Annotated in this window: 38 protein-coding genes and 2 pseudogenes; 23 read left to right on the top strand and 17 right to left on the bottom strand. The window is 46.7% G+C overall.

Annotated features, from left to right (window positions below):
- Positions 1-530 precede the first annotated feature (530 nt).
- The 5 genes from GPL15_RS14290 to GPL15_RS14270 form a co-directional block, all read right to left on the bottom strand.
- Complete coding sequence (locus GPL15_RS14290; protein WP_275950490.1) at positions 531-1,076, bottom strand: PDDEXK nuclease domain-containing protein; 546 nt, start codon at positions 1,074-1,076, stop codon at positions 531-533.
- Between the two features lie 269 nt (positions 1,077-1,345).
- Positions 1,346-2,644: an SLC13 family permease gene (locus GPL15_RS14285; RefSeq protein ID WP_215699355.1), complete on the bottom strand. Its 1,299-nt coding sequence runs from the start codon at positions 2,642-2,644 to the stop codon at positions 1,346-1,348.
- Between the two features lie 122 nt (positions 2,645-2,766).
- Positions 2,767-3,999, bottom strand: a complete 1,233-nt coding sequence (locus GPL15_RS14280) for an alpha/beta hydrolase-fold protein (RefSeq protein ID WP_215699354.1) — start codon at positions 3,997-3,999, stop codon at positions 2,767-2,769.
- Between the two features lie 17 nt (positions 4,000-4,016).
- Positions 4,017-5,153, bottom strand: a complete 1,137-nt coding sequence (locus tag GPL15_RS14275) for a hypothetical protein (RefSeq protein ID WP_215699353.1) — start codon at positions 5,151-5,153, stop codon at positions 4,017-4,019.
- Between the two features lie 66 nt (positions 5,154-5,219).
- Positions 5,220-6,446 carry an MFS transporter gene (locus GPL15_RS14270; RefSeq protein ID WP_215699352.1) on the bottom strand — a complete coding sequence of 409 codons (1,227 nt, stop codon included), beginning with the start codon at positions 6,444-6,446 and terminating at the stop codon, positions 5,220-5,222.
- Between the two features lie 163 nt (positions 6,447-6,609).
- Between GPL15_RS14270 and GPL15_RS14265 the strand changes: the two genes are divergently transcribed.
- From GPL15_RS14265 to GPL15_RS14255, 3 genes are all read left to right on the top strand, one after another.
- Positions 6,610-7,572, top strand: a complete 963-nt coding sequence (locus GPL15_RS14265; RefSeq protein ID WP_215699351.1) for a LysR family transcriptional regulator — start codon at positions 6,610-6,612, stop codon at positions 7,570-7,572.
- Between the two features lie 504 nt (positions 7,573-8,076).
- Positions 8,077-8,235: a hypothetical protein gene (locus GPL15_RS14260; protein ID WP_215699350.1), complete on the top strand. Its 159-nt coding sequence runs from the start codon at positions 8,077-8,079 to the stop codon at positions 8,233-8,235.
- Between the two features lie 118 nt (positions 8,236-8,353).
- Positions 8,354-9,991, top strand: a complete 1,638-nt coding sequence (locus GPL15_RS14255) for a ribulokinase (RefSeq protein ID WP_215699349.1) — start codon at positions 8,354-8,356, stop codon at positions 9,989-9,991.
- 48 nt (positions 9,992-10,039) lie between these two features.
- Here the strand turns inward: GPL15_RS14255 and GPL15_RS14250 are convergent, their stop codons facing one another.
- Entirely contained in the window at positions 10,040-10,792 is a 753-nt protein-coding gene (locus tag GPL15_RS14250) for a DeoR/GlpR family DNA-binding transcription regulator (RefSeq protein ID WP_215699348.1), read from the bottom strand.
- 116 nt (positions 10,793-10,908) lie between these two features.
- A complete protein-coding gene (locus GPL15_RS14245) occupies positions 10,909-12,423 on the bottom strand; it encodes a sn-glycerol-1-phosphate dehydrogenase (protein WP_215699347.1) in 1,515 nt (504 codons plus the stop codon).
- A gap of 364 nt (positions 12,424-12,787) precedes the next feature.
- Here GPL15_RS14245 and GPL15_RS14240 point away from each other — a divergent pair, with 364 nt between their 5' ends.
- From GPL15_RS14240 to GPL15_RS14200, 9 genes are all read left to right on the top strand, one after another.
- A complete protein-coding gene (locus tag GPL15_RS14240; protein WP_215699346.1) occupies positions 12,788-14,074 on the top strand; it encodes an ectonucleotide pyrophosphatase/phosphodiesterase in 1,287 nt (428 codons plus the stop codon).
- A gap of 92 nt (positions 14,075-14,166) precedes the next feature.
- A complete protein-coding gene (locus GPL15_RS14235; protein WP_215699345.1) occupies positions 14,167-15,249 on the top strand; it encodes an ABC transporter ATP-binding protein in 1,083 nt (360 codons plus the stop codon).
- The gene (locus tag GPL15_RS14230) at positions 15,239-16,165 is read left to right on the top strand and encodes a sugar ABC transporter permease (protein WP_215699344.1); all 927 of its coding nucleotides are present in this window, start codon (positions 15,239-15,241) and stop codon (positions 16,163-16,165) included. Before GPL15_RS14235 ends, GPL15_RS14230 begins: the two co-directional genes overlap by 11 nt.
- Before the next feature lie 12 nt (positions 16,166-16,177).
- Positions 16,178-17,023, top strand: a complete 846-nt coding sequence (locus tag GPL15_RS14225; protein WP_215699343.1) for a carbohydrate ABC transporter permease — start codon at positions 16,178-16,180, stop codon at positions 17,021-17,023.
- 105 nt (positions 17,024-17,128) lie between these two features.
- Positions 17,129-18,535 carry an extracellular solute-binding protein gene (locus GPL15_RS14220; RefSeq protein WP_215699342.1) on the top strand — a complete coding sequence of 469 codons (1,407 nt, stop codon included), beginning with the start codon at positions 17,129-17,131 and terminating at the stop codon, positions 18,533-18,535.
- Positions 18,536-18,776: 241 nt separating this feature from the next.
- On the top strand, positions 18,777-19,865 hold the full coding sequence (locus GPL15_RS14215) for a hypothetical protein (RefSeq protein WP_215699341.1): 1,089 nt from the start codon (positions 18,777-18,779) through the stop codon (positions 19,863-19,865).
- Positions 19,866-19,897: 32 nt separating this feature from the next.
- A complete protein-coding gene (locus tag GPL15_RS14210) occupies positions 19,898-20,839 on the top strand; it encodes a sugar phosphate isomerase/epimerase (RefSeq protein WP_215699340.1) in 942 nt (313 codons plus the stop codon).
- Positions 20,836-21,318, top strand: a complete 483-nt coding sequence (locus GPL15_RS14205; protein ID WP_215699339.1) for a DUF6106 family protein — start codon at positions 20,836-20,838, stop codon at positions 21,316-21,318. The genes GPL15_RS14210 and GPL15_RS14205 overlap by 4 nt, the downstream gene beginning before the upstream one ends.
- 298 nt (positions 21,319-21,616) lie before the next feature.
- Entirely contained in the window at positions 21,617-22,471 is an 855-nt protein-coding gene (locus GPL15_RS14200) for a MurR/RpiR family transcriptional regulator (RefSeq protein WP_215699338.1), read from the top strand.
- A gap of 52 nt (positions 22,472-22,523) precedes the next feature.
- Here the strand turns inward: GPL15_RS14200 and GPL15_RS14195 are convergent, their stop codons facing one another.
- From GPL15_RS14195 to GPL15_RS14165, 7 genes are all read right to left on the bottom strand, one after another.
- Complete coding sequence (locus tag GPL15_RS14195) at positions 22,524-23,792, bottom strand: lactate racemase domain-containing protein (protein ID WP_252198417.1); 1,269 nt, start codon at positions 23,790-23,792, stop codon at positions 22,524-22,526.
- A 38-nt stretch (positions 23,793-23,830) separates the two neighbouring features.
- Positions 23,831-25,120 carry a TRAP transporter large permease gene (locus GPL15_RS14190; RefSeq protein ID WP_215699337.1) on the bottom strand — a complete coding sequence of 430 codons (1,290 nt, stop codon included), beginning with the start codon at positions 25,118-25,120 and terminating at the stop codon, positions 23,831-23,833.
- Positions 25,117-25,596, bottom strand: a complete 480-nt coding sequence (locus GPL15_RS14185) for a TRAP transporter small permease (protein WP_215699336.1) — start codon at positions 25,594-25,596, stop codon at positions 25,117-25,119. Before GPL15_RS14185 ends, GPL15_RS14190 begins: the two co-directional genes overlap by 4 nt.
- A 24-nt stretch (positions 25,597-25,620) precedes the next feature.
- Positions 25,621-26,679: a C4-dicarboxylate TRAP transporter substrate-binding protein gene (locus GPL15_RS14180; protein WP_215699335.1), complete on the bottom strand. Its 1,059-nt coding sequence runs from the start codon at positions 26,677-26,679 to the stop codon at positions 25,621-25,623.
- 91 nt (positions 26,680-26,770) lie between these two features.
- A complete protein-coding gene (locus GPL15_RS14175; RefSeq protein ID WP_215699334.1) occupies positions 26,771-27,922 on the bottom strand; it encodes a uroporphyrinogen decarboxylase family protein in 1,152 nt (383 codons plus the stop codon).
- 121 nt (positions 27,923-28,043) lie between these two features.
- Positions 28,044-28,745, bottom strand: a complete 702-nt coding sequence (locus tag GPL15_RS14170) for a FadR/GntR family transcriptional regulator (protein ID WP_215699333.1) — start codon at positions 28,743-28,745, stop codon at positions 28,044-28,046.
- Positions 28,746-29,447: 702 nt separating this feature from the next.
- Entirely contained in the window at positions 29,448-30,863 is a 1,416-nt protein-coding gene (locus GPL15_RS14165; RefSeq protein WP_215699332.1) for an AbgT family transporter, read from the bottom strand.
- Between the two features lie 257 nt (positions 30,864-31,120).
- Between GPL15_RS14165 and GPL15_RS14160 the strand changes: the two genes are divergently transcribed.
- The 3 genes from GPL15_RS14160 to GPL15_RS14150 all read left to right on the top strand — a co-directional run bounded on the left by GPL15_RS14160 (position 31,121) and on the right by GPL15_RS14150 (position 34,938).
- On the top strand, positions 31,121-32,032 hold the full coding sequence (locus GPL15_RS14160) for a LysR family transcriptional regulator (RefSeq protein ID WP_215699331.1): 912 nt from the start codon (positions 31,121-31,123) through the stop codon (positions 32,030-32,032).
- Between the two features lie 362 nt (positions 32,033-32,394).
- Positions 32,395-33,753: a M20/M25/M40 family metallo-hydrolase gene (locus tag GPL15_RS14155; RefSeq protein WP_215699330.1), complete on the top strand. Its 1,359-nt coding sequence runs from the start codon at positions 32,395-32,397 to the stop codon at positions 33,751-33,753.
- Between the two features lie 15 nt (positions 33,754-33,768).
- The gene (locus tag GPL15_RS14150; RefSeq protein ID WP_215699329.1) at positions 33,769-34,938 is read left to right on the top strand and encodes a M20 family metallopeptidase; all 1,170 of its coding nucleotides are present in this window, start codon (positions 33,769-33,771) and stop codon (positions 34,936-34,938) included.
- 127 nt (positions 34,939-35,065) lie between these two features.
- On the opposite strand, the gene GPL15_RS14145 is transcribed toward GPL15_RS14150, so the two are convergent.
- Positions 35,066-36,268, bottom strand: coding sequence for a class I SAM-dependent rRNA methyltransferase (locus GPL15_RS14145; RefSeq protein ID WP_215699328.1), 1,203 nt, complete (start codon positions 36,266-36,268; stop codon positions 35,066-35,068).
- A 730-nt stretch (positions 36,269-36,998) separates the two neighbouring features.
- Positions 36,999-37,094 (bottom strand): annotated as a pseudogene (locus GPL15_RS28050) (DUF6783 domain-containing protein); the annotation flags it as partial.
- On the opposite strand from GPL15_RS28050, the pseudogene GPL15_RS28045 reads away from it, so the two are divergent.
- The 4 genes and pseudogenes from GPL15_RS28045 to fucO form a co-directional block, all read left to right on the top strand.
- Positions 37,071-37,166: pseudogene (locus GPL15_RS28045) on the top strand (DUF6783 domain-containing protein); the annotation flags it as partial. The pseudogenes GPL15_RS28050 and GPL15_RS28045 sit on opposite strands and share 24 nt — an antisense overlap.
- A 196-nt stretch (positions 37,167-37,362) precedes the next feature.
- The gene (locus tag GPL15_RS14140) at positions 37,363-39,324 is read left to right on the top strand and encodes a fructose-1,6-bisphosphatase (protein WP_215699327.1); all 1,962 of its coding nucleotides are present in this window, start codon (positions 37,363-37,365) and stop codon (positions 39,322-39,324) included.
- A gap of 32 nt (positions 39,325-39,356) precedes the next feature.
- Positions 39,357-39,929, top strand: a complete 573-nt coding sequence (locus tag GPL15_RS14135; RefSeq protein WP_215699326.1) for a TetR/AcrR family transcriptional regulator C-terminal domain-containing protein — start codon at positions 39,357-39,359, stop codon at positions 39,927-39,929.
- Positions 39,930-40,173: 244 nt separating this feature from the next.
- Complete coding sequence (fucO, locus tag GPL15_RS14130) at positions 40,174-41,322, top strand: lactaldehyde reductase (protein ID WP_215699325.1); 1,149 nt, start codon at positions 40,174-40,176, stop codon at positions 41,320-41,322.
- Between the two features lie 120 nt (positions 41,323-41,442).
- On the opposite strand, the gene GPL15_RS14125 is transcribed toward fucO, so the two are convergent.
- On the bottom strand, positions 41,443-42,384 hold the full coding sequence (locus tag GPL15_RS14125) for a DUF1848 domain-containing protein (protein ID WP_215699324.1): 942 nt from the start codon (positions 42,382-42,384) through the stop codon (positions 41,443-41,445).
- A 169-nt stretch (positions 42,385-42,553) separates the two neighbouring features.
- Between GPL15_RS14125 and GPL15_RS14120 the strand changes: the two genes are divergently transcribed.
- The 4 genes from GPL15_RS14120 (at position 42,554) to hisF (ending at position 45,648) form a co-directional block, all read left to right on the top strand.
- Positions 42,554-43,441, top strand: a complete 888-nt coding sequence (locus GPL15_RS14120) for an acetamidase/formamidase family protein (protein WP_215699323.1) — start codon at positions 42,554-42,556, stop codon at positions 43,439-43,441.
- Between the two features lie 109 nt (positions 43,442-43,550).
- Positions 43,551-44,141, top strand: a complete 591-nt coding sequence (locus GPL15_RS14115) for a hypothetical protein (protein WP_215699322.1) — start codon at positions 43,551-43,553, stop codon at positions 44,139-44,141.
- A gap of 68 nt (positions 44,142-44,209) precedes the next feature.
- Entirely contained in the window at positions 44,210-44,815 is a 606-nt protein-coding gene (hisH, locus tag GPL15_RS14110; RefSeq protein WP_215699321.1) for an imidazole glycerol phosphate synthase subunit HisH, read from the top strand.
- Between the two features lie 71 nt (positions 44,816-44,886).
- Positions 44,887-45,648: an imidazole glycerol phosphate synthase subunit HisF gene (gene hisF / locus GPL15_RS14105; RefSeq protein WP_215699320.1), complete on the top strand. Its 762-nt coding sequence runs from the start codon at positions 44,887-44,889 to the stop codon at positions 45,646-45,648.
- Positions 45,649-45,856: the final 208 nt, after the last annotated feature.

Genomic DNA, 45,856 nt, shown 5'->3' with positions numbered 1-45,856 from the left:
AAAATGAAGAATCGCCAGAACCGGCATTTACCGGAACTGGCGATTCTTCATTATGGAGTTATTTTACAGCCCCTTTTTCGGGGAAATTAAAATTCTGTTCTTCTTAAAAAATACCTATATTTAAGGGCTTTCAACACAATACACGCTTTTTGATTTTATACTGAATATGCCTTGTAATCTCATTATAAAATATATCGATAAACCAAACAAATACTTGGATTGTATGAGCCACTATACATTCAGCGCATAATTTATTTTTCAATTTTCCCTGCATATGTTCTTCCAAATACATCAAAAAGCCTAACCACCCTTTCCGGTAATTAAGCCTTTTTTTAAATTATGTCACCATTGGCGTCACAATCTGCAATTTTCAACATTATAATAATTTCAAATATTCCAGTCTTGCTTCTTCATTTTTGTAAAAGAAGCCTATGGAAACATATTTTTCCCCTTCATCTGTATCTATTATCAATATTTGAAGCCTTTATGTTAATGTTGAATATGAATTGTGTCACCACTGGTGACACAATTCACCGTTCTTCAATCTCCGGTATATTTACTAATTCCTGTAGTTTTTCTCTCAGCAGCTTTTTATCAGGCAACTGTAGCTTATACTCAGATACTAACATTGGCGACATGCTTCTACTCATAGCATATTCTACCACTTCATCATTCTTGGATGCACACAAAATCAATCCAACACTTGGATTTTCATGATCCTTTTTTGATTGCCTGTCTAATGCCTCCAGATAGAAATCCATTTTTGAAACATATTCAGGTTTAAACCTTCCAATTTTCAATTCAAAGGCAACAAGGCACTGTAAACCACGGTGAAAAAACAGAAGGTCGATGAAATAATCTTCCCCGCCAACCTGAACCTTGTATTCCTCATCGATAAAAGTAAAGTCTTTACCCAGTTCTAAAATGAAATCCCTCATTTTTAAAATTAGTGCTTTCCTGAAATCCCTCTCCTTGTATGTGTTGGGCAAATCCAAAAATTCAATGACATAGGAGTCTAGGAATGGATTTTTACTTACTGGCTTTATCCCTTCAGGCAACGCCTTTCCCTGTGACAAAACATATCGCTCATAATATCCACTATCGAGCTGCCTCTCCAATTCTCGTTTACTATAATTCTCTTGGATACACAATTTCAAATAGAATTCTTTTTCTTCAATACTTTTTGATCTTTGTGTTCTTTTGGGTTGGGGAGGTAAAACCATTACCAGGTATGAAAGCAACCAGGTACAGGATAAGGCTCATGACACAATTCTTTGAACTAAAGTCCCTTGCGTCAGCCGGCTTTTGCGCTGGCCGATGCAGGGGACTTTATAGTTAAAGGACGCTAAAGGATCCCACGGACCGTCATATAGGCAGCCGATAACATTAGATTCACCACAGACAAGGCCAGCAGTTTATAGACCAGGCTGTCCCTCTTTGTTTCATCCGAAACGCTGCTTATGACCAGCGCCCCGCCGGTGGAAAAGGGCGACAGCCCTGTTGCGCTGGAGCCGATGATGATACAGCTGTATAATACGGCCTGTGAAATATCACTATTCTCTGCAATCAACGGAATGAGCGGACACAATGTGGGAATTACAACGCTTAAAGCGCTGCTGAAAAAACTCATGATTCCGGCAATTGCCACCAGCGACGCCGGAAGCAGGATGCCGGGAATATTTCCATTGAGGGCAGAACTGAGCATATCAATTAAACCTGCTTCCCTGGCTGTTCCCATGAGGATTGAGATGCCGGATATCATGATGATGATTTTCCAGGGTACATATCTGCGTATCACAGTATCCATATCACTTAAATTCATACAGGCCGCACAGGCCGTACCCAGCAGGGCCAGAAAACCGATATCGGCCTTTGCGGAAATTTCAGATATTCCATTTTCTATATGAAATGCATTAAAAACGGCAGAGACTGTTATCAAACCTGTGACAGTCAGAATCAGAAAAACCGTCAGCTTTTGTTTTCCGGTCAGTTTTTCAGCTTCCTCTAACCGATCAATTCTTTTTGCGTCCTGTGTTTTTTCTTTAGAAGCGCTCACAGCGGCTACTATCGCAAACAGGGTGATAAATACGGCCCCGCAGTCTATAAATCCGCTCAGTCCGGCTTTCATACCCAAAGCGCTGTCTGATGTCAGCTCTTCAATAATTCCCCGGATGATGGTGCCTCCGGCCGCAAACATATAGTTGGAGCCTATAGGAGCGCCTAAAAGAACTGCACACATGACGGCTAAGGGCTGGATTCCTGCCGCATTTGTCAATGACAAAGCGATCGGAGCCATAATCATGGTGATGGTTCCTGCGTCCAGGCCTACAAATCCCATTCCGATACAGCATAGAAACAGCATGACCGGAAGAAGATGATTTTTACGGTTTTTTCCAATAAAATGATTTACCACTTTGATTAAGGTGCCGTTTTCAAGAGCCGTCCCGTAAAACAAGGTAATCGAAACCACCGGAAAAATAATTTTTATGGGAATATATTCCTTCAAAACTCCTGGTTTCATTCCCAATACGAAGCAGCCGATCAGATAGGCCGAAGCAACAGCTGTCAACCCCAGATTGATCCGGTACTGTTTATTCAAAAATACGGCCAGAACAAAGGCGGCGGCAATTAGTATCATACTCATAGATAATCCCTCCTAAGGAGCGGCAGAGCGTGTCTGAAGTAAGCGTTCAGACGGCTTATCTTCTTGACCGAAAAAGCCGGTCAAGAAGCATCGGATGTCCGTCTGAACTGTTACTGTCTAAACTATGCCTGGACAAAGAAGTCGAAAATTGTATCGACAGCATAAGTCCATGCATCTGCGTGAACTCCTCCGGGAACCCCATGCCATTTAGCCGGGATTCCATGGGAGGTAAAATACGCGGCCTGGTTTTCCACATTGTCGAATCCAATATTTTCACTTCCGTCGACCATCAGCAGAGGTTTTCCGGCAAGTGGGGACAAATCGAACCTGCTCAGATCGTCAGTGGTCAAAGCTCCGCATGGAGCCAGGGCCTTAAATATGCCGGGATACTGCAAGGCCAGCCAGAAGGCCCCGCCTCCGCCCATGGAGTTGCCGGTTACAAAAATGTTCTCTTCATCAATGTTAAACTCCGCCATCACCTGTTTCAGCGCGCAGATGGGCTCATTCTGACAGTATTCCAGATATCTTTTTTCCTCTTGGGAACACTTTTCCGGCTGCAGGTTCGGATCGCAGCCGCCGTAAAATCCCATGCTGTAGCCCTCCACGAAAAGCAGGATGAGATCACGTTTTTCCGCTTCTGTTTCCAGAACGGTAGGCCTCCAGTTCAAGTCCCTGCTTTCTCCGACCCCTGCCCCTGCTCCATGCAGGACCATAACCAGTTTGTATTTTTTATCAGGAGTGTAGCCGAAAGGCACATACAGAAGATAGGGCATGATCAGATTCGCTTCTTCATAGTAATAGGCCCTTCTTAAAACACCTTTTTTCTTATTTAGATAGATCAGCAGATCTTTCCCTACCTGTTTGTCTTCGAATAAATCCGCCCTGTCGTCACCGATTCCCAGAAAATCCCCTTCCGCCAGATAGCTGCGCTGCCAGACCGCAGTTTTTCCAAAGGCTTTTTCCATCACATTTTCAACATCTATATAAAAATGTCCGTTGATCACCTCGCTGGCCGCTTCCAGAGCTGCCGCAGTGCCGTCAAAGACTGCCTCGGCAGAACCGGCGTTTAGCGTTACGGTCCTGCCGCGGTAGGATAATTCTGCTTTTGCACCCTCAATCACTCCTGTCATTTCAGGACTGTAGATCTTTATCAGGCTGTCCGCCGCCACCAGAATATTGTTCCCTTTTGTGATGGATGGCGAATTCATTTCATAACGCATCCTATTTACATAGGCATAGGGGCTGTTATCCGTAAAATAAACCGCTTTAACCTGAAAATAGGGCTGATATTTTACAGATAAATCTTTTGTAACTTTTCTTGCATCACCGCTTTTAGTAATCTTATCTTTTCCCATAATAATCTCTCCTGCTGTCATACCGACTGTTCATTGAAGAAGGTGAAAATATCATCGATGGCCTTTACCCAGGCAGTCCCGTGAGCTTCTCCTCCCACCTCTGTAATACTGGCATTTATTCCCTTTTTTAACAGTTCCTGATAGAGTTCATGGACCACTTCATATCCCGGGTCTTCTGTTCCGATCACCACTCTGACCGGAATGTTCTTAATCCGGTCAACAGGGTAGAACCGCAGATCACACCCGCCGCCGCATGGAGCGATTGCTCTCCAAATGGTATTGTACTTCTGCCCTAAATGAAAAGTCCCGTCGCTTCCCATAGAATTACCGAACAGGAATACATTGTTTTTATCAATGGCGTATTCATCCATCACGTGAAAGACCGCATTCATATCGGCTTGTTCGCACAGCGGATAAATCCGTTTCTGCTCTTCATCCAGCCCGGCGGGATTGGACGGATCCACATCATCCGGCACAAAGTCCCGTTTCATCGGAAATTCGCTGCCATGCATTCCCCTGGCGTAACCATTGGGGGATAAAATGATGTAACCGTATTTTTCCGCGGCGCTGCAAAGCGGCCCGCCCGCCTTTTCAAAATTTTCCTGTCCGCCCAGGCCGTGAAGAACCACAGCCAGTTTGAGCGGTTTTGATTCATCATAAACGGTGGGAATGTACACATGGTAAGGAACCAGCTGTTTTACGGCTTCCATATAAAGCGCCCGGTGCAGGATGCCCACCCTCTTTGTAAATGCGTACCCCATACCGAATCCGTCGAATTTTTCCGGTTTTTTCTTCGCAAGGCAGACAAAACTGCCAAGGTAATTGCTGAACCTCTTTTTAAAAAAGCCGGCGGTATCATTGAAAATATTTTCCGCTGCAATAAAAGCTGTTTCTTCCTTCATTTTTATTTCGCATTCTGTCCGCAGTTCGTTCAGAGTGATTTCCGCTTTCGTTCCGTTGGTTTCGATTGTCAGCTGAGGCCCAAATGAACGCTGAAGATCTTCCAGGCTGATATACAGAAGGTCATGTTCCATAAACGGCGCATGGATCAGATCGTATAAACAGCCGTCGGCGGTTGCTTTCTTTTCTCCTGTTTTAAAACAAAAGGAAGATGGTACAAAATATGGATTTAAGGGTTGACGAATAGGTAGCATATGAATTCTCCTTTTTATAATTTTTGTGGCTGAAAACCGGTAAGAGGACGTCTGTGTCTATTAACATCAGGCCGCTGCCTCTTCTTTGCTCTTGCTCATAATCGCGATAAACTTGTCAAAAAACAGAATGGTGAGAACAAATCCAATCACCGGTGCGATTGTTAAGAGCAGGAATGCTTTTTGATATCCAACCATATCCACAATAAGCCCGATTACGGTTGAACAGCAGATGGAAGTCAGATCCTGAACCGCTGCAAATGTGCCGACTGCCAGAGCGGCAACAGAAGATGAGCTTTCCCGCAGGGACAGGGAGCGGACCAGGTTGGCTCCACCGGCGCCAATACCGCACATACACCCGGAAACCAGCCATACGGACGGATTCAGGGAAAGGCCGATCATGGCGGATGCCGCCGCCGCTATGGCGATAACGGCCAGGGTCAGATAACGTCCTCCCCGGACATCCAGCTTATCCAGCATATAACCAAAGGCCAGGGCTCCGATTCCCATGAATATTCCGTTATTTGCCAGATAGGTTGCCGCTGTTGATGTCATATCCACGGATTTCCCAAACAGCACCACAAATTCATTGGAAGCCAGGGATGGTACTTGCAGCAGGGCGAAAATAATGCAGATCGGAAGGGCTTTTGTATAAATAGCTCCGCCAAGACCGCCTTTGCGGTTTTTCGTGGCATTCAGATGTTCGCCTTCATTGAATCGGATCATCAGGCATAAAAGGCCGCAGAGAACAGCAATAGCGGCTCCTACATAAGCACAGTACTGGATACCGGCAGCCTCTTTCAAATACAGGGTGACTTTGTTTGTAGCCGCGTTGGTAAGCTTGGGCAGCAGGGTGAACAGGCCAAATGCGCTGCCCAGAGCCCGTTTGTCTATGTTTTTAGACAGTACAACCGCCATGGACATGTTAGCCATGCCGAAACAGAAACCATGCAGAAGGCGAAGGAGAATGAATAAAGGTACGCTGCTGCAAAGGCCGAATCCGGCAAATACCACAGCCATAAAGAGATTGGAACAAAATAGAATCAATGCAGGTTTACGGCTGTTGTCAAGGGCCTTTCCAAATGGCGTGCGGATCAGCAGTGCACAGACCGTATATGCGGATGTGATAAATCCCAATGCGGAAGCGGCCAGCCCCAGATCGCTTCCCAACAGAACTACCGGCTGCTTTACCATGCTCCGGCTCATACCTGACAAGATGTTGATGACCAGCGCCAGCCAGAAGGCTGAATTGGTCAGAACTGACATTAACGGTGACTTTGTTTTGATTTCCGACATGATGAGTTCCTCCTTGTTTCCTTAACCATTTCCGGATATGGTTTTGTCAATATTGACGGTTTTGCTCTTTTCATTTATAATAATATCATCAATTTATATAAATAAAAATTCACTTTTTGGTTATATGCTGATAACTATTTAGTTAACATTAAGGAGGAAACAGATGAGGCTTCTTCAACTGGAATATTTTGCAGATCTGGTGAAAACAGAGAGTATTTCCCAAACGGCTTTAAATCTTCATGTCTCCCAGCCGGCTGTCAGCTCCATGTTAAAAAAGCTGGAAAAGGAACTGGATTTGTCTCTTTTTGACCGGAAAGGGAGAAAGATCATTTTAAATGAGAACGGGAAGCAGTTTTACAAGAGCGTGCTTTTGATTTTAGATACCATAGAAAAAAACAAAATACAGAGGAATTATTATAATCGGGACCTCTGCTGTGAAATAACGATCGGAATACGTGCCTATGAAAACATAATTTTCGAGGTCATTTCCCAATATATCAAACAATACCCGAATGTGTTGTTCCGGTTAATGTCTGTTTCCAAATCTAAATTATTTTCAGCCGCCAAAATGGATATTCTCGTCACAGAGTTGATTGAGCATCTGCAAGGGAGGGATTATCTGAGACTGGAGTATCAAGAGAGAGCGCTGTTTTATCTGCTTCTTGGCAATAAACATCCGTTGTTTGAGGAATCTTATCTGACCATAAAAGAGTTTTCATACTGTCTCTCTTTGCCGGAATCGGACCCTCGTTCTCTGACACTGGCAATTGCATCTCCTGACAGCAGCTCGATACCTCGGGCCATACGCGTTCTTCGCCAGGAAGGCATTACAATACATGCCCGTTTAATCACAGATGACCGCCTTACCCTTCTCCGTCTGGTGGTCTCCAATATATTTTCTTCCATTGTCTCCACCAAGGATTCACAGATTACCATGAATAATCCCAATATACATGCGATACCAGTGTACAAGAATAACGAACCGCCATGTACACTGTGTCCGTTTTATATCAGCTGGGTGCCGGAGAAATTAAATGAACCCTATATCCGGGATTTTATTCACAGCCTTATGGATATCTACCATTTGACGGCGGAGGATATTCATTACTCTAATTCAGGCGGTTAATAAAACTGCGGATAATTTTTAAAGATTATGAAAACGTATCTCTGAAATTAAATACAGGACCCACAGCTATTTCGTGCAAAAATAATCAAATAAAATAGCGTCTGCCGCCGCAAAAATCATAGAAATATCCGGGAGTTTCCGGATTTGTTTCAATGTTCTGCGGCGGCTCAAACTCTTCCAGTCTTAAACTATCTAATTCCTACATTCTCACGGCTTTGTCCTTCCGTATTTCACCTCCAGAAAACTGATTCTGTATTAATAATGAATATAACATTAAATATTATTATAATTAACATTATGTGAGTGATTTTACTATATAATGTTTGGAACGAAAAATAAAGCATCACCCATAAAACACACCAAAATCCACATAATTTACCATATATATTGACTTTTTGCACTGTTATGTTATTATTAAAATATGTTTATTTCAAACATTAATAACTCGGTATGCTGTTCACTTAATTCATCCGTCTTCAAATAAAATGAAATGAGGAGAAGGAGTTGGAAGAGCAGAGCAATGCAGCTGCAGAATTAATTAATGAATGGAGATCCGTCTCCTTTATCGAATGGGAAGCGATATTTTCCGGCGTTTCGGAGATGAACCTCCGGCGCGGCCTGGAATATCCGGATCCATTGAAACAGATTGTCCGGATTCACTAAGGAGTTAAGTTACCCGATACCGTTGTTGGAACTGGGGATTATTTTTCAAACCGTTCCGGGCGCAGTATGGTTATGTAAAAATTATTGGATTAACAATTATTAGGAGGCGGCTATGCAAATGGCAAAAGAAAATTATACATTGGGAGTGGATTTTGGAACCTTGTCAGCCAGAGCAATTATACTCAGGACCGCGGATGGCGCCATTGCCGCCAATCATTCCCATTCTTATGCTCATGGCGTTCTGGATTCATGCCTTCCTGACGGCACGGCTCTTCCGGCAGGTTATGCCTTGTCCTGGCCGGAAGATTTTATCGATTCTATGGCCCGGGCGGTAAGGGGAGCTTTGAAGGAATCCGGCATTTCGCCAAGACAGATTATTGGTATCGGCGTCGATTCCACCTCGTGCACCCTCATTCCCACGGATGGACAGGGAAAGCCTTTATGTGAATATCCGGGACTCGACAGCCGGCCCCATGCTTATGGGAAGGTATGGAAACACCATGCCGCGGAACCTTTTGCCGCATATTTTGAACATCTGGCAAGAACCGGACAGGAAACCTTTCTGAAGGACTGCGGAAACAGCGTGTCCTGCGAATGGGCGGTTCCCAAAATGCTGGAAATCCGTCATTATGATCCGGAATTATATCATAAAATATCTTACTTTCTCGATCTTCCGGAATGGCTGACTTGGAAAATGACAGGCTGCCTGACGAGGAGCGCCGCTTCTGCCGGTTATAAATTCCATTGGAAGGAGAATCGGGGATATCCTTCCAGAGAATTTTTAGATCAGGCGGCGCCTGGGTTTGGCAGAGAATTTTATGAAAAGGCGGCAGGCGTGGTATTGCAGCTTGCATCCCCGGCCGGAAAGCTGACAGAGGCAATGGCAGAGCGTTTGGGCCTGCCTGCCGGTCTGACCACAGCCGTAGGCTCTTTGGACGGACATATTGCTGCCACCGCTGCCGGGACTTCTGATGAGCATGAATGTGTGCTGATAACCGGGACATCTAATGTTATCGCATTTTTATCAAAGGAGTACCGCTATGTTCCCGGCATCTGCGGCTGTGTATATGGGGGGATCAAGCCCGGCTTTTACTCATATGAGGCGGGACAGGCCTGTACCGGAGATATGCTGGACTGGTTTACCAGGAATCTTGTTCCCCAGGCCTATCATCTGGAGGCGGCAGACAAAGGGATCGGCATACACCGGCTTTTATCTGAAAAGGCGGCGGCCGGTCATCCTGACAGCAATCCGCTGACAATTCTGGACTGGATGAACGGCAGCAGGAATCTTCCTTCTGACAGCGCATTGAAGTCCGGATTCATGGGTATGTCCCTGGCAGCCCGGCCTGAGGATATTTATTGTGCCATGATTCATGGGATTGCCTGTACAACCCGTTTTATACTGGAACACTGCGAAGCTCACGGCTTTTCATTTGAACGGATTGTTGCCACAGGGGGAATTCCCAGTAAAAATCCATTCTATATGCAGCAGTATGCCAATATCCTGGGCAGGGAAATTGATGCTGCGTCCTACCCGGATCTGTCCGCCATGGGAGCAGCCATCCAGGCAGCCTGTGCGGCAGGAAAAGCAGAGGGAGGATATGATTCGCTGGAAGAAGCGGAAGAGCGCATGAAATGGAAATCCTATATCAGGTATCAGCCGGATCCGGCCCATAGAAACGAGTATGAAACGATATTTCGGAGATTCCTGTTTTACCGGACCATTTTATCTGAGAAGAAATTCGTTGATGAATAAAAAACATGCAGGCCAATGGTAGATCCTGTTGGTCTGCATGTTTTTTGTTTATATGACTTTTACATGAAATTGTTCAGCCTGGCGCAGGGTGGCCGGATTCAGCCCGCCGTCGGATACGATGATTGACGCATCCTGCATGGTGGCGAATGTAAATGTGCTGACAATGCCCACCTTTGAGGAATCCATCATCATGACAACCCGTTCTGATTTGCGCAGAATCGTGGTTTTCAGTTTAAATTCTTCCTCTTCTCCGCAAGTGAAGCCGCGGGTATTGCTGTATCCGGTGACGCCGAAAAATGCGGTGGAAAAATTAATTGTTTCCAAAAAAGCCGTTGTCCTGGAACCGATGATGCTCAGGCTGGTGTTGTTGAGCAGGCCGCCAAGAATGTGGATCTTAGCCTGTGACAGGCTGGCCAGTTCATAGGCGCAGCTGATGCTGTTGGTGAAAATTGTATATGTCCCATCGGGAAAATTCCGGCAGAACTCCGTAGCTGTAGAGCCGGAATCGATGAAAATAACGCTTCCGGGTTCCAAAAGCGATATTGCTTTAGAGGCGATCAGGCGTTTTTCTTCGATATGGCATACGGACCGGTTGGCAAAAAAATCTTCTGTCCTGATTAAGACATCAAGGGATTTAGCGCCGCCGTGAATCCGGACAATTTTTTTTGTGCGGTCCAGATACTCTAAGTCACGGCGCAGTGTCATCTCCGAAACATTGGGAAAGTGTTCCTTCAGTTCGGCAAAGGGTACAAATCCCTGGGCGTTGATTAGTTCGACGATTGCTTTTCTCCGTTCTTCCATAAAATTTTATCATATTTTCCTTTCATTGATATTTGTACCGGAGCTGCGCAGGATTTGCGCAAAAAACGCTCCGGCATGGAGAATTGATATGAAAAATGCCGCCTCTTACATTTTTATTAAAATAATAGTTCCGCCGCTTCATCCAGCAGGCCCAGATCCCAAAGCAGCCGGCTGGAAATGTATTTATCGCGGATATCTTTGGTATGTACAAAAGCGCTGCGGACCTGGCTGTCTGAAATGTTCAGCTCTGCCGGGGTTACCGGTGCTCCGGTGGCTTTGAGCTTCTGAAAGAGTTCATCATAGGAAGGGAGCTCTTCATCGATGATCGCTAAGATTTCATCCCAGTGATCCAGGATGTGGTCCAAACGTTTCCTATGGGCTTCTTTGTCGAATTTATGTTCCCTTTTTTCGGCTTCTAAGATGCTTTCAGCAGCAGAACCAAATACCCTGCGGACATCGGCTTCCCACTTTTCCATTGAGAAACGGCTGACATAGCGGAGCGCTTTTTCCCTGTCCGGTGTGATTGTTTTTATATAATCGTATACCTTTAAAGTCAATAAGGTACCGATTCCACACTGGATTCCGTGCATATCGTGCTCATAACCGTGGTCTAAAGCCGTCATATCCCAAATGTGGGAAAAATAATGTTCCGTCCCTGATGCCGGCCTGGACACGCCCGCGTAGCTCATAGCGATGCCGGACAGGATTAGTCCGTTCATGATATTTCCTACCGCGGCAGGGTCCCTCGATACAAGGCGGTTAGAGGAATCCATACATTGCTTTAAGGATTTGCGCACCAGAGATGCCACTTCTTCACAGTAATACTCCCCGTTGATCAAATGGGAAATCCTCCACTCACAGATGCTGGTGTACTTGGCCGCCATATCTCCGAGGCCGGACTGCAGCATGCGCATAGGCGCCTGGGAAATGATGGAGGTATCTCCGATGATCCCATCGGCACAGTTGGAATGGAGGGATATCTTTAAACTGGAAAGTACCATGGAGGAAGAATCTGAGGCGTATCCATCCATGGAAGGAGCTGTTCCTACAATGAGGAAGGGCCGTTTTGTGTTGTTTGCAATGATCTTGCAGATATCATTGATCACACCTGACCCCACACCGATAATTCCATCGTAAGATTCGCTGAAGCGCATGGCAATGGCTCCCACCCAGAATTCAGATGGATCTGGATGCCCGGAATCCATAGTATAGGCTGAATAGTGGATATCTGCGGCGGACAGCAGATCCATAACCCGTCTGCCGGCTGCGGCATACGTATTCTGATCGCATATCACAAAAGGATTCTGCATATGTCTGGCGCGGATCATAGGGATCAGATGCTCCAGCGCATGTTCTCCTATGACGATATCCTGTACGGTGGAGATATGATGTTTCCCGCATGGGCAGTCATAACCGGCCGGATTCAATAAATCTTTGAGAGACATATCCGCTAAATTCAGCGTTTCCATTACAGGCCTCCGTTTATTGAATGGGCAGATAAGGTTTTGGCCATCCGGTATCTCCTGAATCTTCATGGTAATGGAGCCGGCATTTTCCTGGGGTTCAGTTAGTTCAATTGTTTCCGACCGAAAATCTTTGGCTTCGTTTGAACGAAGTGCCTTTGTTTTCATCAATTATATCCTCCTTAGACTTTATTGTAAAGCCGGAAAAACAAAGCATCCGGTTTTTAATTTTGCAATATGAACATCAAATGCAGAATGGTATATTACAAATAACATTAAAATGATTGTTACAAACATATTATTATCATAACATGATTTGGAAAGAAGTCAATATGAGGCGGGCAAAAATATAGAAAATAGGGTATTATTTACATATAAATAGATAAAAAGCAGGGTAAAAACGGAAAAATATCCAAATAAAGTGCTATATGGCATTGACTTTTGAAATAAACATGATATGATTAATTATAACAACAATATGTTTTGAAATGAACTATGTGTCGATAAGGAACATATTATAAGGAGGATACATGTGAAAAAGAAACTAATTGTGATGTCGGCAGATGCTATGGTGTTTGAAGATATCGAATATTTGAAAAAATGTGACAATTTTAAGAAGTATTTTTCAAATGGATGCTGGATTAAAAAGATTGATTCCATTTATCCTACCGTTACATATCCATGCCATACAACCATGGCAACCGGCGCGTGGCCGGATAAGCATGGACTGACAAGCAATTTTGACGCCCGTAAGATCGGCACGGAACCAATGCCCTGGACCTGGTTTCATGATTTGGTAAAAACAGATGATATTTTTTCGGCAGCCAAAAGAGCCGGACTTTCAACCGCGGCGGTGTTTTGGCCGGTGACAGGCAGACATCCTGATATTGATTACCTGATTGCAGAGTATTGGACCCAGGGCCATGGGGATACTCTCCGGGATGCGTTTGGGCGCTGCGGTTCCGGTGAAGACATGCTGGATATCATAGAACGCCATAAGGAAAAACTGGTGGAGAGAAAACATCCTATGTGTGATGAATTCCTTGTGGCATGTACGTGCGATATCATCAGGGAGAAAAAAACGGATCTGCTCATGCTGCATCCGGCCAATATTGATGCCTGCCGCCACAAATACGGATTGTTTAACGACAAAGTTCTGGAAGGAATAGAGGAAACGGACCGGTGGATCGGGAAGATCATGGAGGCGGTCCGTGATGCTGGGATAGAAGAGGAAGTGAACCTGGCGCTTACCAGCGATCATGGCCAGGTTGAGATTCAGAGAATTGTAAATCTGAACGTGCTTTTCGCGGATCATAAGCTGATAGATGTGGACGAGGACGGCAGGATCCTTGATTGGAAAGCATACTGTTTATCCAATGGCTTGTCGGCGCTGGTGTACCTGAAAGATGAGGGCTGCCGGGATCAGGTTTCTGAACTTCTCTATAATTGGAAGGAAGAGGGGATCTATGGATTCAGCGAAGTATATACGGAACAGGAAGCCCGTCAGCGGTATCATCTGGGAGGCGGGTTCTCATTTGTTCTGGAATCGGATGGAATTACATCCATAGGGACTTCCTGTGCCGGGCCGCTTGTCAGCCATTTTGACGTGGAAGATTACCGCTATGGCCGGGCAACTCACGGACATCTGCCTTTTAAGGGCCCCCAGCCGACGTTTTGGGCAATGGGGCCTGATTTTAAAGAAGGGGTTGTTTTGGAACACGCCCGTCTGATAGACCAGGCGCCTACCTATGCGAAACTGCTGGGCTGTGAACTGAAAAATGCAGACGGCGTGGCGCTGGATGCGATTTTAAAGGCGTAAGAGAAGTGCCTGTATGTGAAGAGGCAGGCGGACGGAGCGGGATAACACAATGGGGTTGTTGTAAAAGTACAGAATGAGAGAGGGAGAATATTGTGAGTGAGATCGTATTTAAGGACATTTGTAAATCATTTGGCGACGTTAAGGTGATTGAGAACTTAAATCTGACATTAAAGGACGGGGAATTTACTGTTTTGGTCGGCGCTTCCGGCTGCGAAAAGACAACTTTGTTAAGAATGATTGCCGGAATCGGCCCTGCCACATCCGGACAGATTTTTATGGATGGAGAAGAGATCAGCGATATTCCGCCTGGTAAGCGGGGGATTGCCATGGTATTCCAGAATTACGCAATCTATCCGACAATGTCGGTGAGAGGAAATATTGAATTCGGTCTGAAGAATAAAAAGATACCTAAGGAAGAGAGAAGGCGCCTGATTGAGGAAGTGGCGGATACGGTGGGCCTGACCCCGTATCTGGACCGTAAGCCCGGAGCCCTGTCCGGCGGACAGCGCCAGCGGGTTGCTTTGGCCCGCGCTATGGTGAAAAATCCTAAGGTATTTCTGATGGATGAGCCTTTGTCCAATCTGGATGCCAAGCTGAGGGGATCCATGCGTTCTGAGCTGATTGAAATGCATAACCGTTTAAAGACCAGCTTTGTATATGTAACGCACGACCAGGCGGAAGCCATGAGCATGGCGGATACGATTATCCTGATGGATGCCGGAAAAATCATGCAGCAGGCTTCACCGGAGGTGATTTATGGCGATCCGGACAATATTTTTACGGCTCAGTTTATCGGAACCCCGCCTATGAATATCTGCAAAATGAGTGACGGTGAAAACTATATCGGATACCGCCCTGAAAAAGTGATTTTAAGCCGCCTGGAAAATGAATTTTTGTACCGAAGAAAGGCGCGCATCCTGACGAGAGAGATGCTGGGATCGGAGACTTTGTATAAAGTACAGATGACAAAAGCGGATTATAAGGAGGAAGGGGCTGTTATGATTTGGGTAAAATCCGCAGACTCCTCTTTCAAACAGGGTGAAGAACTCTATATTTGTGTTGATGCAAAGGACATGTATTTCTTTAATCGCGATAAAAACCGTATCCGCCGCGGCGACGTACCGGATTTTGATTTATATTACCGAATGGCAGGGAGGAAACAGGATGAAGGATAAAAAAGAGGCCGCTGCGCCGAAAAAAGTAGAAAGAAAACACAAGAACTATCACAGAAACAGCTTGATCCGCCCTTATTTGATGATCGCGCCATGCATCACATTCCTGATGATCTTTACATTCTATCCCGCGGTCAATATGATCTATCTCAGCTTTTTTGACTACAATCTGTTATCGGAAAAGAAGTTTATCGGACTGGAGAATTACAGAAGATTATTCTTCGTCAATGTGGATTTCTGGAATGCGTTTAAAAATACCGCCTATTATACCGCCGCGACAGTACTGCTGCTGATCTTCTTAGGCCTGATGTTCGCTCTGTGGCTGCAAAAGAGCACCTGGCTGAATTCCATTGCACAGAGGGTCATGTTTCTGCCCCATATCTGCGCGATGCTGTCGGTTTCCATGGTATTCCAATGGCTGATGGATGAAAAAGGCTTATTTAACGCGGTACTGCACGTTTTCTCTTTGCCGGGACTGCGATGGCTGAACAGTTCCCAGACAGCCCTCATATCCATTATCATCGTATCGATCTGGAAAAATATCGGTTATTATGCGCTGATTCTGCTGTCTTCATTAAAAGCGATACCAGCGGAAATTCACGAAGCGGCAGAGCTGGATGATGCAAGGCCTCTGCAGAAGTTTTTCAAGATTACCGTGCCCATGCTTTCACCGCAGATATTGTTTCTGCTGGTCACCATCACCATCGGTTCTTTCAAGGTGTTTGAGAGCATCCGTATTATGACAGGAGGAGGCCCGGGAAATTCTACGGACGTACTGGTTTATTATGTGTATCGTTACGCAATGACCAATTTGAAATTTGGCTATGCTTCGGCGGCGGGCACGGTTCTGTTCGCTTTACTGATGGTACTAACCTTTTTCTACTTCCGTTTGCCAGGCAAACGCGTACATTATCAATAGGAGGCGGTCTGAATGAGTCGAAAACAAATTTATTCTATAAAGCGGCTGTCCATTGGCGTGTTCAGCGGCGCATTAAAGCTTATCTGCTGCCTGTTTTTTGCCTTTCCATTTTATTGGATGATCATCACATCCTTTAAAACCTATACGGAATCCATTCAGTTCCCCCCTTCAATCTGGCCGGCGGAACTGACGCTGGAAGGATATATCACCGTATTTCAGGGTTTGGAACTGGGAATGTATATAAAGAATTCATTGATAATCATCGCGTGTATCATCGTCATGCAGCTGCTGGTCATGGTGCCCGCCTCCTATGCGTTCGCTAAGTATAAATTCAGAGGGCAGGGACCTTTGTTCGGCCTGGTTATGGTCGCCTTCATGATCCCGTCACAGGTTACCTTTGTATCTGTTTACATCATGTTCTCACGCATGGGGCTGATCAAAACGCTGGTTCCCCAGATTCTTCCCTTTGGCGCAAATGCTTTTGGAATCTTCCTGCTGAGGCAGAATTTTAAACAAATACCGGAAGAACTGATCGAGTCAGCCCGTCTGGATGAGGCGGGGGAGATAAAGATTATGACCCATATCATGCTGCCTATGGCAAAATCAACGATGGTGACGATTGCGCTGCTGAGTTTTATCAGCCACTGGAACGCCTATTTCTGGCCGCTGGTAATGACGACTACAGAATCAGTAAAACCATTTACATTGGCAATTGAAAAATTAAAGGACCTGGAATATGGAACCGTGTGGCCCACCATTATGGCGGGAAATGTGCTCATGGTGCTGCCGGTGCTGATCCTGTTCCTGGTTGGAAGCAAGAGGATTATCGCGGCCATGGCATACCGCGGAATGAAGTGATGGAAGTCTAATGAGTGAAACGGCCCATTGGCCGGTATCACATAGAGCGTGCTTGGGAAACGGATGGGTGAACGTTTCCGGGATACAACTGATAAGGAGGAAAATATGAGAAAATTAAACGGGAAAAAATTATTGGCCTGCGGGCTGTGTATGAGTATGGTATTTTCGATGGCGGCCTGTGGTAAGAAAACGGACAGCCCAACTGGCGGAACAGCAGCCGGAACAACTGCAGCGGCCGGTGGAACACAAGAGCAGGCCGGGAGCGCGGCAGAGCCGGCGCAGACAGAAGCGGCCTATCCTGATAAGGTGACGGAGCCGATTACAATTCAGTTTTGGCATACGATGGGTTCCGGGGCGAATGGAACATATATAGATGAAGCAATGGCGGCATTTAACTCCTCCAATGAATATGGAATTACAATTGAAGGAACCTATGCGGGAAGCTATGCTGAGGTACTGTCTAAGACCAGCACGGCAATTGCGGCCCAGGACGCGCCCACATTGGTGGTGGCAGCGAGCGGTGGAATCCCGATTCTGGCAGATCAGGGCATTCTGGCAGATTTGTCCGGATATATCGCAAGAGACGGCGTGGATATGTCCAATTTTGCAGGCGGCATGACTGATTTCTGCTATTTCGGAGATAAGATTGTTTCCATGCCATTAAACCGTTCAACAGCGGTTTTTGCATATAATAAGACTTTATGGGATGAAATGGGGTTGGAACCTCCTACAGATATCCAGGACCTGGCTGTGAAAGCAGCTAAGATTACAGAAGCCCATCCTGATATTTATGGTTTTGGCGTACACATTGACGCGTTTTATTTCCAGGAAGCCCTGGTCCGTTCGCTGGGAAGCGAAGGCCTGATCGCAGCCAACGGCAACGCTCCGGCATCTTTGGATGACGGAAACTTTGAAAAGGTTCTGACAGACTGGCTTAACTGGGTGAACGCAGGCTGGTGTTTCCCGCCCGCAGTCACCAGCGCGGAAGGTACTGCAAAAGAGATGCTGTACAATAAGCAGCTGGCATCCATGTTCGTCAGCTGCGGCGGTCTGAGAAATATGATCAATTATTCCAATGAAGCAGGGATTGAACTGGGCGTTTCCTACATGCCGGTATACGGCGGCTATGGGTCTAACGGCGGAGGCGGTAATATTTGTGTGATCGGTAAAGACCATACACAACAGGAAATTGCGGCGGCCTGGGAATTCATCAAATTCCTGGAGACAGATGAGTGGGCGGCAAAGAGAGCGGCAGATACCGGTTATCTTCCTGTTACATACAGCGCTACCGAAACGGATACGATTCAGAATTTATGGAAAGAAAGCCCTCATTATAAAACCGCGTTCGACCAGTTGGAGTACTGCAAAGATGCAAACTGGTCCCTGTATCAGAGTGAATGGAACCAATACCTGAAACAGGCGATGTCCTATGTAATCCAGGACTTCAGCATGACGCCGGCGGAGGCGGTGGAGTACTTAAAAGAGCAGGCCGCCATCATTTTCCCGCAGTAAAGGAATTCATAAAACGAAGACAGGTGCGGAAAGAAACTTAGAATTTTGCGGCATATACAGAGTTTCACCCATACTCTGTATATGCTGCTTTTACGAAGGGAATACAGATGTTCTTAGGAAGGAAATACAGATGCTTTAACGAAGGGATACAGATGTTTTAGGAAGGAAATACAGATGATTTTAGGAAGGGATACAGATGTTTTTGGGATTTGATACATAGACATGACAGGAGTGGCAGAAGATGAAAAAAGGATTATATGGCTGGATTTTCAGCGTGGGGCTGGGGCTGGCGCTTTGCGGATGTGCGGGCACGCCGGAAACTGAAAAGACGCCGGCAATAGAGACGGCTGCGGTGCAGGAGAGCAGCGCGGCGCAGAGTGACGGCACGGCGCAGAGTGGCGGCGCGGTGCAGAGTGGAGATGCGGTCCAGAGTGGCGGCGCGGCGCAGAGTGGAGATGCGGTCCAGAGTGGCGGCGCAGCGCAGAGTGGAAGTGCGGCCCAGGAGAGCGGTGCGGAGAAAGAGACTGAATACCCTTATGATGTAAAAGACCCCTCCTTCTTTCTGCATAAAGATTCCATCGCTCATGCGCCTAAGGCAGAGGTGTCCGGAGTTACGGCTGAGGGAAAACCGTTTGCATTAAATAATATAGAAAAGTTCGGAGTGTTCCAGGGGAGCTGTACGGATGGAACATGGGTATATGCGATTTTGGAAAATCAGAAAGTCCCCACGGAGAAATCCGGCGTATTCAAATCAGAAGGGATCATTTCCAAAATAGATCCCAACACATGGGAAGTGACGGCACAAAGCGGGGAACTTCCGCTGGATCATGGCAATGATATCACATATAACGGTAAGACAGGTCTTTTGATGGTGGTCAACTGTTATGACAATCCATATACCATAACGAGAGTGGATCCTGAGACGCTCACTGTGGTGGATACCATTGATATTGAGCATAAGATTTACGGTCTGGCTTATCATGAAGAAAAGGATATGTACATTGCAGGGATTCGCAATACCTATGATTTTGTATTCATGGATGCTGAATTTAATACAATAAAACTGGTTAATGGCGTTGATACCGGATTCGTCAAACAGAATATCGATTGTGACGACGATTACATCTATTTTGTTCAGTACGAACAAAATTCTATCATCTGTTATAACTGGGATGGAGAGTACGCGGGCGCTTTTTATGTGAAGGGATGTTATGCGGAGGCGGAGAGCATGTTCCATATTGGAAACCAGTACTATTTAGGGTATAATACAGGTGGAGGAAGAGGAGGAATGATTTACGCGCTATCGTTTGATAAAGCAGCGCTGAAGTAGACTGTAAACCGTTTGATGTGGAGGGAATAAGAATGCAGATTAGTGTACAGACCGGAGGCATTATACCCTACTGGGGATTTGAGGAAGGTTACCGGATGATTAAAGAAGCGGGCTTTGACGGACTTGACTGGAATATAGACAGCGCCTGGGACAGAGAGAGCCTAAAGGATCAATTGGAGAACCATGAACTGAAACATTGCGTCTTTGAAGAGCCGCTGGAGGATATCATGGCGCATTATCAGGAGGAACTGGATGTGATTCATAAGTATGGCCTGAATTTAATTCAGGCGCATGCGCCATTTCCGGCTTACATAGAGGGATTTCCTGAGTTTAATGAATACGCAATCCGGATTTACCGGAATTGTATCCGTTTTTGCGCCAGGGCCGGTATAAAATACCTGGTGATACATGGCGCGTCTTTGAGATTAAATGACTATACACAGACGCCGCAGACGATCAGAGAGATGAACCGGCATCTATACGAAAGCCTGATTCCGGAACTGAAGGAGACGGATGTGGTGGTATGTCTGGAAAATTTATTTACAAGGTATAAGGGGAGTATCGTGGAAGGCGTTTGTTCTAACCCGGATGAAGCTGTTTCCTGTCTGGATGAGCTGAATGAAAAAGCGGGTAAGGAATGTTTTGCTTTCTGCCTGGATACCGGCCATTTAAATCTTCTGGGGAAAAATCAGGGTGTCTTTATCCGCAGTCTGGGAAGCAGGATTAAGGCACTGCATATCCATGATAACTGGGGAGATGAAGATGATCATCTGGCCCCGTATACCGGCAATATTATTTGGAAAGATGTGGTGGAGGCATTAAAAGAGATCCAGTATGCAGGATCACTGAATTTTGAGACCTTCCAGCAGGTCTCTTTAAAACGCGTTGATCCGGAAGCGGTGCCGGTTCTGCTTAAAATGATTTATGGGATTGGCGATGTATTCCGCAGGAAAATTACGGCAGGGGAAAAATGATGGCGGAGTGTGTGGTCCGGAGACAGATACCGGCTGCCGGCAAAGTGATGTGTGCGGTCATGGTTATACTGACCGCGCTGATTGGGATACTGGGGGTATTGACTTTGGTGCTGCTGCCGGCGTTCATTCTGTCGGTTATTTTTACAATAATTTTTTGCAATAAGTTAAAAATTGAATATGAGTACAGTTATGCAGATGGAATTTTGACTATTGACAGGATTATCAATGGGAAAAAAAGAAAACAATGTCTGGAACTCGGTCTTGGGCGTGCAGAACGTATATGCCCTTATAGGCAGGAGCATGGTTCCGGTTCCAACGAAGCGGCAGTTTTGACAGAAGATTATGCATCCGGCCGGCCGGATGCAAGGGTATATACGCTTCTGTTTGAGAGTAACGGAAGGCGTTATAAGGTTATTTTTGAGCCGGATGATAAGATGTTAAATGCAATAAGGCAGACGATGCCTGAAATCATGTATTAGGCAGGAACTGTTTTAAAAAGGGAAGGGGTCTGCCGGTTTAAAAACCGGCAGGCCTCTTACTTTTGCTATTGATTGATTGGCCGGACAGGCCTTTTGCATAAAACAGATGTAAAAATTATTTTTATTTTTCATATTGGTTGAAAACATTTTTTTATAGTGATATAGTAAAATCAAATTTGTGGTTAAAACCAGCATGAAACCAAGATGAAACCAGCGTGAAACCAGTAACCGGATGAGAAAGCTGCAGCTAATCAACCGGCAGTCCAAACAGCAGTCCAAACGGCAGAAGGGGGAACTTATGCAAGGAGACTTTTTAACAAAAATCAGATCGGCTTCCAATCAGTTTACAAAGGCGGAAAAGAAAGTGGCCGATTTTATCCTGCAAAATCCTAAAAAAGTGCTTTTTATGTCCATCACCGATGTGGCGGAAGCCTGTGAGGTGGGAGATACCAGTGTATTCCGTTTCTGCAAAACCATGGAACTCAAGGGGTATCAGGAATTTAAGATGATGCTTTCGCTAAGCCTGAATGAGAATGGGGACGATCCGGAGCGGTACGCAGGTGACATCACCATCAGCGATTCCTTCGCCGATGCGGCTCAGAAAGTGCTGAATACCAACATAAGTGCCCTCAATGAGACCTATTCCCTGCTGGATGAAGAGGTGGTGGAGAAGGTGATTGACTGTCTTCATGAAGCCAAACGGATCTATTTTTTCGGTGTGGGGACAAGCATGCTGACTGCGATGAAAGCCATGAACAAGTTTTTAAGGATTGAACCCAAGGTCTACTGTTTACAGGATTCCCACATGCAGGCCATGGCCGCCTCCATGATGGATGAACATGACGCTGCGGTGCTCATTTCCTATTCCGGAGCCACCAAAGATACTATCCATGTGGCCAAAACGGCCCGGGAGGCAGGGGCGAAGATCATCTGCATCTCCCGGTTTGTCAAATCACCTCTGACCGCATTTTCCGATTATACCCTCCTTTGCGGAGCCAATGAAGGCCCCCTCCAGGGCGGCTCCACGTCGGCGGAAATCAGCCAGTTGTTTTTGATTGATGTGCTGTATAGTGAATATTACAGGCGGTATTTTGATAAGTGCAGTGTGAATAATGAGAGGACTTCGGCGGCGGTGATTGAGAAGCTGTGCTAAGGAGGGCCTTGGATGTGATCCTCGGAGAGTCTCATTTTTAGGTAAAATACTATTATAGCAGATTACCGTCCAAATCAAACTGAAACGGCGAAGGCCCGCTTAAAATTCTAATATTTGAAGAGCCGCCTATCTTTTTCAGGACAGCCTCGGATACTTCCATTTCCTGAATGTCCAGGGAATTTGGAATGCGGATGATGGAAGGGGCGTCGAAATCAATTTCTGTACAGGTCTTTACCGCACAGGCGATTACATCCCTGTCGGAATCCAGCATCATCGGTATTTTCACACAGGACAAGACTTTTGAAGTAATTGCGTTAGGGTAAGTTGCTGATAAATCTGTTTTTTCAAATACACGCTTATGGATTACGTCAGCATTGCCTGCGCCGATTCCGCTCCCGTGAGTCTCATCGCTTAAATCCAGCACAACAACTCTTTGGGCGTGAAATGTCCCTGTTGCATAAGGGGTTACAAATGTTCCTGTGATATTGGGATCCATTCCATCGCCAGAGTAATTCTTTCCGATTTTATCTACAATTAACACATCTGCTTCAGAACAGGGCAGGGAAGGCATCAGAGATTTTGCTTTTTCCAATAACGCAGGTTCATCGCGGCGGATATCATCGGCAGTCATCGACCGGATTTCACAAGTTTCCTCAAATGCATTTTCTAATAATGCGATTCCGAAGAGGAAATTGGTGTTATTCAGAATCACGTTGCCAAATAGTGGTACCAGATGCGCCATGTATTTGAATCCAGCATTATGGCAGCTTTCCGCTCCACGCTGTTTGCCGAGGCCAATGGTCAGCATTTTCATCAGCCCTGACTCATGGGGGCCGCGGAAACAGGTATGGGCTTTAATCCGGTTGATTACGATAATGCCGTCTGCGTTTGCTGCGTAGCGGTCTAAATAAACCCGGTGGCCTTCGCAAGTCGTGCCGATCTGTACCGTTTCCATTGTGGCCCGGACAGGACATCCGCAATAATCCTCTGTCACACCGTAACCTGTAAGAATTTCTTTTTGTCCTTCGGCAGTCGCTCCGCCATGGCTGCCCATGGCTGGAACGATGAAAGGTTCTGCGCCCTGCTGTTTGAGAAAACCGACCACATAGCGGACAATTTCTTTTAGATTGCATATGCCGCGGCTTCCGACGCCCACTGCAATTGCAGCGCCAGGCTTTATTTTTTCTTTTATGACATCTTTGGAAAGCTGTTCCTGAAGTACGGCTTCCAAATCAGTGATTACCGGCCGTGGATATTCCTGCCGGATACGTATCATGTTAGGAAGTTTAACATCTTGAAACAAGTCGGTAAGAACACTCATAATCGCAAACTCCTTTGTTTAAAATCACATTTCTCTGCTTAAACTCCATAGACCAGATTTGGTAAGAAAGTTACCAATTGTGGAATAAATACCAGAATCATCAGGACGCCTACTAAAACGGCTATAAAGGGCAGGGATTCCCTGATAAAATCTTTGACTTTGATATCCAGAATGGAACTGGTTAAAAACAGCATGGTTCCAAAAGGCGGCGTCAAACCGCCCAGTGTCAGGTTGATACTCATGATGATGCCCAGGTGTACCGGGTCAATTCCCAGTTTCAGTGCAGAAGGAACCAGCATTGGAGCCAGGATAATCATAGCCGCGCCGCCTTCGATGAACATGCCCACAAAGAATAGCAGCAGGTTAATGATAAGGAGGAGAACAATGGGACTGCTGGTAAAACCCATCAAAGATTCCGTCACAGTTTGAGGGATCCTCTCAATATTCATATAACGCCCAAAGCAGTTAGCAGCCGCTATGATGAACAGAATCGAACTGGTACCGCTTACGGATTCTTTGAGAATCTGCTTCACATGGGAAAACTTCAGTTCTTTATAAATAAAGGCGCCTACGAAGATTGAATAAAGAACTGTCATTGCGCCAGCCTCCGTTGGAGTGAACCATCCGAAGCGCAGCCCCAGGATGATGCCAAAGGGAAGAAAAAGCGCCCAGCTTGATTCCATAAGCTGCTTTATGATTTCTCTGAAGCTGGCACGTTTTTCCCTTGTAGCCTTGTATCCCCGCTTTTTGGAAATGAAACTGACCAATATCATTAGTGCTATGGCCATCATAATGCCGGGAATATAGCCTGCCATAAACATACGTCCCACAGAAACGTTGGTTAAGCAGGAGTATAGAATAAGAACGATACCCGGGGGGATGATTGGGGTAATGCAGGAGGAGGCCGCTGTCACAACGGCTGAAAACGCTTTTCCATAGCCCCGTTTGCTCATCTCGGGCACTAGAATTTTGCACTGCATTGCGGCATCAGCATTACAGGAGCCGGAGATACCGCCCATCAGTACGCTTAGAAGCACATTTACCTGGGCCAGGCCGCCTACCATGTGTCCTACAAAAGCCTCAGCAGCCGACATAAGCCTGGATGAGATGCCGGAATAGTTCATGACCACACCGGCGGTTACGAAAAATGGAATTGCCAGCAGCGGGTACGATTCCGTCGATGTTACCAGCGCCTGGAACATCATGTCAACGGGCATGGTGTTGTTGATAAAGAGGTAATAGATTCCGGTGGCGATCAGCAGTGAAAAGCCTACAGGAACGCCGATCATGAAAATGCAAAATAATATCAGGGCAGGTATAGCGCTCATTCGTCCGCCTCCTTTCCGTCTTTCAGGTTTTTAATGCCGTCGATAATAAAACATATATTGTGATAGAGCATGAATACAAAGGAGCAGGATATGGAACCGGCCACAAATGTATACGGGATGCGGAAGTAGTCGGTGGGCTTAGACCATACGCTGACCGCGTAACTTCCGCTCATAAAAATCAGCCATACGATAACTGCGGTGAGCGCCAGATAGGTGCCAAGTTCCAGCCTGCGCCTGCCCTTGTCGGGGAGCATACTGATCAGAACATCAATTCCTATGTGCGCTTTATTACGATAGCAGGCGGCGGCACCCATAAAGATACACCATGCAAAACAGATTTTTGCTGTTTCTTCCGCCCACATGAGCGGAAGGTTGATCGTGAGCCTGGTTATAACACCCAGGCATGTAACAGCGATCATAATAACCAGTGCGGATGAACTTATCAGGTCCTCAACCTGTGCTACTATTTTTTTCATTGTGTTCTTACCCCTCCTATATTGTTATTTTCCAAGCGCTTCCAATGCTCTTTCATATACACCGGGAGTCCATTCAGGAAACTTCTCATAGACAACTTCTGTGGCTTCACGGAAGCTTGGAACATCTACTTCATGAACCTCAACACCGGCCTCCTTGAATTTATCGATAAATAAATTTTCATTTTCAGCAACTTTCTCGCTGGCATATTTTGAGAAGCTGCGGGTTTCTGTTACAAGCAGTTCCTGTAAATCAGCAGGCATTGCATCGAATTGCTTTTGGGACATTTCCAGGCCAACCGTTGCAACGAAATGCTGAGTCAGACACAGGTGCTTGGCAACTTCCTGAATATTAGCGGCGTACATTGCAGCCAGCGGGTTTTCAACAGCATCTACCACGCCTTGGGATAGCCCTGTATATACCTCAGACCAGTCCAAAACAGTCGGATTGCCGCCCATGGCTGAAATGGTTTCCTGCCACATTTTGGTGGAAGGAACGCGTACTTTGAGATTCTTCATTTCATCAGGAGTGGTAAATGGCTGTTTTGACATCGTATGGCGTGTTCCAAAATAGAAATCAGCGCATAACACTTTAATACCTGCGTCAGAGGCCTGCTGTTCCAGCTCTTTTCCAAAGTCTGATTCTGCCAGCTTGGTAATATCCTTGTAGTCATCGAACAGATATGGGCCGCAGAATACGCTGTAATCTGGAACATAATCGCCTACATATGCGAAATCGCCAAATGTGATAACATCAGAACCGCGTACTACGGATTCCATACTTTCTTTGTTGTTGCCAAGCTCTCCGTTGGGGAACACGGTGATCTCAATACGGCCTTCGGATTTTTCATTGATTGTTTCCGCATATTCTACCAGCAGTTCGTGGACGATGTCATTTGTGTTCAATATATGAGCCAGCTTCAGTTTAATCGGGGCATCAGATTTCTCTTTCTGGGACGCTTCACCTGCGCTGCCGCCCGAAGCTGCTGGTGTGCTGCTGTTATTTGAGGAAGTGGCGCCATTTCCACAAGCGCTCAGAGATAATGCGAGTGCGGCTGTTAAAACAACTAATGATATCTTTTTCATATATGTAAACCTCCAAAATTTAATATTATATGCTATAAAACTCCATAACTGACAAAATAACTTAACTAAATATTATAATAAACTGCTGTCTTTATAAATCGGGATTGAATGTTCCGTACTTTTTGACTGAATCGCGTAGCGCGATAAAGTTTTCCGGTGGAACATCGGGCTGTAAATGATGCACAGGACCGATCAGATATCCGGAACCATTTTCCAGAGCCAGGTGTTCGATGGAGCGTTTTACTTCCTGCGCTACCTGTTCCGGGGTGCCGGAAGGCATCAGCGTCATGGTGTCAATCCCTTCATGGAATGCGATTTTTCCTTTAAATTCAGCGCCAAGCCGGCTGGCCTCCATATTTGCCGCGGATGTCTGGATGGGATCCAGCATATCAATCCCCATTTCAATAAAATCATCGATCAAGTGATAAACAGAACCACAGGTATGTTTCATCAATTTTCCATTTGGATTTTTTTCTAAAAATTTTTTCTTAATAGCGGTATAGTATTGTGAGACAATTGGTTTTACCAGTTCACGGAACATCTTAGGTGAAATCATCTCGTTGATCTGTCCGCCGTAATCATCGTAATCTGTCCGGATAAATGAAAGATATTCTCCGCATTCCTCTAAACAGCGTGTGTATAAAACAATAAAGTAGTCTTTTAACCGGTTCATCAGCGCGACGGCAAATTCGGGGTCTGCCACCAGGTCACATAACCAGTTTTCCATCCCCCGCAACTGGCTGGCGAGTGTAAACATTGAGCCGCCAAAGTATCCTACAATAGCCAAGTCGGTATTTTCATACAGCCATTTGGCGCGTTCCCGTAATCCTTCATAGATGGAATCATCATTGGGGTCAGGCCATGGGTAGTTGTCCAGATCCTCAATTTCATAGTCGGCCAATGGGGCGTTTACGATAGACATATCCTCAAAACCGTTTGGTGTTACTGATTTCACATATTTCAGACCAAACTCTGTAATGTGTTCATCGTCACCGTACTGATATGGCTTCACATTTGATGGAACATGGACCGGCAGATAAGTACAGTCAATTCCCAGCGCTTTTAAAATTTCAGGTTCCGGAAAGCACAATTGAAAAATACAGCACTCCTTGACCGGATCAACCGGAAGGTTCAGATGGTTGATTAACTTGTTGCAGGCGTCAATAGTTAATGTGGCATCCAAAGGCACCCGGTCCACGGGTTCATAGTTTAATGCCGCCTTTACTCTTTCTCTTGAATTCAATATATCCCCTCCAATACTATATTCTGTATGCTATAATACAGGTTTGCAAAAATAAATAAAAGTATTATGCATATCTGTAGTATATATGCTGTAATACAGGTTGTCAATAAAAATTTATATTTTATTGATCTTCATCAGCAAGCACTTCCTGCAAAGTATTGAGCAAATTCAGATTCATATATTCTCTGGCGCCGCTTTGGTTATGGCTTCTTATCATTTGCAGAATCCGGCCATGATAATGCATTCCATTTTCGGACCCTTTTTTATCGTTCAAATCCGATATGTGAACAAATATAATTTCCCTAAGCTGTTCCATCACATATAAAACAAATGGATTTTTACTCATGCGGGCGATTTGCATATGAAATTCCAGGTCATATTCAGAGTACGACTCAATATCACCCTTTTCATTGCATTCCTGCATATTCGCATAGATATTCTGCAGTTCAATAATTTCTTCATCAGTAGCAAAACGCGCTGCTAATTCAGCAGAAAGCACTTCTATGCCGCGGCGGAAATCCACTAGCTGGCTGGTGTCATATTGGGAAAGCGCTGCCATAGGCATGATACCGCCTAACACGGCGCCTTCCTGCAGATGCTTCACATAACTTCCTCCGCCATTTACGGATTCAATAATTCCGGCTCCGGCCAGTTTCTGCAGTGCCGCCCTGACACTTACCCTGCTGACGCCAAAGGTCTTTACTAATTCTGATTCTGAAGCCAGTTTATCGCCTGGCTGGAGGTTTTTCTTGACAATTTCATTTAGAATTTGTTTGTATACCTCATTACTGACATTGACTTTTTTAATTTCTTTTAAGCTCATTCTGTTTTTCCCTTACTTGAATTTTATAATGCTGAATTACTATGGTATGTGTAAAAATAATTTCCCACTTATTATAAATAATGTTTGGGGATAAATCAACTGTATTCGCCGTATATACGAAAATAGGGCAAAAAATACGCTGTAGAGCTTATGAAAAATATATGGCGGAAACCTGTAAGGGGCGGTTCCAAGTCGGCTGCAATCAGCCAGCAGTTTAGGATCAACAGGCGGCACAGTGAAATATAACCAGTGATATTAAGATAAGTATGAATAATTAGAAGAATTCTTCGCTTTTCCTACCTTTCCTCCCAAAGTCTTTATTATCATAGTGCAGCCACTACACAGCCAGTAAGATGGGGAACCTGGGGCGGAGGACAAGGCCGGACCGCGGAAGGGGATAACCAAAGGCGGCAGGGATCATGTGGAGACCGTTTAGTGGAACTTAGGCTTTCAGGATGGAAAATGGCGGGCAGAAACTGAATTCCCAATCAGTTTCTGAGATGCCCACTGAACGGTAAAGTCATCAGGAGTTTACCGTGAATGGGCATCGCACCGCCTTTTTCCATTCTGAAAGCCTTAGTTCTACTTAACGGTCGGAATCAGATCCCTGCCGCCTTTGGTTATCCCCTTCCGCGGTCCGGTCTCGTCCTCCGCCTCAGGTTCCCCATCTTACTGGCGTTACTTACGCAACAAAAAAAGCTTTTACATCGGCCCTAAATGAATCATCTGCGCAATAAACACCAGCACGCTGCCGGTCACAAGCCAGATCAGGCAGATTCTCCACATAAATCTCATCCAACGGTCATAAGGAATATTCGCAACGCTTAAATTTCCCATCAGAGCGGTTGACATCGGAAGAATGTAGTTGCAGAATCCATCGCCGAAGTTAAAGGCCAGAATGGATGTCTGACGGGTAATACCAACCATGTCGGCTACCGGAGTGAAGATCGGCATAACCACAGCCGCCTGGCCGGAACCGGAAGTTACCAGTGCGTTGATTAAGAAGTTCACCCAGTACATGCACATGCCGCGCAGATAAGACGGGAATACCTTCAAAACAAGCGTACATCCATAAACGATAGTATCCAGAATATGAGCTGCTGAAAGCACGCCTGAGGTGGCGCGGGCCAGTCCCAGAATGAGGGCGGAAACCGTAAGCCTCTTACATCCTTCAGCGAAATGAGTAGCGATTTTACTTGGTCCAAAGCCAGCGCAGATACCGGAAAGGATAGCCAGCCAGATGAATACAACGGAGATTTCCGGCAGATCCCATCCGCGGGTTACACAGCCCCATACTAACACAACGAGACAGCCCACCAATGTGAGAAGGCAGAGGATTTTCCGCAGATCCATATGGTGGTCGTCCATACCAGCGTCGGCTGCGGTAACTGTGGTCTGGTTATCTAAATCGTACATCGGGCTGAGGGACGGCGTAGCGCGCACTTTACGGGCATACTGTACCAGAGCGATGCTGGTGATGATCCAGAATACGAAAAGACAGAAGAAACGGTATCCAATTCCTGAATACAGCGGCAGGTCCGCAATTTTCTGCGCAACTATGGTTGTGGATGTATTCAATGTACCGGTTGAAAATCCGATAGCGCCGCCGAGCAGCGGAAGGGCCGCTCCGGTTATGGAGTCAAAGCCCATGGCCCGGGCCATCATGATAATAACCGGCGTAAACCCGATGAACACCGTTACCGACTGGGTTGTGGCAATGGCCGCAAAAAGCAGAAGCAGTACAGGAATGAAAATGGCTTCCTTGCTGCCGAATTTTTGAACCACTTTAGCGATCAGCACTTGAAGCGCCCCCGTATTTACCAGCACGTTAAATGCGCCGCCGGAAATGATAACCATGAAGATCAGGGATGCGCTGGATTCAAATCCCTTAATCACATAGTTAGGGATTCTGAGCGGGTTGACCGGAGTTTTTTCTATATAAGAAAACTGATCCGGGACAACGACTTTAATACCCTGGGCATTTTCCACACGGGCAAATTCGCCGGCAGGAACGATCCAGGTTAAAATAGAAGTGACAAGAACAATCCCCAGAATAATGACAAAGGTATGGGGAACTTTAAAGAATTTTTTTGCTTTTGGTGTGCCAGATGAACTCATACTTTCCTCCATTCCGCCGCATATGCGGCCTGTAATTCAATGAATGCTTCGGCATTTCAATTTCAGTAAGTGAAATGTTAGATAAGAACCGGAATTTCTCCGGAAAGGAAGCGTTTCCTCATTGCAGGAGGGATTTTAACATAGTATAATGAATAAAAGTTTTGACGTAAAGATATAAATTTTTTATGGTAAAATGGTTAGTATAAATTTTTTGAATAGTGAACCGGCAATGCATTGGAGGGAAGCGGGGGAAAGAGATGCAGTTGAAGGAACAGGTTTATGTGTTGACCCTTGCCCAGTATGGAAATATTACAAAGGCGGCGGAAAAATTGGGGATGAGCCAGCCGGCTCTGAGTACATTTTTGGGAAATTTGGAGAAAGGATTGGGCATCCGTTTATTTGACCGGAACGAAAAACCCATGAAACTGACAGAAGCCGGAGAGCTTTATGTGAGGAAAGCGGTGCAGATGCTGGAATTGAAGGCGGAATTTGACTTGGAGCTGACAAGCCTGGTGAACAGGCATCCGGCGCGGATCCGGGTAGGGATCCAGCAGATCAGGGCGCCCCATATCGTCACCCCGCTGACCATGGCTATGAAACAGGAGTTTCCCAATGTGGATGTAATTTTTTACGAAAACAGCGGGACAATTTTGTATGAAATGCTGAAAACAGGAAAGCTGGATATGATTTTGTGCAACAAGCGGGAAATATGGCCGGATATGGAATATGTCTGGCTGATGAATGAGCGGCTTCTGTTCGTGACGCCGCCCAATCATCCGGCATTGGCCAAACAGCGCAAGACCAATGGGAAATATCCGTGGATTGATTTGAATTTATTCAGGCAGGATACCTTTATTCTGTCGCCATCCGGATTCAGCACACGGTATTTTGCCGACCAGTTGTTTAAAATGCAGGGATGGACGCCTAAAAAGCAGGAAATCTATCCCCGGACGGAGACTACCATCCATATGGCGGCCGCAGGCATGGGGGTGGCCTTTGTGCTGGAAAGTTACCTGTCTTACTTTAATTTAACCCGGCAGCCTAAGTATTTTATAGTAGGAGAACCGGCTGTGATGACAGAATATGTGGCTGTTTATCCGAAAAATAAGTATAATTCTTCGGTATTCAATCATTTTTTGGATATGATTCGTTTTATTCTGTCACAATAGGGGAGATGTTTAGTAGAGAAAGCCGTCTGATCTGCTGCAGCTGTTCACAGCCCCCGCTGGCGGAACCCCGCAGAGCGGTGCGGCCGGCAGGCGGGTCAGCCAGCTGAGCTAGTAACGATCTGTTTTGAGAAAATTAAGAAATAAATTTAACCTATTGACAAGATTTAACCAATTGTGTAATAATAAGAAAAGATAAGAACCAATTTCAGACGGAAAAAGGGAGCAGGTCCTGTGGGCTTGGCTCTGCTTTTTATGCAATTATCCATAACAGTTGCATTTATATGGCCTGGCCCTAACATTGTAAGGGGTCAGGCTTTTTGTTTTGTTCCATAAGTATTTTAACATAGAAAGGATAACACTACATGGATTTTACAAATTTTGAAGCTAAATTAAAAGAATACATCAAAAACCATGAAGATGAACTGGTTGGCAATCTGGCTGCCCTGGTTGCCCAGCCCAGCGTCAGCAGTACCGGAGAAGGGGTCGAGGACTGCTGCAACATGCTGGTTGAGAAGATGGAAAAAATGGGTCTGAACGTGGTGAAACAGCCGGTAGAACCGCATCCGGCCATCACCGCCAGCTGGGGAGACGACCCGGCCAAAAAAACAGTGTTAATCTATGCGCACTACGATGTGCAGCCCCAGGGCAAATTGGAAGCCTGGAGAACGGCTCCATTTGATCCTGTTATTGAAAACGGAATCATGTACGGCAGGGGAACCGCCGACAACAAGGGCCCTCTGATGGCCCATTTAAGCGCTGTTGAATACTGGCTCAGGGAGTATGGGGAACTGCCGGTCAATTTAAAGATTATTCTGGAAGGTTCGGAAGAGAGCAACAGCGAGGGGCTTCCCGACTTCCTTCGTGACAATAAAGAACTGCTGAAAGCGGATATGGTCTATTTCAGCGACGGTTCCAAGAACCACAACGACCAGCCCATCATCGCCCTTGGAGTGAAAGGAATGCTCTATGTGGAACTGGTGCTCACCACCATGACCCGGGATCTGCATTCCCAGTACGCCCCTGTCCTTCCCAGCGCCGCATGGCAGATGGTCCAGCTTCTCAACAAGCTGAAAACAGAGGACGGAGTGGTGCATGTGCCGGGATTTTATGACGATGTGGTGGCGCCTACGGAAAGAGAGAAAGAGATTTATGCCACTCTTCCCAATGTAGATGAAAACCTGAAGAAGGGATACGGCGCATATCCGGTTTATCCCAAAGACAAGGGATATTATATTCAGTTGAACGGAACGCCCAGCTTTAATATTTCCGGCATCTATTCCGGCCATACCGGACAGGGAACAGCCACAGTACTGACCTCGAAAGCGGTGGCCAAGATCGATATGCGTCTGGTGGCTCATCAGGACGGCAATAAGATTCTGGAGAACCTGCGCAGCTATATTAAAGAGCTGGGATATGATAATGTGGAAGTCATCTGCCATGGAATTACGGAACCGGCCAAAACGCCGGTGAATACCCCGTATCTGGCTCCGGTGGAAGCTGCTACCGGAAAAGTATTTGGAAATTACATGATCTATCCGAACCGTCCGTCCACTGCGCCGGACTACCTTTGGACCAACATCCTGGGCCTTCCGACGATCCAGGTGCGCTGGTGCGACGCTACGTCGGACAATCATGCGCCCAATGAGCATTTGACGCTGGAAAATTATCTGAAAGGAATCGAACTCACGGCAACTGTGCTGAAAGAAGTCAGCGAGATGTAAGAAAGGAGAGGCTCTATGAAACAACAGCTTTTTCAGGAAATAGACAGAAATGCGGATGTCCTGTGGGATATGGCGGATCAGATTTTCGACCATCCGGAAATGGGAGGAGAGGAGCGGTTTGCCAGCGCCCTTCTCACGGATTATCTGGAGAAAAATGGATTCGAAGTGGAGCGGGGCCTGGCCGGCCTTGACACCGCTTTCCGGGCGACTTATAAAAATGGGGACGGCGGTCCAAGAATCGGCATCTTATGTGAATACGACGCGTTAGAGGGCCTGGGACACGGATGCGGCCACCATATGCAGGGCCCGGCCTGTCTGGGCGCTGCCGCCGCTTTGAAGGAAATTTACAAGGACAAGCCATATACCCTTGTGGTATACGGAACTCCTGCGGAAGAGACGTTCAGCGGAAAGATCGTGATGCTGAAAGCCGGATATCTGACTGATATGGACGTGGCGCTGATGATGCACGGAGCGCCGGACACCTGTACGGATATCAAATGTCTGGCTTCTTCCGGTTTCCTGGTTACATTCCACGGAAAATCAGCCCACGCCGCATTAAAGCCGGAAGACGGCCGCAGCGCGCTGGATGCGCTTAATCTGGCGTTCCACGGAATCGAGTGCATGCGGGAACATGTAAGGGATGATGTGCGCATGCATTACACCATTGCGGAACTGCCCGGCCCGGAAAATGTGGTGCCGTCCAAGGCAGTGGGCCGTTTTTCCCTCCGCTCCTTCTCCAGAGAATATCTGAATGAAGTGGTCAGCCGCTTTAGAGACGTGATTCAAGGAGCGGCATTGATGGCAGGCGTCACCTACGACATCGTGGAAAAGAAAGCCTTAGCCAACAAGATCCCGGTTCTGGCCTTAAATGATCTGATGATCGCCAATGCAAAAGAAGCCGGAGCGCCCGGAATCAAGCCGCCGAGAGAGAAGACCGGCTCCACGGATTTCGGCAATGTGATGCACGAGATTCCCGGAAGCTGTATCCGTATGAAATTCGTTCCCACCGGAACCTCCTCCCATACCCAGGCATTTGTGGATGCGGGAAAAGGTGAAGACGCTCATAAATGCGTGATCTACGCGGCTAAGACCATTGCCGGAACAGCCCTGGATCTGATCAGTGACGAAGGATTGATGGAGAAGGTTAAAGAAGAATTTGCTAAGAATAAGGAAGTTTATGTGTAAAAGGAAGTTTATGCGTAAATAGAAATAAGGAAGTTTATGCGTAAAAAGGACTGGAAGATTGGATAAAAACAGAAAGGGGTGTATCGCCAATGCGGCGGTACGCCCCTTTTGTCATGGGTTCTGCTCACTATTTCTCATCACATACCTGGAAAATGTAAAATTTTAAATAATAGGAAGAATCCGCGGCCCAAAGAATCGGATGATCTGCCGCCTGGGTACGGTATTCCACCTGGCGGAGCCGTTTATGGACATTCCCGGCCGCCTCCCGTATGGTTTTTGTAAACAGTTCCGGATCCATAAAATGGGAACAGGAGCAGGTCGCAAGATAACCTCCGTCCTTCACCAGCTTCATGCCCCGCAGATTGATTTCCCGGTATCCCTTCACTGCATTTTTAATGGAATTTCTGGATTTCGTAAATGCGGGAGGGTCCAGAATCACAACATCAAACTTCTCTCCCTTCTTTTCCAGCTCCGGAAGCAGTTCGAACACGTCCGCACACACAAACTGCACCCGGTTGGAAAGCCCGTTCAGTTCGGCATTTTCCCGCGCCTGGTTGATAGCCAGTTCAGAAGCGTCCGTTCCCAATACGGAAGCCGCCCCTGCGATCCCGGCATTTAAGGCAAATGATCCGGTATGGGTAAAGCAGTCCAGCACTTTTTTCCCTTTGCAGAGCCGCTGGATGGCCAGCCGGTTATATTTCTGATCCAGGAAGAAGCCGGTTTTCTGTCCGTCCTGGACATCCACCATGTACCTGACTCCATTTTCCACAATCTCCACTTTCGTATCAAATGGTTCCCCGATGAAGCCCTTAACCCGCTCCATGCCTTCCTGAAGCCGCACTTTCGCGTCGCTCCGTTCGTAAACCCCGCGAACAGCCACTCCATCTTCCGCCAATACCTGTTTCAGTTTTTCCACAATCACCGGCTTCCACCGGTCAATCCCCAGCGCCAGAGATTCCACCACCAGGACGTCAGAAAATTTGTCAACCACAATCCCAGGAAGAAAATCCGCCTCCCCGAAAATCACCCGGCAGCTAGAGGTATCCACCGTATTCTTTCTATACTCCCAAGCATTCCGCACACGCATCTCAATAAACCCATCGTCCACCACAGCCTCTTTTTTCCTGGACATCATCCGCACTGTGATCTTCGATTTGGTATTAATAAACCCATGCCCTAAAGGATACCCGTCAAAATCCTCCACAAAGACCATATCCCCATTCTCAAATTCCCCATCAATCCTGTCAATTTCATTATCATAAATCCACAGCCCCCCAGCCTTCAAAGACCGTGCTTCTCCCTTTTTTACCCTGACAATCGCTTTTTCCATAGTCGTCCTTTCACTTTCCTGCTATTTTCATGACACCCGAATACCGTTTGTGTACAATTCTATTTCAACTTTAACATAACAGTTCAAACAGGTCTGAACTGTTACGCATCCAGCCCATTAAAGTCGCCTGCTGCGAGGGGCTGGATGCATGCAACCGCTATGTTTTCGTACGGTCCGCACAGTAAATGCGCAGACCTATCTGAACTGTTACGCTTTTACACCATTCTTACATCCCTCAAAGACACCCGCCGATTTAAGTATCTGCCCATATTGATGTTAGGGTATATTTTTTTATTATTTTATCTCCGTGACGATTCACCCCTGTCACAAATACCCATATTTAAAGAATCGCATCTCATTATAGCACATATAAATTTCCATCACAATTAAATTATAACCCTATTTATCCTGATTTTTTACCCCCATCTTCCCCCTTTTCTTTCATCTATTAATCAAAACTTTAAGTCGAATTCGAGAAAACCAGCCAGGGAGAGGGGATGCTGTGGGGGCTTTCGCGTGGGCGGGCCGGGATGGCTGGGGACGGGGAGGCGCGGGTTTGCCGTTTTGTGCGATTTTTGCAGGCCGTCGACAGTTCTTAGGCCGGAAGGGGATAAAATTGCGGGGGAAAATCTGCCCTACAAAGGCAGATTTTCAGATGACCTGAATCGAGAAGGCCATCAGGACTTCTCGATGAATGTCATCGGTCCCCGCAATTTTATCCCCTTCCAGCCTAAGAGTGTGTCTGAAAATTCATTTCCGCCATCTGCACGTCCCACTTTGCGGTATATTTGCCCCGAATTCAGGTTACATAGCCCGCTATGCGCCCTTCATTCGGGACAAATCTCCCACAAACTGTAACGCACATCTGACGGAAAGCAATTTTCAGACACACTCTTGAACTGTCCCGGCCGAAACCATGAGCACAAAACGGCAAACCCGCGCCTCCCCGTCCCCAGCCATCCCGGCCCGCCCACACGAAAGCCCCCACAGCATCCCCTCTCCCTGGCGTAACTTTCACTATATACCTCACCCCCTATAGAATTCCCCCCAACCTTATGGTAAAATACATACAAAAGACAATCGGGAGGATCAACATGAGTATTTTAGAACAAAGATATCTGGAACGCCTGGCTGAGCTATACCCGACCATAGCCTCTGCGTCCACCGAGGTGATCAACCTGGAAGCCATTTTGAACCTTCCCAAAGGGACGGAGCATTTTTTGACGGATATTCATGGGGAATACGAGGCATTTTCCCACGTGCTGAAGAATGGTTCCGGAGCGGTCCGCAGAAAGATCAACGACATTTTCGGAAACACCCTCAGCAATGAGGACAAGCAGACGTTGGCGACCCTGATCTATTATCCCAGGGAGAAGATGGTACAGATTCTAAAGACCAGGAATAACAAGGAAGACTGGTATAAGGTGACCCTGTACCGGCTGATCGAAGTGTGCAAACGGACGGCCAGCAAGTATACCAGGTCAAAGGTCAGAAAAGCGCTCCCACCTGAATTCGCCTATGTTTTGGAAGAGCTGATCACAGAAAAAGTGGATGTGACGGATAAAGAATCTTATTATAATGCCATTGTAAAGACCATCATCCGGGTGGGACGGGCGGAGGAATGTATCATTGCCATGTGTGAGCTGATCCAGAGGCTGGCTGTGGACCATCTGCATATTGTGGGGGATATCTATGACCGGGGGCCCGGACCCCATATCATTATGGACAAGCTGATGGAGCACCATTCTGTGGATATCCAGTGGGGAAATCACGACGTATTGTGGATGGGAGCGGCCGCAGGGCAGATTTGCTGCATCGCCAATGTGATCCGCATCTGCGCCAGATACGGGAATCTGGATATTCTGGAGGACGGTTACGGGATCAATCTGCTGCCGCTGGCCACATTTGCCATCAATACTTACAAGGATGATCCGTGTAAATGTTTCCAGCTTAAAGGGGCCAAGACTTATAATACCAATGAATTGGAGATCGATATCCGGATGCACAAGGCGATTTCCGTGATCCAGTTCAAGGCGGAAGGCCAGCAGAGCCGGAAGAATCCGTCGTTTAACCTGGAAAAACGGAACCTGCTCCATCTGATTGATTTTGAAAAGGGAACCATTTGTATGGAAGGAAATGAATATGAGATGCTGGATTCCAACTTCCCCACGGTGGACCCGGCAGATCCCTATGCATTTACAGAACAGGAAGCGGAGATCATGGAGCGGCTGGAACGGGCATTTCTCAACTGCGAAAAGCTTCAGCAGCACATGCGTTTTCTGCTGGCAAAAGGCAGTCTTTATAAAGTATACAACGGAAACCTGCTGTATCACGGGTGCATTCCCCTCAATGAAGACGGCAGCTTTAAAGAAGTGGAACTATTCGGTAAGACTTACAAGGGAAGGGCGCTTTATGAGGCTTTGGACAACTATGTGAGGAAAGGGTTTGTTTCCAAAGACAAGACGGAGAGGGAGCGGGGCAAGGATCTGATGTGGTACATCTGGCTCCATGAGAATTCCCCTCTGTTTGGCAAGCACAAGATGGCAACCTTTGAACGGTATTTTCTGGCTGACAAGGAAACCCACAGGGAACGGAAGAACCCGTATTATTCCCTGTTGGAAAATGAAGCGGTGGCCGATCATATTTTAGAGGAATTCGGCCTTCCCACAGAAGGCAGCCACATCATAAACGGCCATGTGCCGGTGAAGATGAAAGACGGCGAAAACCCGGTCAAATGCGGCGGAAAAGTATTAGTCATTGACGGCGGCTTTTCCAAGGCATACCAGAAGGAAACCGGCATTGCGGGATACACGCTGATCTACAATTCCTATGGTCTGATTTTGGCGGCCCATGAACCATTTGAATCCACGGAGGCGGCCATTGAAAAGGAAAGCGACATCCGGTCGGAGAGCATTATCATCAAACGGGTATCGGCCAGAAAGCTGGTGGGGGACACGGATGTGGGGAAAGAGCTGAAAGAGAAGATTAAGGATTTGGAACTTTTGCTGGACGCCTATTATTCAGGCCGGATTGTGGAAAGATTCAGAACGAAATAGAAAGCTGTATAACAGAGATATGGGAGAAATTTATGCTTGAACCATTAAAGAAGGCAGACCGGACCAAATACCGTCTGGCTGACTCCATGAAAGAATGTATGAAAACCATACCGGTGGACAAGATTACGGTCAAGAATATTGTGGACGGCTGCGAGATGACCCGTCAGACATTTTACCGGAATTTTAAGGACAAATATGACCTGATCAACTGGTATTTTGATAAACTGGTGCTGGAGTCATTTGAGCAGATCGGCGTGGAAAAGACCATAGGGGAGAGCCTGACCCAGAAATTCGAATTCATCCTCAATGAAAAGGTCTTTTTTACAGGCGCATTCCGTTCCGATGATTATAATTCGCTGAAGGAACATGATTTTGAACTGATTTTACAGTTTTATACGGATCTGATCAGCCGGAAGACCAATCAGCCATTGAGTGAAGAATTACAGTTTCTGCTGGAAATGTACTGCCGGGGTTCGGTCTACATGACTGTAAAATGGGTGCTGGGAGGCATGAAAAAGACGCCGGAAGAGATGTCAAAGGCATTGGTGGATGCGGTGCCGCCAAAGCTGGGGCAGGTTCTCAATGATTTAAAACTGCTGTCTTAATCTCCAGGCATAGAAGCATTGGCCCGGAGAAGAGACGGTGGGGAGAGGCGATTACCGGGCAGGCTGGGCGTCCGGCAGAGAATTGTTCGTGATTTTTTAGTGTATACATTGTGACATTTGGATGGATTTGTAACATATTTGACAAATTCGTCTAAATGTCACTTTCTTTTTTTATGCACTGTTGTTAAAATAATAACAGAACAAAAAGTGAGTATTTAATTACATAAAAAGGAGAAGTGAAATCATGGCTAACAGAATTGTGTTAAACGAAACATCTTATCATGGCGCCGGAGCGATTCAGGAGATCGCAGGGGAAGTTGCAAGAAGAGGATTTAAAAAAGCATTTGTATGTTCTGACCCGGATCTGGTTAAGTTCAATGTAACTTCTAAAGTAACGGAAGTTTTGGACAAAGCCGGATATGAATATGAAATCTACTCCAACATTAAGCCAAATCCTACAATTGAGAACGTACAGTCAGGCGTGGCTGCATTCAAAGCGTCAGGCGCGGATTATATCATCGCCATCGGCGGCGGATCTTCCATGGATACTGCAAAAGCAATCGGCATCATCATCACAAACCCGGAATTTGAAGATGTGAGAAGCTTAGAGGGCGTGGCTCCTACCAAGAATCCATGTGTTCCCACCATCGCGGTTCCGACAACCGCCGGTACGGCAGCAGAAGTTACCATCAACTACGTGATCACAGATGTGGAGAAGAAACGTAAATTCGTATGTGTTGATACACACGATATCCCTGTAGTTGCCATCGTTGACCCGGATATGATGTCTTCCATGCCAAAGGGCCTGACCGCGTCAACCGGTATGGACGCTCTGACACATGCGATTGAAGGCTACACGACCAAAGGCGCATGGGAAATGACGGACATGTTCAACCTGAAAGCCATTGAAGTGATCGCCCGTTCTTTAAGAGGGGCAGTTAATAATACGCCGGAAGGCCGCGAAGATATGGCTCTCGGACAGTATTTAACCGGTATGGGATTCTCTAACTGCGGACTTGGAATCGTTCACTCCATGGCTCATGCGTTGGGCGCAGTTTACGATACCCCTCATGGCGTTGCAAATGCAATCCTGCTTCCAACGATTATGGAATACAATGCGGAAGCTACCGGGGATAAATACAAATACATTGCAAAAGCTATGGGCGTAGAAGGCGTGGATGATATGTCCCAGGAAGAATACAGAAAAGCAGCCGTTGAAGCGGTGAAGAAGCTTTCCCAGGATGTTGGAATTCCGGCTGATTTAAAGGCAATCGCCAAAGAGGAGGATATCCAGTTCCTGGCTGAATCGGCAGTTGCTGACGCCTGCGCACCGGGAAATCCTAAGGATGCAGGGTTAGAGGATATTATTGCTCTTTACAAATCTTTGATGTAAGATCTGTTTCCGGGCGGAGAACGTTGACAGGAGAGACGGCCCGGGAATGAGGACTTGAAGGCCGGGAGACGGCGGCAGCAGCCGCAGTCTCCCGGCCTCTTCACGTCCTCTGTTCTATTTTTATAAAAAGGGCAGTTTTATCTGGTTATCCTTAACCGATGATACCTGCCTTATTTTTATGGTATCGGATTCGGTCAGGGCGCTGCACAGGAGGGGGGACTGGGAGTCATATCCGTTTTTGTTCCGTTCCAACAGGGAGGGGCTGTAATTCGCATAGCAATAGCTGCATCCGTTGGAGCAGGCGTTATAAGTGCCGATGTCGATGCTGGAGGCGCAGCCGCACTGGGAACGCTGGTTTTTGTCTTTTCCAGGGCTGAGGCTGCAGCCGGAAATCCGCTCCAAAAGGGTTTTATCGATGCAGCTTCCGTGCCGGATTCCGAATTCATCCAAGTCTATGGTTTCGGAGCAGGTGGTGACCGTGAGGCGGTATTCTGCCGCAATTTCTGAAAATGCCTTTGCGATGGATTTCATATCATGTTCTGTCATGGGCTGAAGGGATAATTCATGGCTGTGGCGTTTTGTGTTTTGGTATAAGTCGATGAAACTGATCACAACCTGGCCGGTATAGCTGTTTAACTGATGGGCCATCCGCCCGAATTGGTCAATATGGCGTTCTGCCGTCCAGGTATCATTTATAAGGATAGGATCATACCGCCAGATCACCCGTCCGGGGCCGATGGAATCGGAAAGCTTCTGAAAAACAGGAAGCAGAACTTCTGTTTTGGAAGGAAGGTTTTTTTCGATTTCCTGGCCGTAAGGGGTCAGCGTAAACTGGAAGTAATAGGCATAGTCCTTGAGCAGATTCAGGTGCGGAATCATAGGAGCGGGGTTTTTGCTCCAGAAAACGATGCCGTCCACAAGGTCGGGAGTGAGAGGAATCCGGCTGACCTGATGAAAATTCATGGGGTTGCGTACCAGGACAAAACCTTCTCTCAAACGGTTAAAAAACCATTCGCTGTGGCAGGCGGGGATGTCGGTACGGCGGCTTGCGCTGATTATCATGATGAAATTCTCCTTGTATTTCGGTTTTCCTGCACGATCCGTCTGAAGTGTTACGTTTTCAAACACACCGTAGGAAAGCCGGATTTGTTTTAGGGTTGAAAAATCCCCATTGTTTGGTATAGTTAATTATATCATAAATCTTAAACAATGGTCTGAAAATGGAGGTCCTATGAGCAGAATCATATCTGGAAATTATATTTATTTTATGGATAAGGAAGAAAGGCCTGCGGCGGCTGTGGAAGCTGGGGAGACGGTAATATTTGAAACTGTGGACTGTTTTGGCGGACAGATGACGGAGGAAGGGGCTCAGATCGGGGCTTTGGATTGGGACAGGATCAATCCGGCCACCGGGCCTGTTTTTGTGGAAGGCGCGGAACCGGGAGACATTTTAAAAGTGGAAATCCAAAAGATCGAGACCGGTGAACTGGGAATTATGGCGGCTCTTCCGGGGGAGGGCGTGCTTGGAGGAAGTGTGCCGTATCCGGAGGTATGCCGTATGCCGGTGAGGGACGGATATGTGGAGTTCAGCGAGGACATCAAGCTTCCCCAAAAGCCCATGATCGGGGTGATCGGAGTGGCTCCGGCCGGAGAAAAAATACCCTGCGGAACGCCTGGTTCCCATGGCGGAAATATGGACAACACCAGAATCGGAGAGGGCTCTGTTTTGTATCTGCCTGTTTTCCAAAAAGGTGCGCTGTTCGCCCTGGGAGATGTCCATGCCTGTATGGGGGACGGGGAAATTATGGTTTCGGGTGTGGAAATTTCTGCTTCAGTAACTGTGAAACTTGATGTGATAAAGGGGAAAACCCTTCATAATCCGGCCCTTGAAAATGAACACGCTATTTATACCATTGCATCGGCAGAGAACCTGGAAGATGCGGTAAAACGGTCGGTTGCGGATATGCACGAGATCATTCAGAAAAAACTGCGCCTGGATTACAATAAAGCCGGAATGCTTATGAGCGCAGCCGGAGACGTGCAGATCTGCCAGGTGGTGGACCCGGAGCGGACAGCCTGCTTTTGCATGCCAAAAACAATTTTACCGGGATTATTTTAAACGTAACAATTCAGACGGATTCTTGACCTGTTATTCCGGTCAAGAAGATTAGCCGTCTGAACTGTTGCTTTTAAATGAATTCCGGGAGAGGATAAGAGGAGTATAGCGGATGAGTGGAATCATAGAGAGACTTGGGGACTGTGAAAAGGTTCTGGTGGGAATCGGCCAGGAATGGAGAGGGGCTTCTTATGAGAAATTGAAGGCGGTTTTGAATGGGAAGGATTATTTTATAGTGACTACGGTAACGGATGGGGAAATCTATGAAAGCGGCCTTGATCCCAGCAGGATTGTGGCTCCCTGCGGCAATGAAACCTGGAGACAGTGTTCCAAGTCCTGCACAAAGGATATCTGGGAGCCGGGAGAAATACCGGACGATATCTGCCCTCACTGCGGGGCGCCTTTGATTGGAAATACCATAAATGCGGATCAGTATATTGAAGAGGGTTATCTTCCCCAATGGGCCGTTTATACCAGGTGGCTGACGGGAACGCTGAATAAAAAGTTATTGATTCTGGAACTGGGAGTTGGTTTCCAGACGCCAACAGTGGTGCGGTGGCCATTTGAAAAGACCGCATTTTTTAACCAAAAATCATATATGTACCGGATCAATGAAAAATTCTCCCAGGTTACGGTGGAATTAAAGGACCGGGCGGAAGCGGTATCAGAAAATTCCGTAGAATTTGTGGATAAATTGATATAGTTTCATTGTACAATGGAAAACCCTGTGATAAAATGTTGAGAAAAAGGCCGGAAGATGAGGAGCAACGCATGATAGCTATTATTGATTATGACGCAGGTAATTTAAGAAGTGTGGAGAAGGCGCTGGCCGCTTTAGGGGAGCAGCCGGTGATTACAAGGGATCCGGAACTCATTCTGGCGGCGGATAAGGTGATTCTGCCGGGAGTGGGATCGTTTGGGGATGCCATGGGCAAACTGCATCAGTATGGGCTGGTGGATGTGATCCGCCGGGTGGCTGAAAAGCAAACGCCGTTTTTAGGCATCTGCCTGGGGCTTCAGCTCATGTTTGAACGCAGTGACGAGACGCCGGGAGTGGAAGGCCTGGGGCTGTTAAAAGGAGAGATATTGAGAATACCGGACTGTCCGGGGCTTAAAATTCCTCATATGGGCTGGAATTCCCTGGAGATCAGGCAGGGGGCGAAACTCTATAAGGGAATTGAAAATGGGGCGTATGTATATTTTGTCCACTCCTATTATCTGAAAGCAGAGGAGGAAGGGATTGTGGCGGCCTCTGCGGAATACAGCGCTCATATCCATGCGTCTGTGGAATCAGGCAGTCTGTTTGGCTGTCAGTTCCATCCGGAAAAGAGCAGTGATGTGGGCTTAAAGATTTTACGGAATTTCATCGAATTATAACAGCACGCAGGTGAGAATCTGAAATTCTCAGCGGGTGCCAGCATAAAAAAAGCTCTGGATGGAGGATTGATATGTTTACAAAAAGAATTATTCCTTGTTTGGATGTACATAACGGCCGTGTAGTAAAGGGCGTTAATTTTGTGAACCTGCGGGATGCCGGGGATCCGGTGGAGATTGCAGCCGCTTATGATAAAGCGGGGGCGGATGAGCTGGTTTTTCTGGACATAACGGCGTCTTCGGATGCGAGGGCAACTGTGGTGGACATGGTGCGCAGAGTGGCTGAAAAGGTGTTCATTCCATTTACCGTTGGCGGGGGAATCCGCACGGTGGAGGATTTCAGGATGCTTCTTAGGGAAGGGGCGGATAAGATATCCATCAATTCATCTGCCATCAACACGCCGGAGCTGATCAGCCAGGCGGCGGAGAAGTTCGGCAGCCAGTGTGTGGTTGTCGCTATCGATGCCAGAAGGAGGGAAGACGGCTCTGGATGGAATGTGTATAAAAACGGCGGCCGGATCGATACCGGCCTGGACGCGGTGGAATGGGCCGGGAAGGCGGACCGTCTGGGTGCGGGAGAGATTCTTCTCACCAGCATGGACTGTGACGGAACCAAAGCGGGATATGACAATGAACTGACGGCGCTGATCGCCGATACGGTTTCTGTGCCTGTAATCGCTTCGGGCGGAGCGGGGACGATGGAACATTTTTATGATGCTTTGACTGTGGGAAAGGCGGACGCGGCGCTGGCGGCTTCGCTGTTTCATTATAAAGAGCTGGAGATTATGGAAGTTAAAAGGTATTTGAGCGGGAGAGGGATTGGGGTGAGGATGTAGGGGTTAACATCAAGGGATTTTACATCAGGGGATTTTCATCAAGAGGATTTTCATCAAGAGGGTTTTACATCAAGAGGATTTTACATCAAGGGTGAAGGCATTTTCGAAAATGCCTTCACCCTTGATGTAAAATCCTCTTGATGAAAATCCTCTTGATGAAAATCCTCTTGATGAAAATCCTCTTGATGAAAATCCTCTTGATGAAAAT

Source organism: Clostridium sp. MCC353 (assembly GCF_018785315.1).
Taxonomy (GTDB): Bacteria; Bacillota; Clostridia; order Lachnospirales; family Lachnospiraceae; genus CHH4-2.
Note: the sequence above shows the minus strand (reverse complement) of the source record. Positions and strands in the feature narration are given on the sequence as shown.

Bases quoted from the DNA above. Each gene is read 5' to 3' on its own strand.
- GPL15_RS14285 (WP_215699355.1), bottom strand. From the start codon at position 2,644: ATGAGTATGATACTAATTGCCGCCGCCTTTGTTCTGGCCGTATTTTTG.
- GPL15_RS14140 (WP_215699327.1), top strand. From the start codon at position 37,363: ATGAGTATTTTAGAACAAAGATATCTGGAACGCCTGGCTGAGCTATAC.
- GPL15_RS14250 (WP_215699348.1), bottom strand. From the start codon at position 10,792: ATGGAAGAACGGAGAAAAGCAATCGTCGAACTAATCAACGCCCAGGGA.
- GPL15_RS14225 (WP_215699343.1), top strand. From the start codon at position 16,178: ATGAGTCGAAAACAAATTTATTCTATAAAGCGGCTGTCCATTGGCGTG.
- GPL15_RS14200 (WP_215699338.1), top strand. From the start codon at position 21,617: ATGCAAGGAGACTTTTTAACAAAAATCAGATCGGCTTCCAATCAGTTT.
- GPL15_RS14155 (WP_215699330.1), top strand. From the start codon at position 32,395: ATGGATTTTACAAATTTTGAAGCTAAATTAAAAGAATACATCAAAAAC.
- hisH (WP_215699321.1), top strand. From the start codon at position 44,210: ATGATAGCTATTATTGATTATGACGCAGGTAATTTAAGAAGTGTGGAG.
- GPL15_RS14275 (WP_215699353.1), bottom strand. From the start codon at position 5,153: ATGCTACCTATTCGTCAACCCTTAAATCCATATTTTGTACCATCTTCC.
- fucO (WP_215699325.1), top strand. From the start codon at position 40,174: ATGGCTAACAGAATTGTGTTAAACGAAACATCTTATCATGGCGCCGGA.
- GPL15_RS14150 (WP_215699329.1), top strand. From the start codon at position 33,769: ATGAAACAACAGCTTTTTCAGGAAATAGACAGAAATGCGGATGTCCTG.
- GPL15_RS14210 (WP_215699340.1), top strand. From the start codon at position 19,898: ATGCAGATTAGTGTACAGACCGGAGGCATTATACCCTACTGGGGATTT.
- GPL15_RS14170 (WP_215699333.1), bottom strand. From the start codon at position 28,745: ATGAGCTTAAAAGAAATTAAAAAAGTCAATGTCAGTAATGAGGTATAC.
- hisF (WP_215699320.1), top strand. From the start codon at position 44,887: ATGTTTACAAAAAGAATTATTCCTTGTTTGGATGTACATAACGGCCGT.
- GPL15_RS14145 (WP_215699328.1), bottom strand. From the start codon at position 36,268: ATGGAAAAAGCGATTGTCAGGGTAAAAAAGGGAGAAGCACGGTCTTTG.
- GPL15_RS14280 (WP_215699354.1), bottom strand. From the start codon at position 3,999: ATGGGAAAAGATAAGATTACTAAAAGCGGTGATGCAAGAAAAGTTACA.
- GPL15_RS14160 (WP_215699331.1), top strand. From the start codon at position 31,121: ATGCAGTTGAAGGAACAGGTTTATGTGTTGACCCTTGCCCAGTATGGA.
- GPL15_RS14190 (WP_215699337.1), bottom strand. From the start codon at position 25,120: ATGAGCGCTATACCTGCCCTGATATTATTTTGCATTTTCATGATCGGC.
- GPL15_RS14115 (WP_215699322.1), top strand. From the start codon at position 43,551: ATGAGTGGAATCATAGAGAGACTTGGGGACTGTGAAAAGGTTCTGGTG.
- GPL15_RS14195 (WP_252198417.1), bottom strand. From the start codon at position 23,792: ATGAGTGTTCTTACCGACTTGTTTCAAGATGTTAAACTTCCTAACATG.
- GPL15_RS14220 (WP_215699342.1), top strand. From the start codon at position 17,129: ATGAGAAAATTAAACGGGAAAAAATTATTGGCCTGCGGGCTGTGTATG.
- GPL15_RS14245 (WP_215699347.1), bottom strand. From the start codon at position 12,423: ATGAAAACAAAGGCACTTCGTTCAAACGAAGCCAAAGATTTTCGGTCG.
- GPL15_RS14230 (WP_215699344.1), top strand. From the start codon at position 15,239: ATGAAGGATAAAAAAGAGGCCGCTGCGCCGAAAAAAGTAGAAAGAAAA.
- GPL15_RS14270 (WP_215699352.1), bottom strand. From the start codon at position 6,446: ATGTCGGAAATCAAAACAAAGTCACCGTTAATGTCAGTTCTGACCAAT.
- GPL15_RS14185 (WP_215699336.1), bottom strand. From the start codon at position 25,596: ATGAAAAAAATAGTAGCACAGGTTGAGGACCTGATAAGTTCATCCGCA.
- GPL15_RS14120 (WP_215699323.1), top strand. From the start codon at position 42,554: ATGAGCAGAATCATATCTGGAAATTATATTTATTTTATGGATAAGGAA.
- GPL15_RS14125 (WP_215699324.1), bottom strand. From the start codon at position 42,384: ATGATAATCAGCGCAAGCCGCCGTACCGACATCCCCGCCTGCCACAGC.
- GPL15_RS14265 (WP_215699351.1), top strand. From the start codon at position 6,610: ATGAGGCTTCTTCAACTGGAATATTTTGCAGATCTGGTGAAAACAGAG.
- GPL15_RS14255 (WP_215699349.1), top strand. From the start codon at position 8,354: ATGGCAAAAGAAAATTATACATTGGGAGTGGATTTTGGAACCTTGTCA.
- GPL15_RS14135 (WP_215699326.1), top strand. From the start codon at position 39,357: ATGCTTGAACCATTAAAGAAGGCAGACCGGACCAAATACCGTCTGGCT.
- GPL15_RS14165 (WP_215699332.1), bottom strand. From the start codon at position 30,863: ATGAGTTCATCTGGCACACCAAAAGCAAAAAAATTCTTTAAAGTTCCC.
- GPL15_RS14205 (WP_215699339.1), top strand. From the start codon at position 20,836: ATGATGGCGGAGTGTGTGGTCCGGAGACAGATACCGGCTGCCGGCAAA.
- GPL15_RS14215 (WP_215699341.1), top strand. From the start codon at position 18,777: ATGAAAAAAGGATTATATGGCTGGATTTTCAGCGTGGGGCTGGGGCTG.
- GPL15_RS14180 (WP_215699335.1), bottom strand. From the start codon at position 26,679: ATGAAAAAGATATCATTAGTTGTTTTAACAGCCGCACTCGCATTATCT.